This is a genomic window from Sphingobacterium sp. Mn56C (assembly GCF_049319645.1).
In the GTDB taxonomy this organism is placed as follows: Bacteria; Bacteroidota; Bacteroidia; order Sphingobacteriales; family Sphingobacteriaceae; genus Sphingobacterium.
Map to the genome: position 1 here is coordinate 115,344 of NZ_JBMOUC010000008.1, position 57,671 is coordinate 173,014.

Sequence of the window (57,671 nt, forward strand, 5' to 3'; positions counted from 1 at the left end):
TAGCTTCAATACGACGTACTCCAGCGGCAACGGCTGATTCACCAATAATCTTAAAGAAGCCAATCTGCCCCGTTGCCGAAACATGTGTACCCCCACATAACTCTTTAGAAAACTTCTCACCGAAAGAGATAACCCGAACATAATCGCCATATTTCTCTCCAAACAATGCCGTTACACCCGAATCTATAGCCTCTTGATAGGGCACCATACGTCCTTCCTGTAGCGCTATATTTTCGCGGATTTTAGCATTTACAATATCTTCAACGGCTTTAATCTCGTCGTAAGTAAGTTTAGCAAAATGTGAAATATCAAAACGTAAGATATCCGCCGACACTAAAGATCCTTTCTGATTTACATGTTCGCCTAAAACCTGCTTTAATGCAGCATGCAATAAATGCGTCGCCGAGTGATTTGCCTCGGTATCTTTACGTTTCTCCGCATCAACCACAGCCTGAAAACCCGCCGTTATTGTATGCGGTAAGTGCTCCACAAAATGAACGATAAGACCATTTTCCTTTTTCGTATCCAATACACGAACCTTTTCGCCATCCTCAGCGATTAAAAAACCGGTGTCGCCAACCTGGCCACCGCCCTCCGGATAGAAAGGTGTTACCGTCAATACCACTTGGAACTGATCTTTTCCTTTAGCGCTAACCTTACGGTATTTTACAATATTTGTGTTTGCAGTTAAAGTATCATAGCCCACAAAAGCAACCTCATCATCCTCCGAAACCAGCACCCAGTCTCCCGTATCAATGCTTGTTGCCGCACGTGAACGTTCCTTCTGTGCCTGCAAGGCCTTATCAAAAGCCACCATATCCACTTGAAGGCCTTTCTCACGCGCCAATAATTCGGTTAAATCGATAGGAAAACCATAGGTATCAAACAATTCAAAAGCAAACTCTCCATCAATAATGGTATTGGCAGCAGCGTAATTCTCAAAACGCTGAATTCCGGTAGTCAAGGTACGTAAGAAGGAAACCTCTTCTTCCAGAATTACCTTTTCTACAAAATCCTTTTGCTGATACAACTCATCAAAAACCCCTTTAAACTGATCGGCCAATATCGGCACCAACTCGTGGAAAAACGGAGTCTTAAAGTTTAAGAAGGTATATGCATAACGAACTGCACGACGCAAAATACGGCGGATTACATAACCAGCCTTATTATTAGATGGCAACTGCCCATCAGCAATGGCAAAGCTTACCGCACGTATATGATCCGATAAGACACGCATAGCAATATCATTTTGCAGATTATCGCCATACTTCACCCCCGCTTTATCGGCAATATAACCAATCAAAGGTTGGAAAATATCCGTATCGTAGTTTGAGGTTTTACCTTGTATAGCACGTACCAAACGCTCAAAGCCCATACCTGTATCCACATGCTTCGCCGGCAGCTGTACTAAAGAACCATTCTTTAAACGGTTGAACTGCATAAATACCAAGTTCCAGATTTCGATTACCTGTTCATGGTCTGCATTGACCAAACTGTCGCCAGGTACCGCTTTACGCTCTTCATCCGACCGCATATCATAATGTATTTCCGAGCAAGGACCACAAGGACCTGTATCCCCCATTTCCCAGAAATTATCCTTCTTATTACCCAACAAGATACGATCTTCAGCGATATGGGTTTTCCAAAAATCAAATGCCTCCGTATCCTTAGCAAGGCCTTCAGAGGAGTCGCCTTCAAATATGGTGATATACAGGCGATCCTTATCCAATTTAAGTACCTCTGTCAACAATTCCCAAGCCCATGTTATGGCATCTTTCTTAAAATAATCTCCAAAAGACCAGTTACCTAGCATTTCAAATAAGGTATGGTGGTAGGTATCAATTCCAACCTCTTCCAAGTCATTGTGTTTTCCCGACACCCGTAAACAGCGTTGTGTATCTACAACTCTAGGGTACTTAACCGCAGCCTCACCCAAAAACAAGTCTTTAAACTGGTTCATACCAGCATTAGTAAACATTAAGGTAGGGTCATTTTTTACTACAACAGGTGCCGAAGGAACGATATGATGTGATTTACTTTTGAAAAACTCCAAAAATGCAGCGCGTATTTCTCTACTGGTCATGAAATTATATGTTATAAAGATGCAAATTTACTTAAATTTGAGGTCCAAAACAATCAAAAAGATAAGTTGTTAAACCGCACGAATCTAAAAACAATAATATCGTCATAAAGCATAAAATATAGCCACAACGGAGGAATATGATTAACAATTATCACTATATTTATAAATCCAGCACTAACAGTTTATTTTTTTATGATGAAGAAAATTTTAGTTCCAACAGATTTCTCCGAAAATGCCTATCGTGCCCTTCTTTATGCGTGTAAATTAGCACAAAAGAATGGTTACGCCTTACATCTGTACCACTGCTACACCTCACAAACAGCACTATTTGAAGTAGAGCGCAACAATGAAAATACAAATATCCCCCTGCTAAAGGCCGATGTTTTGATGTTAGACCTTAAAGAAAGCATAGAAAAAAAATACCAAGGCTTAACGATAGAAACAACCTGTACACGGGGGTTGCTGACGGAAAAAATCCTTGCTATTGCTGTGGAGCCACAGCATTCCTTAATCGTAATGGGAACGACGGGCACCGGCACAGGAAAATCTGTACTCTGGGGCAGCAATGCGAGTTTTATAAGTTCAAAAGCAAAAATACCTGTTATTGCCGTACCCGAAAACGAGAAGGAATTTGCCTTGACCAAGGTTGCCATATTAACCAACTTCAAAGCCGAGGAGCTTGATACCTTAAAGGCGTATGTAAGCCTGGTGGGGCCCATACCCGAATTAGATATCATCCATGTCTTTAAAGATAAAATTGATCAGCAAGAACTAGAATCCTGGGCACATACCGTACAACAGCTGGCTGATATTGAATCGGTAGGGACCATAGCAAAACGTTTACAACCAGAAAATGAAGCCTTGGACTCGGTAGCGGAAGTATTAAACTATACCATTAACGAAAACAACTACCATGTAATTATCGTTACCAAATCCAGGAGGTCATTTTTTAATCGATTGTTCAACAGTTCGGTTTCTAAACAATTGACTTTAAACCTGGAGCGTCCTACATTTTTTGACAACAATTAAAACGTCTTTTATTATGGCAAATAAAATATTAATACCAGTAGATTTTTCGGATTACTCGAATAAGGCTATTGAATACGCTTGCCAACTCAGCAAGTTAACTCATCACGATATAGACCTGGTGCACATCTTTACCGACCACACCAATATATACCGAAACGCGATGGATAATGTGGAACTGATAGACCCTCGTGTTGGTACTGCAAAGCGCGATATGGAAAAATTAATATCCAATATTATTGATAAGCTGCCGGAGGTAAATATAAACTCTATATTCAAGGATGGCAACCTATACGATGAAATACGTAAACTTGTTTCTACCGAGCAATACGATGCCATTGTTATGGGTACAAAAGGCTCGTCGGGATTGGATGCTTTACTTATAGGGTCGAATATGTTTGATGTATTCCAAAACACAAAGATCCCAGTTCTCGCAGTGCCCTTTACCACAGCACGCCTGAAAACCGAAAAAATTGGTCTTTTATGCAATTTCAAAGACGGCGAGCTAGACGTTCTTAAACAAGCCATTAAGGTTTTCGGCAAAAATTTTGAACTGTTTCTTATCCATATCAATACACAAGACCAAACCATAAAAACATTGGATGCGCGTTTTAAGAGTTTTATTGAAAGAATAATTGTTGAAACGGGTCTTGAAAATATATCCTATATTATTAAAGCACAAAATTTCCTGGCACACTATAAATCGGATATATCGTCGGCCATAAACACCGTTATTGCAGATGAACTGCTTGATGTTATCTTAGTCACCAAAAGCAAAAAAGGATTCCTACGAAAAATAATGGAAGAAAATATTGTGAAAAAGATGGCTTACCAAGTGCAGATTCCTAAATTTTTCGGCCGCTCGCCACAATAAACACCGATATTCACCAACCTTAAAAGGGGCTAAACTGTAGGAAAACACCTACAAATTAGCCCTTTTTCAATAAAATTTTAACTTTTTTTAAGTTTTTAAGGCCGCACGAAAACTTTTTGGCAAAGGAATTGTCTATTGTGTATTATTAGCATGAAGGATTGAAAGATTTGAAAAATTAATAAATTACAATAAACTAAAATTCTATGAACGTTAAAAATTTACCTAAAATTTCAATGGCACTTGTTGCAGGATTAATTTCTACTACTGCATTTGCACAAGTAAACCGCGAATCAACAATCGAAGGCACTACACCATTGGGTCCGACATTAGAATACCGTACTTGGTCTTTTGGTGTTAACGCTGGTGTTTTAAACCAATCCAACATCTTCGGATTTAATAGAGGTGGATTCGATAAATTAGAGCACAACGTTGGTTACAGTGCCTACATTAAGAAGCAATTGTCACCTTCTTTCGGTTTGAAAGCACAGTACCTAGGTGGTAAAATTGGTGGTAAAAATGAAAACGCAGCAGCAACTGCAGTTTCAGAATTTGAAACCAAAACTCCTTGGTCGGCAGCCTTATCGGGTGAGTGGACCATGGCAAACACCAACTGGCGTTTAGCAAACAGCATTATTAAGCCGTATGTTGCTATTGGTTTGGGAGTTTTAAACTTCGAGACGACTACGACAGTAGCAGGCAATAAAACAACGGCAGATTCTAAATCAAAATTATACGTTCCAGTAGATGCAGGTTTCAAATTTGCCATCGCGAAAGGTGTAAATATTGATTTAGGTTACCAGTTAAACTGGGCTAATCAACGTTTCGACGGTGTTACAGGTGGCCAATATAAAAATGACTTGTTCTCCTATGCACACGCAGGTTTAGAGTTTGCAATCGGATCCAGACAAAAACCTTACTTAGGAAACAGCAACCCAGTGGCTACTTTAGTTAACGATGTAAATGCAAAATACGATCAAATCAAAGCTGAGCGTGATGCGTTAATTGCATCAAACAAAGCCTTACAAAATCAAATGCAAACTTTATCTAACGAGCTTGCGGATGATGATGGCGACGGTGTAGCGAACAAATTCGATAAATGTCCGAACACACCATCAGGAACAAAAGTTGACGGTGCTGGTTGTCCACTGCCAGAAATGAAAAACGAAACGAAAGTTATCGAGAAAATCGTTGTAACGGAAGAAGATAAAAAAGTGGTTGATGAAGCCATCAAAAACTTAGAATTCGACTTAGGAAAATCTACCATCCGTGCAAGATCTCACGCTTCTTTAGATCGCGTAGCAGCATTATTAATCGAGAAAAACTTCAGCTTAAAATTAGCGGGTCACACCGATAATACTGGTTCTATGCAAACAAACTTACGTTTATCAAAAGAACGTGCTGAAGCAGTAAAAGCTTTCTTAGTGAGCAAAGGTGCTAATGCATCTCGCATCGAAGCTACAGGTTACGGTCCAAACCAACCAATCGCTTCAAATGCTACTGCGGCTGGTCGTCAAGAAAACCGTCGTGTAGAATTTACTTTATACTAGTAGAATATTCCCTTACTAGGAAAGCCGCCTCATTGAGAAATGAGGCGGCTTTTTTAGGTACAGAGGCCTTAGGATTACGGTGTAAGGTTTAAGTTTTAAGGTTTAGGATGCTCTTATACCAGGTCCGGTAAACAAAAAGAATATCTACAATAGAATGCTTTAAAAATTAGAGCCTTTTATTATTAATTCAAGAGCAGTCCATTTTAGAGCTTTGAAATAGCCTGCTTAAATAAGGATGGATGGGCGAAAAAGAAAGTTAATGGCACACCTTAAATGCAGGCGTACAACGGCGAAACAAAGAGCCTAAAAGACCGGATTCACTAGTACTATGGCCAGTATCTGGTCTAAACCATTAAACATTATATCCTTTCGCATTCGTTAACTGTAGGTAAGTTAAAGCACAAAAATTAAGGGCCATCTAGGAAGATAGCCCTTAATTTTTGTGCGTATAATGTGTTTAATAGAACAGGTCCTTACTGGTTTAAATTCTCATGTTCTTTTCTGAGTTTGGAGTTTTTCTTACCATACACGAAGTAAACAACAACACCTATTAACATCCAAATTCCTAATCGCTCCCAGCTTTCCAACGGCAATGATGCCATCATTAATACACAAACAATAATGCCTAAAATTGGTATTAAAGGCACAAAAGGTGTCTTAAATGGACGCTCTGCATGTGGGTCGCGTTTACGTAATACCATGATACCGATACATACTAAGGTAAAGGCAAACAAGGTTCCAATACTCACCATATGTCCTAACTCTGCAACGGGTACAAAACCTGCGAAAATACTGACAAAGACCATGAAGATAACATTTGTTTTCCATGGCGTCTGATTTTTACCCAATTCTGAAAATACCTTAGGAAGCAAACCATCTTTACTCATCGAATAAAACACACGGCTCTGGCCTAAAAGCATCACCAAAATAACCGATGTATACCCCGCAATAATTGTTACTATCATCGCTGTATTTAGGAAATGGTAACCTGTACGCTCGAAAGCCGTAGCCACCGGTTTAGCATCACCTTTAAATTCCGTGTAATTTGCTAACCCTGTCATTACATATGAAAACAGTACATACAAAATGGTACATATAATTAAGGAGCCTATAATACCAATAGGCATGCCTTTCTTCGGATTTTTAGCCTCCTGTGCTGCCGTACTAACCGCATCGAAACCTACAAAGGCGAAGAACAATACCCCTGCAGCACGTAACACCCCAGATATACCAAAATGCCCAAAATAGCCATCCTTAAAGAAATCGAAGAACCCGATTTTACCCTCCTTTAATAAAGCTTCACCTTCGTTTACAGGAATAAAAGGCGTATGGTTCGCTGGATTGATAAACTGCCATCCTAATGCTATAAACAAAAGAACAACAAATATTTTCATAATAACCAGGATATTGTTTACAAAAGAAGACTCTTGCGTTCCACGGATTAACAATAGCGATAATAAACAAACAATAACGATAGCAGGAAGGTTTACAATACCACCACTAAAGGTTGTACCGTCCGACAAATGGTGCTCCACCCATGGGGAATATAGCAACTCATTGGGCAGACTTGTACCAAAAATTTTGAGCAATTCATTAAAATATTGCGACCAACTTGCCCCCACTGTTGCAGCAGCAAGCGCATACTCTAAAACCAAATCCCAGCCAATGATCCAGGCCATAAACTCGCCCATGGTTGCATATGAATAGGTATATGCGGAACCTGCTACCGGAATCATGGAAGCAAACTCTGCATAACAAAGACCCGCAAATGCACAACCAACGGCTGCAATAATAAACGACAACATCACGGCAGGACCCGCATTTTCGGCAGCAGCGATTCCTGTTAGCGAAAATAAACCAGCACCAATGATAGCACCTATCCCCAAGGCTATTAATCCAGTACTGGATAAGGTTCGTTTTAATGTACCTGCACCGCTTTGCTCGGCTTCAGCGACTAATTTCGCTATAGATTTTTTATACCACATAATTTAGATTCTATTTTTCTTTACCCAAACCTAAAAAAAATATGAACATAATCAACATAATAGGTTATTTTTTTAAGGCAATAAGCCTTCTTTTTGTAGCTGAAATTCAAATTTTAGGGATAAGCGTACCCTGAACGGCACGGCAGGATTGCCGCTAATGTATACCTAAAAACTAGGATTAATAAATTCTAAAACAATAAAGCCATGCTAAAAGGCTCTAATTCCCGATACCACAGCTGTGTATTTAAGTTGTGGAAAACAAAATATATGGCATTTTTCCACAACGCTGCGGCTTTTATTTTTTGTAACATTAACGCATGTCCTTAAAAATTAATGCCCCTAAATGGTGCCGCATATGCATTAAATACGGAGGGCCATAGAAGGTTTACCACCAATTCTTCACCCGCTGTTATCGGGTAATATGCGCAAAATTATTCCTTCTAAAAATATCCGGTATTCGCATTAAAAGTCAAGAAAAAGAAGTTATTAACACGATTTAGTAGAATAATCGCTACCGATTCTCATAATTATGTAATTATACCTTAGCCAAATTATAATAATACAAAAAAATAATATACCTTTGCACCGCCTTAGGCAATATAGCCTATTGTATAATTTATTTCATGAACCCATTTTTAGAACTGGGAATCCGTCATGAGGTTGTTAATGCCATCTCAGAGTTAGGTTTCGAAAAACCTTCTCCTATTCAGGAAAAAGCCATTCCTGTGTTATTGACTGGTAACGACGATTTTGTCGGATTAGCCCAAACCGGTACAGGGAAGACAGCGGCATTTGGTCTTCCATTATTAGAACAACTTGACTTTACACAAAAGCACCCACAAGCTCTAATATTATGCCCAACACGTGAACTTTGTTTACAAATTGCGAAAGACTTAGAAAAATTTGCTAAATACATCGACGATGTACATGTAGTTGCCGTTTATGGCGGTGCAAATATTTCTGATCAATTACGTCAGATCCGTCGTGGAGTACAAATCGTTGTCGCTACGCCAGGCCGTATGTTAGATATTATCAACCGTAATGCGATTGATTTCTCTAGCGTAAAATACGTGGTGTTAGATGAAGCCGACGAAATGTTGAACATGGGATTCCAGGAAGATATCAACAATATCTTATCGGAAACTCCAGATGATAAAAAAACTTGGTTGTTCTCGGCAACAATGCCTAAAGAAGTACGTCGTATAGCGCAAAACTATATGACCAATCCATTTGAACTTACTGTAGGTACAAAAAATACAGGTAATGCTAATATTGAGCACCAGTATTACCTCATTAGAGCGAAGGATAAATACGCGGCGTTTAAGCGCATAGTGGATTTCTATCCTGATATTTTTGGTATTGTTTTCTGCCGTACAAAAATTGAAACACAAGAAATTGCAGAGGCATTAATTCGGGACGGCTACAATGCAGATTCTTTGCATGGTGACCTTTCGCAGCAACAACGTGATAAGGTAATGAAACGTTACCGTGAGCGTAACTTGCAGCTGTTAATTGCTACCGATGTCGCTGCACGTGGTATCGACGTGAATGATGTTACGCACGTGATCAACTTCTCTCTTCCAGATGAAGTTGAAAACTATACCCACCGTTCTGGCCGTACTGCTCGTGCTGGTAAAACGGGGATATCCATCTCGTTGATTAATATCAAAGAGATGAGCAAAATTCGTCATATCGAAAAAATTATCGGTAAACCTTTCGAGAAAAAACAAGTTCCACAGGGAACGGAAGTTTGTGAGAAACAGTTGTTTTCTATCGTCGACAAGCTACATAATGTAGAAGTAAACGAGGAGCAAATTACGCCTTTCTTACCTGCAATTAACAGCTCTCTAGAAGATTTATCGAAAGAAGAAATCATCAAACGTTTTGCTTCATTAGAATTTAACCGTTTCTTAGATTATTATAAGAATGCTCCGGATTTAAATATCGAAGCGCGTGATATCCGTGGTGGTGAACGTGGTGAGCGTGGCGATAGAAGAGGCGACCGCGCAAGCTCTAATGGTTATACTCGTTTATTTATCAACCTGGGCTCGGTAGACGAATTCAACAGAGGTGAAATGTTGGGTTATATCTGTAATACCGCTAAGGTATCGGGTAAATCTATCGGTAAAATTGACTTAAAGGGTGTATTTACGTTCTTTGAAGTTCAAGATGCTGAGGTAGAGAAGGTATTCGAAGGATTTAAATCTATAGATTTCAACGGCCGTCAGGTGCGTATTGAAGTTTCTGGCGAGGGTCGTTCTGACCGTGGCGGCAGAAGCGGAGGTGGTTTCCGTGGTGGTGATCGCAATGGCAGAAGCCGTAGCGGTTCTGGCGAAAGAAGAGGTGCTGGAGACAGAGGTCGCAGTAACAGCGGCGGTGGTTTCCGTGATTTCTCTGGAAAACGCCGGGAGTCTAAAAACAGGTATTAATCTGCAAGATATTCCGTAAATTTGTCAGAAGGTGTCCTCCAAAGGACACCTTCTGCTGCTTATGGCTATAGCTAGCGAAAGTATGTTATAGTATAGGAGATTCTTTTATAATTTTTAGGGTAGAAATGAATAATAAGCCGACACGTGTATTTGACCTTGCACCGCATCAACTAGCGCATTTTCCGACATTACCCATGTTTGGGAATAAAATTGGCGGACAATGGCAGCTTACTTCTAGTAAAGATTTTATAGATCAGATAGATATTATCTCCCGGGGGTTAATTGCATTAGGTGTAAAACCATATGATAAAGTTGGTCTGGTATCTGAAAATAGAGTGGAATGGAATATGTTGGATTTCGCTATTCAGCAAGTCGGTGCAGTGGTTGTTGCCATATACCCTAATATTTCCGATAGCGATTACAAGTATATTTTTAACCATGCGGAGATAAAAATAGCCGTGGTTTCTTCGCAGCAGTTGTACGAACGTATTACGAACCTTCGACCTGCTATCCCCCAACTGGAAACCGTTTTTATGTTGGATAATCATGCAACATACCCAAACTGGAAACAGATCCATAGCCAGGCTGCAGCTATTGCACAAGACCTTTTGATCCATCTACGATCTACCATATTACCCGAAGATCTGGCTACGCTAATTTATACATCCGGCACGACAGGAAACCCAAAAGGGGTCATGCTTACGCATAAGAACCTGCTGGCCGATGTCATGAGTAGTACGTATTCATTTCCAGTACAAGCTTACCAGCGCGCACTCTCTTTTTTGCCGGCCTGCCATGCCTACGAGCGTGTTTTCCATTATGTGTATATGTATATGGGTTTAACCATTTATTTTGCGCAATCTATGGATACGATAGGATTGGATATGAAAGAAGTAAAGCCTCATATCTTCTCCGCGGTACCGCGTGTCTTAGAGAAGGTTTATGATAAAATTATAAATACTGGAAAAGACCTTACGGGCATAAAACGCAGGCTTTTCTTTTGGGCCATTGCCTTAGGCGAGCGGTATTCCTTGGAAAATCGGTCTCAAGCATACAATATGCAGCTATACCTAGCGCGAAAACTTATTTTCTCCAAATGGCATGCTGCTCTTGGTGGCGAGGTGGTAGGCATAGCATCGGGTAGCGCCGCCTTACAGGAAAGGCTGTTGCGGGTTTATCTTGCTGCTGGTATCCCCATTTTTGAAGGTTATGGGCTTACAGAAGCGAGCCCATGTTTATCGGTGAACGACCTAAAGCGAGGAATAACCCTGGGAACCGTCGGTGTGCCGTTGCTAAATATCACGATAAAACTTGCTGATGATGGGGAAATATTAGCGAAAGGTGATAATATTATGAAGGGATATTATAAAAACCCGGAGGCTACAGCGGAGGTCATCAAAGACGGTTGGCTGCATACCGGAGATATTGGAGAATGGGTTAATGGGAAGTTCCTGAAAATTATAGACCGTAAAAAAGAAATGTTTAAAACATCGGGAGGAAAGTATGTAGTTCCACAGGCCATAGAATCCAAAATGGTGGAATCTCCTTTTATCGAGCAGTTTATGGTCATCGGCGAGGGGCAAAAATTCCCGGCAGCACTTGTGGTACCCTCCTACTCCAATCTCTTTGAATGGGCAAAAATAAACGATATTGAACTTTCAAAACGCTCGCGCGAAGCCTTTATGCGAAGTGCTAAGGTCCATGAGATGATAAAAAGCGAAATTCTACATATCAACAGCAAATTTGGCCAATGGGAACAAATTAAAAAGTTCGCCATTATTCCCAATGAATTTACCATCGAAGGGGGCGAACTTACGCCAACCTTAAAAATGAAACGCAAGAAGATTATTGAGAAATATTTCAAGAACTATAACGAGATTTATAACGCTTAAAAAATCTTTTTTTAGCCAATATTTCAGGTTGTTTAACCTAAAAAAGCAGGATTTCTTGGAGAAAAGCCTGCTTTTTGTTATATTAGTGAGATGAATTTATCCAATACATCACAAGCCGTTCTCGAAAAACTTACCAATACTTCTAATCATAAACTTTATAATACCACTTTAAAGTGGCTCCGTCAACTTAATCTTTCCGACGAGTACCTGCATGTTGTAAATGCCATTATTTGGTTGTTTGCGCTTCTCCTGGTTTTATTTCTGGTAGACTGGTTTACTAACCGAGTGCTCATAAAAGGTGCCCATAAATTAATACGGGTATCGAAGACAAATTTGGACGATTTTATTATTGCGAACAGAACCTTAACCTATGTGGGTCGCTATATTCCCTTATCAATCACCAAATTTCTGATTCCTATTGTATTTATGGGTTTCCCACAGCTCACGAAGGTCTTAATAACCGGTGTCGATATTTTGATGCTGATTACCTTAATTATGATTATCAAATCATTGTTAAGAACAACACGCGATATTTTACGTACCAAACCTGGATTTGCAGACAAACCCTTAAACTCGTACTTGCAGGTGCTGGAGATCTTTTTATTGTTAATAGGTGGAACAGTGGTATTTTCCATATTAACCGGAAATTCACCCTGGGCGTTTTTAGCCTCCTTGGGTGCCGCCTCTGCCATTTTAATGTTGGTGTTTAAAGATACTATCCTTGGATTTGTAGCCAGTGTTCAGGTGTCTACAAATGATTCTATACGGGTTGGCGACTGGATAGAAATGACCAAATATGACGCCGATGGAACGGTAATAGAGATTAACCTCAACAATATTAAAATTCAGAATTTTGATAAAACCATTACCACCATCCCCACCCACCAGCTGCTGTCGGATTCATTTAAAAATTGGCGCGGTATGCAGGCCTCAGGTGGCCGTAGAATAAAACGTGCTATAAATATACGCATGTCGTCTATTCACTTCCTGACCGAAGAGGAGATTAGTACACTTAGTCAGATACAGTTATTAAAGGAATACATCGAAACACGTAAAGAAGAAATTGCTGCGCACAACGAAAATACCAAGGCGGATCAGAATATGCCTGTAAACGGCAGAAAAATGACCAATATTGGTTTATTCAGGGCGTATGTCACAGCCTACATAAATCAAAACCCTAATATCCATAAAGAAATGACCTTAATGGTACGCCAGTTGGCTCCAACAGAAAAAGGGCTTCCTTTGGAATTGTATATGTTTACCAACGATACCAACTGGGTAAAATATGAAAGTATTATGGCTGATATTTTTGATCATCTTTTTGCGACCACGAAATTCTTTAACCTCGAAATATTTGAATACCAAAACTATTCTAATTAAGCGATTACCAAATTATCTTTCCTATCTTTGGGGCATTATTTTTAAAATTATAGTAAGTATATCATATTATGCAACAAAACAACTTCCAACGTAGGGACAGAGGAGAAAAGAGAGAAACAAATCAGATGGTTTTCGGTATACGTGCCGTTATTGAAGCTATTGATGCCGGAAAAGAGATTGAGTCTCTATTTATACAACGTGGAATCAGCGGAAGTTTGTTATTAGAGTTAAAAAATTTAATCAAAGAACATAATATCGCTTCACAGCAGGTTCCTATTGAAAAGCTTAACCGCATTACACGCAAAAACCACCAGGGTGTGATCGCAGTAATCTCGCCAATTACATACGAACGTGTTGAAGATATCCTGCCAACCATTTATGAGAAAGGTGAAACGCCACTTTTACTAATGTTGGATGGTGTTACTGACGTACGTAATATGGGGGCTATTGCACGTACTGCCGAATGTGCAGGTGTACATGCTATTATTGTTCCCAAGCGCGGATCGGCAGAGATCAATCCAGATGCTATTAAAACATCTGCCGGTGCCTTGTACAAAATTCCAGTATGCCGCGAAGATAATTTAGGTAAAGTAGGTCGTTTTCTTATCGACTCAGGGGTGCAGTTGGTTGTAAGTACAGAAAAAACAAAAGACTCGGTTTATGAGGTCGATTATACGGTACCTACCTGTATAATTATGGGGGCCGAAGATGTTGGCGTATCCGATGATTTAATCCGTATTTCAGATAAGCTAGCAAAAATTCCTATGTTTGGTGAAATCGGATCTTTAAATGTTTCCGTTTCTGCTGGAGTCGTGATCTACGAAGCCATCCGTCAAAGGAATAAATAACCCTATTGAATACGTCCATACCTAAAAAAGGATGCAAATATTTGCATCCTTTTTTAGGTATGGACGAAAAGGCTTTATATTAAGATAGCCCTAAATTAAATGTTTTTCGTAAGGTCTCTAGCGCAGGGTTCTTGGCCGCCATAACTTGGTACTTCTCCTGTGCGGTATACGGCCTACGGCTTACCGTTTGTTCAATTTGTTTGGTTTGTATATCCAAAGAGAAATTCTGTAAGGCTACACGGAGGTAGTTTAATAAATCTATTTTCCCCTCTTTAAGCTGGTCACTCTGCACCATATTCTCCACATCAATTTCAATGGTTGTTCCGTTTAAACGCGGTGCATTGGCCGTCATAATGGTATAAATGGTAATTCGGTTTTCAGCCTTCATTTTTTCGGCTAAGGTATTCCATTTTTCCATGAAATTGGCGAATGTAACCTCATTAAAAACGTTCCCTTGCACCAGGTCGTTCTCCGCTTCAGCAACCTTCTCCTTCTCCTGGAATACCGTCTCTAGGCTTGGTAAGGCTACCGAAGTTTTCACACTCCCCCATCCTTTTCCGGAGGTAAAGCTTTTTTTCGCTGCTGTTGGCTTATTAGGGCTTGCGGATGCCGCAACGGGTGGATGTGGTACCGGGGTACCGCTTGAGCTGGGTACGGCAGCTGAACTTACTGTCTTTACCCCAACAGTTTCATTTACAGCAACTGCCGTTGCGGCTGTAATTGAAGCCGGTATTACAGAATCAGGGCGTTTTTTTTTTACATCAACTGCAGCAGTTGGTATCCCATTTACACCCAATTGTATGGCGGTAGATAAATGGCACATCTTCAATAAAGCCAGTTCGACCTGCAATCGTTGATTTTTACTGGTTTTATAACCAATTTCACATTGGTTTGCAATATTCAACGCTGAAAGCAGTAATCCTGTGCTTAATTGCGCCGATTGCTCATGGTATCTTTTCTTAATATTGTCACTTACCTCCAGCAATTTTAAGGTTTTAGGTTCCTTCGTCACCAAGAGATTTCGTAAGTGGTTGGATAAACCTGCAATAAAATGCCCCCCATCAAACCCGCGGTTTAACACCTGGTCTAATATCAGCAAAGCTTCGGCCGCATCTTCTGCCGCTATGGCCGTCAATAACTGAAAGTAATAATCGTAATCTAGAATATTAAGGTTATCGATTACAGCTTGGTAGCTTACCTGCCGATTGGAGAAGCTCGTAATCTGATCAAACATGGATAAGGCATCACGCAGTCCGCCATCGGCTTTTTGTGCAATAACATGTAAACCATCGACCTCAAAACTTATACCTTCTTTTTCGGCTATACCTGCCAAATGCGTAGACATATCTGCCACCCGGATACGGTTGAAATCAAAAATCTGACAACGCGATAGTATCGTAGGTAAAATCTTATGTTTCTCTGTCGTAGCTAGAATAAATATAGCGTAGGAAGGCGGTTCTTCCAAGGTCTTTAAAAATGCATTAAAGGCCGCCTGCGACAGCATATGCACCTCGTCAATAATATAAATCTTATACCTACCCGTTTGTGGTGGAATACGGACCTGCTCGATAAGGCTGCGGATATCATCCACCGAATTATTCGAAGCCGCATCCAGCTCATGGATACTAAAAGACGTACCCGCCTGAAACGACACACAGCTATCACAAACACCACAGGCCTCACTTTGGGCTGTAATATTTTCGCAGTTAATGGTCTTCGCCAAAATACGTGCACAGGTGGTTTTTCCTACACCTCGAGGACCACAAAACAGAAAGGCTTGCGCTAATTGCTGATTATGAATGGCATTCTTAAGTGTACTGGTAATATGCTGCTGACCAACGACAGAATCGAAGGTTACAGGGCGATATTTACGTGCGGAGACAATGAAATTATCCATTACTACAAAGATACTGTTTTTGCTTATCTACCCCAAAAAGAAAATAGCAGCCCGCAGGTGTGGAACTTGAAATAAATAGCGCTATAAATATCCCTTGCCTACCGGACCTATGCCTAATTTCTACACATGCGGATTAAAACTTACAAAAAATCAACATTTTAGCTGTTAAAATGGTATTATATTTATGTAAATTTAACGTTAGTTTTTTTGTTAACACATGCGTAGCGTAAAGCATATATGGTTTTTAATCTGCAGCCTATTTATAGGCTGTCATACCCTGTTGTTGGCACAAACGGTAACGAAAATTGATTTCTTTAAAACACCTTTTGTATTCGAGACCCCAGCAGACCTTTCCTTGTTACCGGATACCTTATCGAACGCGGAGGGCTTACGTAAAATCTACGATCAACTTAACACACAGCATCAGCAGCAACTGGTCCAAAATTTATTGGCCTATAAAGAATCGGAAAATCTGAACGACTGGTTGTATTACCAATTGGTGCGCAGAGTGGCCGAAGTTATCAGTCCGAAGCATAAGAATTACAAACACTATACCCTATACAAGTGGTATTATATGAATAAATCGGGCTATGATGCACGGTTGGCTGTAGGCAAAGATCAACTCATTTTTTACATCAAAAATGAGGAAGATATTTCGGATATCCCCTTTTTTACGATGGATGGAAAGCAGTACACCTGTTTAAACTACCACGATTATGGCAAACTGTTTAGTAACGCGACAGCCTATACGCCATTGCCGGTTTATTTCGACGATGCACAGCAGGCATTTAGTTATAAAATAACGCATATGCCTGAATTCAAAAGCGAGACTTACATGGATAAAAAAATAGATTTCAGGTATCATAATAAAGTCTACAACTTTACGATACGTGTAAACGATCAGATTACAAATATTTTTGCCAATTATCCGGGGGTAGATTTCGAAACTTATTTTAATATTCCGCTTACGCGAGAGACTTATCATTCCCTAATTCCTGTGCTGAAGGATAACGTGAAAAACCTATCTACACAAAATGGGGTAGATTACCTTATGCGTTTTACACGCTATGCCTTTCTTTATGAAGATGATGATGCAAATTTCGGGAAGGAAAAACGACTCGCACCAGAGCAGACCTTAATGCAGGCGTATAGCGATTGTGACGATAGAGCTGCTTTATTTTTTTATTTGGTAAAAGAGATTTATAACCTTCCTATGGTTGCTATTCTATTCCCGACGCATATTACCATGGGCGTAGCCCTGGATAAACCCATAGGCACAGCAATTACCTATAACGGTAGGTTCTATAGCATATGCGAACCCACCCCACAGGCACAAAATTTGCCTATTGGCGAGCTTGCTGACAAGTATAAAAATGAAAACTATCAGATTGTTTATCAGTACTCCCCCTAAATAGCTAGTATACTTACCTATAAAAGAACATAAAAAAGGTACCCACCATTGGCGGGTACCTTCCATTTTACTACGGTATAATAAATGTTTCTACTTGCTGTAATCCGTATTTTTAGGATCCCAGTTTGCCCAACCTTTAGTCCAGTCGTTTGTACCCATAGCACCGGCAAATGTTTCTTTCACAAAACCTGTAGATAAGTCGTCACCCTCCCACTTCGCTTTACCAACAGCAGGAGAAGTAGAGGATAACAATAAGTTAGGCGTTGCTAAAGAAGTATTTATTAATCCAGCAGCGGCCAATGTGGCGACAACGCTATTGTTATATGTATTTACAAATGCGGTTAATTCGCCAACATTTTTAAATACAGCACTATTATCCATACCTACTAAACCATAATTCGCTCCGTTTCCGAATACGATATTATTAGCAAATGTAGAGCGTCCGGCCTGAAGTTCTGCCGCAGGGAAGTTCGAGTTAAACTCTACAGCATTACCTTTAGCGTTTACAATAACCGAGTTAGCAAGAACCATACGGCTGTTTAAGCCAAAGTGGATACCCGCACCATGAAATTGGTTGCCTTCGGCACCAGGGCCAATAAAGGTAAAGTTCGCCAATACAGGACGTGAATATTTACCGTTTGCTACTGCACCTTTATTTTCTAATTCAATAGCTCTGGAAGTACCTTGTGCATCCGAAATATTAGGATCTTTAATCGAAATACCATATTGGATTCGACCATTGTACCCCTGATCGAAGTCAAAATCATCATCGATAGAGCGATAAACAATAAGGTGTGAAGCATTTACCGTACCACCGAAAAACTCAAAACCATCATCACCACCATAAGAAACCTGAATATGATCTAATTTTGTTCCACTACCCACCGCACATAAAGTTAAACCATTGATTTCTTTATCTTTCTCAATGGCAATACCTGCAAACTCGATACGCACATAAGACATCTCCCCAGAGTTATCATTTAATACGGGCGAGTTACCACCACCATAGTTAGCAATATCGGCACCTAAAGCACCACCCTCATACTGTGCAATACCATTGGCCGTATTCACCAACGATTTACCACAGATAATAATGCCAGACCAGTCACCAATATTACGGTTACCTACTTTTTGATCTGAGGTAAACACAATAGGGTTCGTTGCCGTACCTTTAGCATTGATCTTACCACCACGCTCCACAATTAATGCTGCCTTCGAGGTTTTCTCGCCTTTAATAATTGTTCCGGCAGGAATATTTATTACTCCGCCATCCATAACCTGAACATAGCCTTTTAAAACGTAAATTTTACTGGCATCTAAGTTGAGGGTGGAAGTAATCTTACCCGAAATAACAACCTCATCTTTTGGTTTTGGTGCAACGATAGGATCATCGTTTTTGCTGTCGCACGATGTGAAAGCCAGGCCCATACTAGCTACGAAAAATGTCAGTGCGAAAAATCTTGCTCTTTTTAAGTTCATTTCTTAGTTTTTAATAATTAAATTATATAGTTAATATGCTTTCTAAACCATTTGCGGTAAACGATTAAAACCTATAACCCAACGATACAGAGAAGTTTCTGCCAAAACGTACCGAGTTGATCAGATGATCGTCTTTATCGTATTTCTTGTTGTCGTTAATATCCTGATAGAACAGCCTTTTACTATCCAGTATATTGCTTGCTGAAACTTTAACCTCTAGTTTTTTACGCAAGAATCTTTTTGAAACCTGCGCATCAAACAAATCACGTGGGGCTTCATATATATTGGGGTACTCCGCAAAATAATCGGTATAACTATTGTCGGTATAGCCCCCGAAGCCTACGATATCGATACGACGCCCAATACGGTTGTACATCAGGTTAAAATCCAAATCCCAGGGGCTGCTATACTGAAGACCCGCATTTATTAAATAGGGTGACTGCCCTTGCAATGGTCTTTTTATTTCGTTAACACTCTTCACCTTATCGTCAGCTTTGCTAAGGTCCACCTCCGATTTAATAACGGCAACATTGGCGTTAAAGATCAAATTTTTCAGTGTTCTGGAATCCGGATTTATAAAGCCAAAATCCTGTCTTAGCTCCAACTCGGCACCATAAATTGATGCCTGTGGAGCATTGATATAACTAATGGTTTTACTAACACCTGTAGATCCCGCCTGTATAGCCTTTTCTATGGCATTATCGAGCTTTTTATAAAAAGCAGATACGGTAAACAACATCCCTGCAGATGGATATATCTCATAGCGCAAATCAAAATTTGAAATTTGCGTACGTTTCAAATCAGGGTTTCCGATATCCATAGTCTCCGTTATAAAATTGAAGAAAGAAAAAGGTGCTAATTCCCTAAACTGAGCACGTGCTACGGTACGCGAAAAACTAGCTCTTACATTCGTCTTTGCTGTCAATTCATAGGTAAGGTTTAGAGAGGGCAAAAAATCGACATAATTGTTATCCACTGCATAAGAGCCCGCTGTTAACTTTTCCAGATAATTTTCAACACGAGCACCAACCGTAGCTTTAAACTGATCCGTTACTTTGCCTGTTAACATAACATAACCCGCATTTAAATCGCCCGACCCCTTATACTTATTGGTTGGATTGGTGATATCCTCAATGTATAAGGTATTTCTAGCAATATTGCTGGGATCAAAAAGCTCCTCCTGGCTTAATCGACGAATGCGATTAGATTCGTTAACATCATCCGAGCGTAAGGCATAGCCCAGAACACGCGCATCTACATTACGCTCTTTATATTGTTTGGTGACACCAATTTTTAAGGTTTGATCTTGATTTAGTAAACGTACAGGAACAGCATAGTTTACACCTGCAGCATAGATATTCTCTTTTAAGTCGCTGTAAAAACGACCTGCAGAAGAAGAGGTCGGCGATTGAGTAACATTTGCCTCAAATGGAATAGAAGGGTCGCTCATATCTTCCAAACGCTTTGAATAGGTTAAACGCCTTAAATCTGGCTGATCATTTGTAAATCTACTGAACGATAGATTCCAATTTAATTTAGAATTCCATAACTTCTCAAAAGCATGGTCGCCCTCCAATACCGAGTTGAACATCCGTTTTTGATTTATCTCTTGCTGCGAGGATTTACGGTAATATTGTAAATCGAACTCCCCTTCGCGGCGTATGTAGGAGTCTTCATAGATTTGATTAAAAATATTTTTCCAGGACAGTTTAAAGTTCTGTTTAATATAGGTCACATTTGCCAGTGCCCCTACATTGGAAGCAAAAGTAAAATAGTCGTCCTTATACGTAAAATACTGAGGACCTGGCCCTGTAACACGATCGATGGAGTTAAAATCATTACGCAGCTGGTTTTGTATAGTCTCCGAGTTTCTATAATTTAAAGAGGCAATAAAGCCAAGCTTAGCCGTATTTTTTAGGGTATAAGAGTTCCCATATACGATATTAAAATTCTGCGATGGCATGGCCTTTCCAAGTCTGGAAACACCCCAAGTATTGGCAAACTGCTTTGTAACAGCAACCTTATCGGCTACATCATAATCGGAATATACCGCAGCAGATGACGGAAAACTATTGGGCAATTTATTCGCTGGATTTACAAAACCAAAGTAACTCTGTCCAACGCGTTTGCTCCCGTAAAAATCTTTAAATGTAGATATCGAATTGTAGCCAGCACCGATACTTACTTCAAAGGTTTTTTGGTCTGGAAAATCTTTCGTCTTCACCTGGATAGCGCCCCCACTAAAATCGCCCGGTAAATCCGCTGTTGCAGTTTTACTGACCACAATATTATCGATAAGACTAGCAGGAATAATATCAAATGAAAACGACTTTCTGTCTGGCTCGGTACTTGGCAACGGACTATTGTTTATTAATGCGGTATTGTAGCGATCACTCAGTCCGCGAACGATAATAAACCTATCGTCTTGCACGCTGGCACCAGAAATTCTTTTCAGCACCTCACCTGTATTTCTATCCGGCGATTTTTTAATTATTTCTGCCGATATACCATCAGAGATAGCTATAGAATTTTTCTGCTGCGCATACAACGCATGAATAGACTCCTTTTTATAAGAGCCCCGTATAACAACTTCATCAAGCTGTTCCCCATCAGCTTTAGAAAGTACAACATTTAGTGTAGTAACCTTGCCCGATACGACCTCCACTTCTGCAATTTGTTTCTTTGCAAAACCTAAATAACTAAATTCAAGGGTATAGCTGCCAGATGCTAAACCTGTAAAGGTGTAATTGCCACTCACGTTAGTGCTTAATTTTTTGGCATTTTCAATGATGCGGATCGATACCCCCACCAAAGGTTCTGTATTCTCTTCATTCTTTACAGATCCGACAATAATGCCACTCCCCTGCTGTGCATAAACTGCTAGATTTAGTATTATTCCGAATAATAATAAACTTGCCGATTTAATGGTTAGATTAATTTTCAAAGTTTTTTAATTTTATTTTAACACAAAAGTATAGGTGGTATATTAACAATAGATTAGAACGCTATTACCATTTTGTAACCTATATGTTAATTCTATATGAACACCGCTGAAACATGGCCAAAAATGTAGCTATACGCTCCTGTACACTGTTCTTTTGTGCTGTTTGTATTAAAATAGATTTAAGTGTAAAGGCACTAGAATTAGAATTTATTAATATGGATTAGATTTTTATTTCATCGTTATTTCCTTAATTTTAGGGTTTATTTCGAACCACACATCTGTAAAAGGTAATTGAATGATACATTCACAAAATCTTATTTTCAGCTATCCGCAGTCTGCACCCCTACATTTCCCGGATATTTCCATTGAAAAAGGGCAGCATACCCTATTATTGGGCGACTCAGGAACAGGGAAAACAAGTCTTCTGCACCTGTTAAGCGGTCTTTCTAAACCCAATAGCGGAAAAGTTTTTATTGATAAGGAAGACATCTATACGCTCAAAGAAAGTAAACTGGACGCTTTCCGTGCTCAGCATATCGGTTTTATTTTTCAGGAGGCGCATTTATTAAAAAGCCTTACCGTTTTAGAAAATATACAGTTAGCGCAAAGATTAGCACATAAAAAAGAAAATAAAGAGCAGGTTCTGGAGCTCCTTACAAAATTACAGCTTGCAGATAAAGGCAAAAGCTACCCACAGCAGCTAAGTCGTGGGCAGTTACAGCGCGCCGCCATTGCACGCGCCTTAATAAACGGCCCCAAAGTCCTTATTGCCGACGAACCTACGGCCTCGTTAGACGATACCAATACGGCACATGTATTGGATCTCCTACTGGATACCGCATCGGCTTATCAGGCTACGCTGTTAATAGCAACGCACGATAAACGAATAAAAGATAGTTTCGAAAACACGTATCAGCTCTAATCTCTTATCTATGCATATCTTTAAACTTGTTTGGAAAAATATTACACAGCAATGGGGTGCCACATTATTAAGTATTTTACTTACTGCTTTTGGTATTGCCATCCTGTTGGTCATTTATATCACGGGCGATACCTTCGAGAAACAGTTAGATAACAACAGTAAAAATATAGATTTGGTTGTTGGCGCGAAAGGAAGCCCGATGCAACTTATTCTGAGCAGCCTTTACCATGTGGATAACCCTACTGGGAACATCCCTTTGGCAGAGGCTATGAAAATTGCCGATAATCCTTTTGTACAATTGGCCGTACCTATTTCTGTAGGTGATAACTTTAAAGGCCATCGTATTATTGGTACAGACAGCACCTTCTTTACCTTGTATGCATTACAGCTTAACCAGGGTAGGGTATTTCAAAAATCCTTTGAAGTTGTCGTCGGTACTGAGGTAGCGCGAAAAAATAATCTTAAAATCGGGGATGAAATTCACAGTGCACATGGCTTATCTGCTGAAGCACATATACACGATGAGCACCCCTTTAAGGTGGTGGGCATTATAAAGCCATCCAACAGTGTTGTAGATAATTTAATCTTGTGTAACCTGGCTAGTGTTTGGGATATCCACGGCATTGCCCATGCTGAAACTGATCCAAATCATGGCCATAGCCCTAATCATGAGCATCATGACCATGACCATGACCATGAGCACAGCCATCCCGCAAAAGAAGAAGTAACAGCTAAAGCATCGCAATCTTCCGATCATATTGATGCTACGGAGGAGTTCGTATCGGAACGCCCAAACAGACAGGAAGAGCTGATAAAAAATATCGGACAGGAGATGCTTGCGGATCAAGGGGTTGAAATAACAGCTTTATTAATAAAATACAGTTCGCCAGCAGCGATTGGCACCTTACCACGCTTGGTAAATCAAAGTACACAAATGCAGGCTGCATCTCCGGCATTAGAGAGCTCTCGTATATTTTCACTGCTGGGTGTAGGCTTGGATTCTTTGGCAATATTAGCTTATGTTATTATGCTAATAGCGGCATTAAGCGTATTTATCAGTCTATATAATGCTTTGAAAGACCGTCAATACGACATGGCTATTATGCGTACTATGGGGGCATCCAAGGCTAAGCTTTTTACCTTGGTTATTTTGGAAGCTATAGCCATTACCTTGATCGGTAGTATAATAGGGTTATGCTTTGGCCATGCCATTTTGTATTACATCAGCTTACAGACAAGTCAGAGTGCCGACTTTATACAAGCGTTCAGCCTGTATCCAGATGAGTTGCTGCTTATTGTAGCCGCATTGGCATTAGGTAGTATCGCGGCATTAATACCGGCATTTAAAGCATACCATACAACAATATCTAAAATATTAGCATCCAAATAAATGAAGAACTTAATTTTACTGTTATCCCTAACCTTTACGGCTATTACTTCCTACGGACAGATAAATAATTATCCGAACCTTAAAGTTCCGGACCATACACCTATGATGAATCAGACCTGGGAAACCATCGATAAGATGATGTATAAGGTAAGCACCCAAGGTAATAAAAAGGTGTATACTCCACACTATCCTCCAGAGCTTAAAAAGCTTGAAAATAAAGTAGTAGAACTTCCCGGGTATATTGTACCCTTGACCAGTGGCCGTACACACAGCACATTTATGCTGTCGGTATTACCAGTTACACAATGTCAATTCTGTGGATCAAACGGTATACCTCCTATGGTGGAAATTTTCATGAAAAAGGGCGCCATAAAATATACGGAGGAACCGATTAAAATAAAAGGTAAAATGAAATTTAATCCGGAGCCCTTAAAAGGTAATGCAGAAATTCAAATTATTGAAGCTGAATTAATACCTTAACGATTTAATAAAGATATCTCCAGAACAGCTGCTAATGCGGCTGTTTCTGTTCTTAGCCGGGCATTGCCTAAAGATAAAGGTATAAAACCTGCCGCCAAAGCATCCTTAATCTCCTTCTCCGCAAAATCCCCCTCCGGACCGATTAACAGTAAATATTTTCCTGCCGGTTGAAAAGCATTGGAAATATAGTTCTTTTCGGCATCTACACAGTGTGCAATACCTTTCTGTACGGTAGAGGCTTGGGCTTCGGCAGAAGCCATAAATTTGGCAAAGGTAATAGCGGGATTTATCTTCGGTAAATACGCCTTTAAGGATTGTTTCATGGCCGCTATGGCTACTTTTTCCAAACGCTCAACCTTCACCTCCTTACGTTCTGAATGCTCACAGATGAGGGGTGTAAACTCTTGCATGCCAATTTCCGTAGCTTTCTCCAGAAACCACTCTATACGATCGATATTCTTTGTCGGTGCTACCAGCATATGCAACTCCGCAGAAGCCTTACCAAAATCGGTCTGCACATGCAATACCTTTAAACTGGTGCGCTTGGGATGCGCATCCAGAATTTCGGTTTTATACAACCCACCACGACCATCAACAAGGTGAATCGTATCACCAACCTGCAGACGCAATACGCGGATAGCATGTTTACTCTCCTCTTCACTTAATAAAAAAGCAGTATGCTGCGGTTCAATATGGGGTGTATAAAATAACTGCATTAATCCTCTTGGTTATCATCTGGTGTTTCCACCAAATCCAACTTTACAAATTCAATATTCTGTTGTGTTTTTTTCATAATGGTAAACACATAACCAAAAGCTTCTGTAGACTCGCCCACGTCGGGGATCTTCTCGAAAACATGGCTTACAAGGCCTGCTACGGTATCGTAATCCGAGCTCTCAGGAAGCTCCAATGGCAGATGGCCGTTACTATCATGAACAGATGCACCTGCGTCGACCATATATTCCGTTTCGGAGATACGCTCTACAACTGGTGTTTCCTCATCGTACTCATCTTGGATCTCGCCAACAAGCTCCTCCACAATATCTTCTAAGGTTACCATACCTGCCGTACCACCAAATTCGTCCAATACAAAGGCAATCTGAATACGCTTCTGTTGAAACTCGGTCATCAAATCATTGATTTTCTTGGTTTCTGGAATAAAATAAGGCTTACGCATAATATTTTTAAGGACCACATCCTTACCCTTTACTACTAAAGGGAGAATATCCTTGGTATGTACAATACCGATAATCTGGTCAATATTATCCTCGTAAATAGGAATTCGTGAATAGCCTTCTTCCGTAACAGTACGTATAAACTCTTCCACACTATCGTCTACTTCAACAGCAACAATTTTTGTCCGCGGTACCATAATATTTTTGACGATACGCTCATTGAAGTCGAAGACATTTTTTATAAGCTCATGCTCACTGGTATTTAAGGCCCCCGTTTCCTTACCTTTTTCTAAAAGATACTGCAATTCTTCAGAGGAATGCGAAGCCTCACTAGGGTGCGGTTTTATGCCAATTAACTTCAATAATAAATTAGCTAAGCCGTTTAACACCCAAATAAAAGGAATAAAGACATAATAAAAAATACGCAACGGTATAGCAATACGCATGGTTGTAGCAACCGGCTTCTGTATAGCAATAGATTTTGGGGCTAATTCACCCAATACCACGTGCATAATGGTGATGGCACTAAAGGCTAAAACATGACCTCCGGTACGCGCAATGGAAGTGGTAGCGTCGATACCCAGAAAGTTAAAAAGATTCGCTACAATGTTGGTCATTACAGCTTCGCCCACCCAGCCTAAAGCTAAGGATGCTAAAGTAATACCTAGCTGTGTTGCAGCTAGGTATCCATCTAAATGTTCGGTAATATTTTTTGCTATTTTAGCAGCATTACTGCCAGATTTCGCTTGTAGCTCAATCTGCGAGGCCCTAACCTTGACGATAGCAAACTCAGCCGCAACAAAAAAACCATTTGCAGCCACTAAAAATATGGTCCAAAAAATATCAAGTCCCATTTAGATTTACTTATTTCTAATTTCTTTGTTGTACAATTCAATGCTCTCCATGATAATATTTTGAGCATATTCACGACCGTAAAGATTTTCTATAGTTACGTTTTTTCCCTCTAGGGCTTTGTAATCTTGGAAGAAACGAACAATCTCTTTCATGGTGTGTGGAGGTAATTCCGACAAATCATTGATGTAATTTACAGACATATCGTTGTTGGCCACAGCAATAATTTTATCGTCTTGCTCACCGCCATCGATCATGTGCATCACACCGATAACTTTAGCTTCAATAAGGCTCATAGGGTAAACATCTACCGAACAAATAACCAAGATATCTAATGGATCTTTATCATCGCAGTAGGTTTGTGGAATAAAACCATAGTTCGCAGGATACATAACCGAAGAAAACAATACACGGTCTAACTTAATTAAACCACTGTCTTTGTCAATTTCATATTTTGCTTTAGATCCTTTAGGAATTTCTATAATAGCATTTACCGAATTTGGCATGTCTTCTCCAGGAGACACCTGATGCCAAGGATGTTGTGTACTCATTAATATTATATACTGTTTATTTTGTTTCTTGTTTTTTACGATTTTTAAGGCCGCGTTTTATTAGAGCAATAAGGATTGGTAAGAATGCAATCACAATCATACCTACAATAATATACTCTACATAGTTAATAATTCCTGGGAATACCTCGCCTAAATAATACCCCGAGAGCGTTAATACGGTTACCCAAACTACAGCTCCTAAGACATTATAAAGAACAAATTTCTTAAAATCTAACTTTACAACACCAGCAAAGATAGGCGCAAAGGTACGAATAATCGGAACAAAACGCCCTATAATTAGCGCTGTGCCACCATATTTTTGGTAAAACTCTTCGGCCATGACCACATATTTGCGTTTGAAAATTAGGGAATCCTTACGCTTAAACAACATCGGACCGGCTCGATAACCAAAGTAATAACCGGCAAAGTTACCCAAAACACCAGCCCCTAGTATACCAAAATACATGGTTACGATATCTACATCAATTTTATTAAGGGCACAAAATAAGCCCGCTAAAAATAGGAGATAATCTCCAGGCAAGAAGAACCCAAAAAATAAACCTGTTTCAGCAAATACAATCAAACAAACAATATAGAACCCACCATGGCTTAACAGATACTCAGGATCCAACAATTGTTGAAATGACATTAAATATTCTTGCATATAGTATAATTAAAAGATCTAGACTACAAATAACAGTTATTCGGCATTAGCAACAGAAACTATAGCCTTACGGATATCTTCCGCTATCTGTGTCAACTCTTCCGCTGGTAAGGATAATTTAGGTCGTTCAAAATTCATATCACTTACCTGGTTCAAAGGAACGAGATGTATATGTGCATGCGCAACCTCTAGCCCTACCACAGCAATTCCAACTTTGCGGCATGGAAAAACTGCTTTAATTCCTTGTGCCACAATTTTTGCAAAAATCCACATCCCCATATACTCATCATCAGCGATATCAAAAATATAGTCGGTTTCTTTTTTAGGGATAACCAATACATGCCCTGGAGCTAAGGGGCTGATATCTAAAAATGCTAAAAAGTCGTTACTCTCTGCGACTTTATAGGCTGGTATTTCTCCAGAAATAATCTTCGAAAATATAGTGGACATAATGTCTTCAAATTTTGATTACCAACAAAGATACTAAATACTACCGAAGTATTGTATACGCTCTTAAGAGTAGTTTAAGGCCGTAAAAATAAAAAAATTAAGACAGTTTACGACGACCCTTACAGCCTGCAACAATTGAAAAACAAGCATTTACAGCGGCAGTATATTAAAAAAACGTCTTTATATAGGCATATTTGTATCATATTGCATGCCAAAGTAGGCGCGATATTAACCTTAAAATAACATTAAAATGAAATAACACAACGGTATACAGATGCCGTTCTGCTTAAAATTCTGCGGCAACAGCAAAAAAAAATGAGTATCAAATTTGGAGTGCATAGCTATACCCTGCGCTCCCAATTTGATACTCATCTAAAAAATAAAAAGTTACAAGCGGTTATGGCATACCGCTCATAACCTTCTGGAAATTACCTTGATATTTCTAAAACTTCAAATTCAATTTCTCCCGCTGGCACGGTAACCTTGGCAATATCACCTACAGATTTACCTAACAATCCTTGTGCAATAGGTGATTTTACAGAAATTTTACCTGCTTTCAAGTCCGCTTCTGTTTCAGAAACTAATTGGTAGGTCATTTCAGCACCATTTTTACGATTTTTAATTCGCACAATCGATAAAGCTAACACCTTAGACAAATCTAATTTCGACTCATCAATTAAACGTGCACTAGCCATAACTTCCTCCAGCTTTGCAATCTTTGCCTCATGCAATCCCTGCGCTTCTTTAGCAGCATCGTATTCTGCATTTTCAGACAAGTCACCTTTATCACGAGCCTCAGCAATTGCATTTGCAATTTTTAATCTTCCTTCTGTTTTTAGGTATTGCAATTCTTCTTTAAGTTTTGCTAACCCTTCTTCCGTATAATAAGTTACCTCTGCCATAATGATTCTCTTAACTTAAATATTTAACATTAAATTTTTGACAAAAAAAGAAACAAGACCACCCTCTAGCTATAGAGGATGGTCTTGCTCTTTCTGACGAAGATAAATGAAATAAACTAAACAAACAAATTTATTGTCTTTATTCCTCGTCGACAAACTTGTACCCTAAACCCCGTACGGTTTGCAGGTACGTAGGCTTATCTGGGTTATTTTCAATCTTCTTACGTAGACGCACCACATGCATATCGAGGGTACGTGTATTTACATTAGAGCTGTAGCCCCATACCACTTCCATTAGTTCTTCGCGGGTAATCTCTTTACCCATATTCTGCAGAAAATGCAGGAGTATACGGTTTTCTAAAATTGTCAATTCAATTTTCTTGCCATCCCGAACTAAAGAGTGAATTTGTGGGTGATGTTCTGTAGTGCCAAAGACATGCACATCCTTACTGCCCTTAGGCACAAAAAAACGAACCTTATTTTCCAGCATCGCAACCAATACATCCATATTAAAAGGCTTGGTTATATAGTCGGTAACACCATAACTATAGGCATCGATTTTATCGACATCCTGCGATTTGGCCGTCATCATGATAATGATATTCTCGAACCCCTGCCTGCGCAGGTTCTCACAGACCTCAATACCTTCCCTCCCGGGCAGCATCCAATCGAGCAGCACAATATCGGGCTGTTCATCCAGGATAAGCTTCTCAGCATCCACCCCATTTCCACTTTGTATAACTTTATAGTTTTCTGTCTGTAAGCGATGGCCCACTAAAAAACGTAGGTTTTCATCGTCTTCAACAACTGCAACTTTTATCTCTCTATCCATAATTTAATTTTTTTTAATATCTACAGGAAACATCAATGTAAATAGGGTTCCGACATTTATTTGACTTTCAACTTTAATATCCCCCCCCATAAATTCTGTTATTTCCTTGCAAAAAGCCAATCCTAACCCTATACTACCTTGTTGATTAAATTGATTTTTCACGCGATAAAATTTCTTAAAAATACTACTAAATTCTTTTTTGTCTATACCAATACCTTGATCTTTAAATAATATAACAAAATATTTTTTATTCTGTTGGACCCGAATAGTCAGAACCTTACGGTCTGCAGGCGAATATTTATATGCATTGTCTATTAAATTTTGAAACACACTATTTAATAATACCGGATCTGCAAATAACTTCTTTTGGACAGCAATAGTATACTCAAGTTTAAGATCAGGGTATTTTATTTTTGTAGCCTCAATACTATGCCGGCAAAATTCATCCAAGTCAATAAATTCACCATTAAATTTAATGGCTTTATTTTCTATCTGCGCAAAAGATAGCAGTTTATTCATAAGGCCATTTAACTTATCGGCCTCCTGATCGAGGATACGCCCATACATATGCCGCTCCTCATCGGATATCTTTTCGGCACTTTTTATATTGTTGCCCGCAATTTTAATAACGCTTACCGGGGTTTTAAATTCATGGGTCAGGTTATTTATAAAATCATATTGTAAACGGTACAACCGATTATTTATAGATACATTCCGGAATACCAAATACCCGATAAGTAATAAGATAATATAAATTAAAGAAAGGGCAATCATAACGGGGAAAAACCGTTTGTTGATATCTTTCCTGATATACTCCATGGACGTATCAAATTGCAGCTTATAATCTGATAAAGCACCTGGCAGGGGCAACTCGGTACTCAAATAAGAGGTAGCATTTTCACCAACATACTGATCCACGATGGGTTTTATCGTAATATCCTCATATAAATTGGGGTATTTATTTTGAATAAATATTTTACGTGGTTCAATAGCAAAGACAAACATATCCTGTTCAAAACTTGTCTCCGGCAGGCTGCGATGCTGCATCATCATCTTATAGGTCATAATATCCGCCATCCGTGGGATATTAAGGTAAGAAATCTTGCCCGGTTGAAGGGTGTAAAAGACCTTATAGATATCATTATCCGAAAGCTTGGTAGAGTCAGAAACCCGATCCACAAACCCCACCAATTTCAATATCATATTATTAAACTCATCGGCATAGTTTTTATAGCCCTCAACCAACTCACGCACAGCAATAAGTTTATTTTCAGTAGAAAGCTTATAGGAATAAATTGCGCGCGACACAATACCGAGGTTGTTAAAGCGAACACCTTTACCTAAGGAGTCGTGGTTACTAATTTCAATATCAAAAAAGTTAACCTTATCCACAAATGGGTATTTACGCAACACCGAACTGGCATACTCTGATGCTTGGGTCGAATCTATATAGCCTTGGTAATAGGATATTTCCGGAATCTTTTCGTTAAAGAACTCGTTGAATGGGCGGATAGACTCTTCAAAAACTTCAACTTTTCTATTATTAAATTCGGTCTGCACAAAATTGACGGTCATATTTCGAGCCAAAAAAGCAGACGTAACAAACAGCAACGTTACCATTACTAAAAAGGTAATCAGTAACCAAAGATTCTTCCGAAAGCGCCAATCAAACTTTTCCATTATCGTAATTGCTCGCTTAAAAACCGCTCTATCTGCTGATAGTAGCCTACAATATTTTCATCGTTTTTAAACCTACGTCCTTCATCTTCTTTAAAGACGTACTGTACCTTAACATTATTATTTTTAATTTTCTGCACAAACTGATTGACATCGTTAAGGCTATTATACTTATCTCTGCCCCCCTGAAACATTAAAATAGGCATGCTTACCTTTTCTGCATGGAATAATGGAGAGATGGCTTTAAACAGCTCATACTCCTTCATGGGGTTTCCAATAATTTTATAATACAGCTGGTTATACGTTTGGTAATACGATGGTATCTCCTTAAAATACGTAAATAGGTTCGTGTAGCCGGATGCCGAAATGGCGCATTTATACAATGTAGGGTTAAAGCAGGCTGCGTACAGTGCCGAATAGCCGCCAAAACCGGTACCCATTATAGCGATGCGTTTTTTATCGGCAATACCCTCGTGAATCAGCCAAGCCACGCCATCGTTTATATCGTTTTGAATCTCTCCACCCCACTGTTTAAAACCTGCGATATAAAAAGACTTGCCGAAACCTACAGATCCCCGGTAGTTAACCTGAAAAACAGCATATCCCCGGTTCGCCAAAAACTGCACCTCATTATTAAACCCCCACTGATCGCGCCGGTTTGGACCGTCATGCACCAGAACAACAACCGGGTAAGAACGTTGCTTTTTTAAGGGTAGCGTAAGATAGCCGTTGATGATACGCCCATCCCTGGAATTGAAGGATATCTCCTTCATTGGTGCCAAAACCTTGCCCTCTAAGGCTGGGTTTGCCTTTGACAACTCCGTAAAGCTGTTCTTCAAGGTCGAAAAATAATAAATACCCCCAGGCTCAATATCGGTATATACACGAAAAACTACGGTTTGGAAAGCACTGTCTACATCCAGCATATCTATACTGTAATTCGGAAAACGCTGCATTATTTTCTTATATATCATTTTCAATTCCGAATTGAAAATGATATTTTCTTTTTTATTATCAACCGCTGCGCTATAAATCAACTCCTGCCTACTAAACAAATACCCTTCCCGACTTAAATCCGCAGTTTTACTTTCAGCAACAACATCTTCAACACCAGACACAAGATCTAAGGATACAATAGACAACTTATCGCGCCCAATATTGGATAGGGCAAAAACCTTATTCGGTGCTTCGCGCACCGGACCTAGTGGCCATATGGTCGACGCGTAATCCGTTTGTATTGCCGCGTGGTATGCCTCTCCTTCCTGCGCACGATACCAAATTTTTTCTTCTACACTATCGTTAGACAATGCCATGCGCACCTTACCGTCTGCAGAGGCAAACCAAAAGTTAAAGTTCCCCGGATTTTTCTCCAGCAATCGAGGACCAGAGCCGTCCAAAGGAATACGGTATAGATCAAATACGGCCGAATCCATGGTATTCATCTGTGCTAAAAGGGTGCCGTTAAAAGCTTGAACCGGATTAACCCACCGCAGGCTATGCTTGGCAATGGGCAATAACAAGTGCTTGCCTTCCTTGTGAATATCTATGCTGTACAGGCGTATGCTATCTTCGTTGGACTGACTGTTGGAGTAAACAATTGTATCTGCTGAGGCCCAAAAAAAATACTGCACATTCATATTATTTTGGTAGGTCAGTTGTTTGGAAGAATCAGGCTGTTCAATATTTAAAATAAAGATATTACGGCAATGGTCTTCTAAGCCTATGTAAGCTATTCTTTTACCATCTGGTGATATTTTAAAGCTAGAGCGATCGGACTTACCAATAAAGTCCTGAACTGGAATAATAGGGACAGACACCTGCCTACTGCAGCCTATCATGCTGCATAGCAAAACAAGTATTACATAATATTTAATTTTGAAAAATCTCATACTGAAGCCATCCTAACCCAAAGATTAATATTTTATCACAATAAAACCATATTGCAACCTTATTTTTACAGCTCTAAAATACAATACGTACCTTTGCGGTATGTTTTTATATAATATATCCATAATTGTAGAAGAAGGTCAGCATTCCACATTAAAAAATTGGTTACAAAACGAGTGGATTCCTAGTCTCCCTCAAGAAACTAAGTTCTTAAAAATGCTTAACTCCCCACATGAGGGGCATACGTATTGTATTCAGATGCTCCTTTCCGATATAGCGGAAATTAGCGACATCCAAAACAATAACCTTCATGAGGTTCAAGCACATATTACTCAAAACTACCCCGAGAAAGCTTTTATTTTTGATAGTGTAATGGAGTATTTACTGGACTAAGGGAAACCGCATTATAGCGCAAGCCTGTGTCCTTGGATAGGAATTTTCCACGACATAGGGCTTGCAGTGATGCGCTTGCAACTGCTTTCTTTTTCCTTTAATTTTAAAGGAAAGGCGCTGGTTTCTCGGCGTTCGTACGGTACTTCTTGTACCAAAGGATAACGACCCCTCCCCCCACTACAAAGGGTACGCCTAATAGAAATAATATGCCGTTGTTTAAACCTTTTCCTTGTGTATTTCCATGCTGGGTACTATTCTCCGCATTTAAGGAACACATTGCACATTGTGCCGTAGCTTCCGATACCGCAGCAGTACTTAAAATTGCTACTAGGCTAAACAAACTTATAAAATGTAAAATAGCTTTCATATTACCAAAGATAAACAATTATTATAAAAACAAATAGGATTACTTTCTGTCTAATAACACATTAAACTTTTCCCAAAACCCATCTTTGGGTAGCGGCGCCTCAACAACCATAGGTTCTTCTTTTGTCGGATGGGTAAAAGACAAGGAACGGGAATGTAAGCAAATGGTGCGTAAGGTAGATCCTCGTGGATAACCATATTTATTATCGCCTACAATTGGGCACCCCATAAATGATAATTGACTACGTATTTGATGCGTCCTTCCCGTAAGTGGCATTACTTTTAGCAGGTAAAAGCCATCTAATTGACCGATAACCTCATAATCTAATTCGGCATAGGTACCATTTTTTACTTCTCTATCATAAGCTTTGGTTACCATTTTTTTACGGTCGCGCAATAACCAATTACAGAGCTTACCGCTTTGTACTGGCGGGCGCTCGCGTACTACCGCAAGATAGGTCTTCTTAACCTTACGATCGTGAAATTGCTTGTTTAAACGGTCTAAGGCCTTGGAAGTCTTAGCCATCAGAATCATACCACTAACCGGCCGGTCTAACCGATGTATAACGCCTACAAAAGCGGCATTGGGTTTATTGTATTTTTCTTTTAAAAAAATAGCAACCATCTCCTCCAGCGAGGTATCGCCCGAGTTATCCACCTGCACAATATCGCCACCACGTTTGTTTATTGCTAGAAGATGGTTATCCTCAAAAAGAATATCCTTCTCTGTAATTGTTCCCATTTTTTGTTTCTGTGCCATAAATCCATCCCCTTACATCAGGGCTTTCCACTACATAGCGCAAGCTTCCTACCTATATCGTTACGATACGATATTAAATAAAAGCTTGCGCTACCTTATAAATAACTACAGTAGGTGCAATCCCTACTGCTGCTCCACACTTTCTTTTGCTTTTTTCTTAAAGTACCCTTTCAACAGAAAATTGCTTTGTAAAGCCTTCATATTCTCATCCAACTTCTCGGTACTCGTATTTAAGTTCTTCAAAATCTGCTTTATTTCCTGCGCCGCTTCGGGATCATTGGTTAAAACGCCAAGTGCATTATTTTTATCGTTTAATCGATTGGAGGTTTTATTTAAATTCTCCATCAATGCACTAGCCGTCTGCGTAACGCCTTGCAACTGTGCCGCCGACTCGCGTAAGCTTGCGAAGACTTCTGTATCTGTTGATAGATCATGAATCAACCCCTTATCCGCATTAAGCTTCTGCGTGAGCGCTACCAGATTATTCACCGCTTTATCGGCATTGGTCATCACCTTGTTTAATGAGGTTACTGATGTTTTTAGGTTGTTAGCAATAGCGTCATCGTTTAATAAGGCGCCAACTGTACCACGACCATCTACCATCTGCTGCGACAGCTTGGCAAAATTTTCGGTGATAACCGTTAAATTAGCACCATTTTCCTGCAACAGCCCTAACATCTGATCCATACCACTACTGCGCCCTGATTTGATGACATCGCCATCCTCAATCTGTGGCGATTGTGCGGTACCTCCCATTAAGGAAATAATGGAATTACCGATCAACCCGTCAGACCCTAAGGTTGCAACTACATTCTTGCGGATAAACATACTGGATTTCTCTTCTATGCTTAAAACGACCTTTACGCTTTCCACATTTTCAAAGGCGATCTCCTTAATAATACCCACCTTAACCCCTGAAAACCAAACGTTATTGCCGACCTTCAATCCTTTCACATCATGAAAGTATGTGTGTATCTTTAAACTCTTGCTAAACTTATTTTGTTGCGTACCTAAAACCAGGATACCGGTCACCAAAATAACCAATCCTATTAGTACAAAAAGCCCTACAATTAAAGATCTTTTATTCTCTGCTTTATTCATCCTTGTATATACTTTGTATAATTCTTATCTATTTCCTAAGAACCTATTATTAAACTATAAAATTGTAATCATAAAAAGGTTTAACGCGCATATCATCGGTAGCAAAAATTTCGTCAAAAGTACCTTGACGCTCAAATTTACCGTCCAATAACATAACCATTCTATCCCCGACCATTTTAGCACAGGCTAAATCATGGGTAATAATAATAGAAGACGTTTTATAACGCTCCTGAACTTCATTAATCAAGCCGTTGATATCCAGACATGTTATCGGATCAAGACCTGCTGTAGGTTCGTCGTAGAGCATGATATCTGGGCGTAAGATTAACGTGCGTGCAATACCAATACGCTTACGCTGCCCTCCAGACAATTCGGACGGCATTTGATTAATGGCCTGCATTAAACCAACCCCCTCCAGTACATCTTCCACCTCCTTATTAATTTCTGCTCGGGTCAGGTTTCTTTTATTCCGCACCAACGGAAACTCCAGATTCTCCCGTACTGTCATGCTATCATACAACGCCGAATTCTGAAAGGAGAAACCAATACGCAAACGAAGCTTTTGTAATTCCTTTTCCGACAACTCATTAACCACCTCACCCAATACATTTACAGTACCTAAATCGGGTAGTAAAAGGCCTGATATCAACTTGATAAGCACCGATTTACCTGTACCAGACCGGCCTAAAACAACAAGGTTTTCACCGTTATAGAGTTTCAAATCTACATCACGTAAAACATGTAAATCCCCAAACGATTTACTAACATTGTCAACGTGGATAACAACATCCTGGTAATTTATATGCGATTGTTTCTTCTCCATAAGGTATTAATAGGATAATAAGGATAAAACCTGCACGATCAATAACTCTTCAATAAAAACTATAAACATCGACGCAACAACAGCCGAGTTGGCTGCTTTACCAACACCTTCTGTGCCCTTTGAAGAATAGTATCCTACATAACAACTTGTAAAACCAATCGTAAAGCCGAATACTACAGCACGTAATGCCATAGCAAAAACATCTACTAACTTAATCTTATCAAATACTTGCGTAAAAAAACTCAATAAACTTAAGTCGTCGACAGAAATAATGCTAAGATACCCACCAAATAAACCTATACCGGCCACATAAAAACACAGTATTGGAATCATAATGGTGGTCGCCAAGATACGACTGACAATCAGAAATTTAAACGGATTTGTACCCGACACTTCCATCGCATCAATCTGCTCGGTTACATTCATCGAACTTAATTCAGCACCGATTTGTGACCCTACCTTTCCGGAGGCAATCAATGCGGTTACCAATGGTGCCAAAGCTCTGACAATAGCAATAGATATCATTGCAGGTAACCATGATGTTGCACCAAACTCTTCCAGTGAAGGTCTCGACTGTTTTGTAAACACAAAGCCTACAATAAAACCTGTCAATGAAATTAAAGGGAAGGATTTCCACCCAATTTCATAGCCTTGACGGATTATTTCCTTCAACTCGAATGGTGGGTTTACGACTTCACGAAAAAAACGCATCATAAATCGATGCAATCTCGCAAACTCGAGGAGTAGATTATTGATTTTCCTTCCCATCTATTATCTTTAATTTGATATATTTTAACTTGAAATAAACAACTAAAAAGTGTGGCAAATGTACAAATTTTTAGCTTTCTACACTTGATTTAATTGTTCAATACCTATATTAATAGGTTTTCCAATCAAAAAGTTTTACAATTTTTACAATACTTCAACAAAAGGTATTTTAACTACAAAAAAAGATGCAACAGCGATTATGCCTTCCCCTTGAAATCTTTAAAATTTAATATAAAAACCCCTAAACAAAAAGCTTATACCTGCTAAGCTGGTATCCACGAAATGCGCAGTAACGCCGCTTTTATGTAGCCTTTTGCTGTAATATTCACAAAATGGTTTTACTCATTAAACCTTAGGCAAGTTTTTTGCGTCTCAACTAATAATTGCACAGAGTATTCACATCGATAAACTAGAAGAAGATGAAAGCCAAGATGACAACAATATTTGCCACAGCAGTGTTTGCTATTTTTAGCCTGTTAATTAGTATACCTAAAGACGTTTCTGCTCAGGGTTATGGTTCCGTATCTTTTGATGTATTTTACAACGAACTTTCTCCCTATGGCTATTGGGATGTAGACCCTAACTATGGTGATATATGGTTTCCAGATGTAGATCGCAACTTCCGCCCTTACAACACCAATGGTTATTGGACCATGACCAATTATGGTAATACTTGGGTTTCTAATTACCCTTGGGGTTGGGCTGCCTTTCATTATGGCCGCTGGGTACATACCTCTTATAGTGGTTGGGGATGGATTCCTGGCTACCAATGGGGCCCTGCATGGGTAGACTGGCGCTCTGGAAATGGATATTATGGCTGGGCACCGATGATGCCTGTTGGCCGTAATGGTATATCGGTAAGCATAGGTTTACCTATAAACTTGTGGGTATTTACCCCTTCTCGGTATATCTACTCGAATAAATTGTACCGTTATAGCAATTATGGCCGTACTAATATTTACAACAGGACAACGATAATTAACAATACCTATATTGTTAACAACAATACGTATTATGGAGGCCCATCGCGAAGAGATGTGGAGCGTACTATTGGACGTAGAGTTGACGTGCGCGATATCCAACAATCCGACAGGCCTGGTTCGGCGCGGTTAAGTGGCCGTTCTTTATCGATTTACAGACCTGAATTGGATAGCAGACGTATCGCTACATCAAGTAATGGTAGCTCTAGGGGAGGCACAGACGCTGCCTCTAATTTAAACAGAGCGCAAACAGCGTCAGGGTCGGCACGTACAAATGTGGGTAGCGATAGAAGGGATAACAACAACAACCGCCGCGAAATGTACATCGACAAAAATGGAAACGCTACGCTGCGTGAAGGTACTGCTTCGGGTAGTCGCCGCTCGGATCTGAACAGCCGCAACAGCAGCAGCATTACTGCAAATGAAAATGGTACCTCAGGTACAGGCTCTTCCCGGTCGAGTGAAAGATCGTCTAATGCCAATGCAGCGGATTCTTATGACTTCCGCACAAGAACCAGTGCCGGCAGCAGCAATAGAAACTCGGCAGACAATGGTAGTGCCCCTTCATCGACAGGCAGTAGACGTGGGGCCGCAACGCAGCAAACTCAGACAACACGGGAGTATAGTAACGGTACGAGTACGACTACTAATAACGGCAGTACGGCTGGTAGCAGCCGTAGGTCTACATCGAATGCACAACCCGATACGCAAAATCGGGCTACCCCAGACCGCCGTACCAATCAGAGTCCCGTAAGTAGTCAAGGGTCGTCCCGAGGTACGGCTGCAGACTACCCAAGTCGTAGCAACAGCGGAGTTAGCGCGAACCGTTCTTCAGGTGCTGAAGCAGGGCGTTCTTCGTCGGCTTCTGCTGATCGGGGCTCCGCCAGAAATAGTGGCGCAGAAACTTCCTCACAAAGGGGTTCAAGCTCAGGTTCTTCAGAGCAGTCGTCGGGAAGATCGGGCTCCAGCCGCAGATAAATGGGGTTATTTAAAATATACAATCAAGCGAGTGGGAATTTTTTCCTCTCGCTTTTTTTTGGGTATTTTTCTGTAATATTACATTTTTATTAAAAAACGATTATTAGTATTCAACTGCTGATCGACTATAGTTTAAAGGATATGGCAAGACTTATTTCCATCTTAGACAATGACTTCTACAAGTTTACCATGCAGAATGCGGTCATTCAATTATTCCCGAAGGTAAAGGCGAAATATCAGTTTATCAACCGTGGAAAACATAAATTCCCGGCAGGATTTGCAGAAATTCTTAGAGCAGCAATAGATAGTTTAGCAACGCTAGCCTTAACCAAAGAGGAGAAGTCTTTTTTTGCAGAAAATTGCCCTTATATCGATGCCCCCTATTTTGATTTCTTACAGGGCTATCGTTATGACCCTGATGAGGTAACTATTACACAAAATGGAGGCGACCTGTCGGTGAAAATTGAAGGTTACTGGTACCGCACAATATTATGGGAGGTGCCTATTATGTCGTTGATATGTGAGCTGTATTATGAGGTAACCGGACAAAAGAGGGTTTCTGATGAGGAGGTCGTACAGATTGTGGAAAGCAAAATGAATAAATACGACAAGCTGAAGATTACTATTGCTGATTTTGGCACACGCAGAAGACACTCTTTTGAGGTGCATGATTTGGTCATTAAAACCTTGTGCCAACACCCCTCAAAAACATTTATCGGTACCAGCAATGTTTTTTTAGCCATGCGCCATGCCACAAAAACCATTGGTACACATGCGCATGAATGGTTTATGTTTCATGCCGCGAAATATGGCTATAAAATGGCTAATCTTCTGGGATTAGAGCATTGGTCGGATGTATACCGTGGCGACTTGGGTATAGCGCTGTCGGATACCTATACTACCGAAGCTTTTTTTAAGCAATTCGACAAGAAGCTTACTAAGCTTTTTGACGGTGTTCGCCACGATAGTGGTGATGCCATTGAATTTGCGCAAAAAACGATACATCATTATGCCAGTAAAGGCATAAATCCTTTGTCGAAAACCATCGTTTTTTCGGATGGCTTAGATTATCAGAAGGTAGAAAAGATTTCTTCCTTTTGTAATGGAAAAATCGGTTATTCTTTTGGTATAGGCACTGATTTTACCAATGATGTAGGCCTGGAAAGAATGAATATCGTACTGAAGATGGTGGAAACACTACCTGAAGATGGCGAATGGACACCGGTAATAAAACTTTCCGACGAGCCGCTAAAACATACAGGCGACCCACAGGAGATAGAAATGGCAATAAGATACTTACAACTGGATGAACATGCATAGAGATATTTACGGCGAGGCACTGAACGAGTATAATGAGAATGGGAGTTTAAAGTTCCCCCTGCTGCTACATAGCAGCTATGGTGATATTGAGGAAATGCCTATTGATGTCTTTTTTCGCGATGAGCAGGATTTCCCTGAATTGGAGTTTATTGCTTTATCTTTATGCGATGGGCATGTGCTGGATGTCGGCGCAGGCGTAGGTTCGCATGCCTTATACTTGCAGGATAAGGGTTTTGTGGTTACTGCCTTAGAAATATCGGCTACGGCTTGTACGATTATGCAGGCTCGGGGTGTGCATCAGATTATCAATGACAATTTTTACACCCTCGCGGGTCAAAAGTTCGATACCCTCCTTTTTCTTATGAATGGTATTGGCTTGGCACAAACAGTGGATGGTTTTAAAGCGCTGCTTCAGCATGCCGAAACGTTATTGACAGCAGATGGACAGCTACTTTTCGACAGTTCGGACATATCTTACCTTTATGAGGAATATCGCATTCGCCGTCCTGATCATTACTTTGGTGAAATCGGCTATCAATATGAATACAATGGTCTAAAAGGCGCGCCTTTTAAATGGCTATACCTCGATCAACACAAACTGATACAAATTGCACATGAAGAAAATTGGGTGGTACAGATTTTATTTGAAGATGAGAACGATCAGTTTTTAGTGCGTATGGAAAAAAGAAAATCTTCTTAGGGCTTGGAGGTATTGATAGAATAGCAATTTTCGGATTGCATAGCCTTAAGATTTATAAGACCTTTGTGGTATGGAACTTCAGGATGATAAACATATAAATTACGACCGTATTGCAAAGGCTATTTCCTTTATACAAAGCAATTACAAACAGCAGCCTAGCCTGGATGAAATTGCTGAACATATACATATGAGCCCTTACCATTGTCAACGGTTGTTCAATGAATGGGCCGGAACAACACCTAAAAAGTTTTTGCAATTTATTAGTGTTGCACATGCCAAAAACTTGCTTAAAGCATCTAATACCTTAGCCGAGACGACTTTTAATGTCGGCCTTAGCAGCACCAGCAGGCTGCATGAGCTTTTTGTAAAACTTGAAGGCATGACCCCTGCCTCTTATAAAAACGGAGGGCAAAACTTAACGATTTCGTACAGCTTTGCTAGCACTTCATTTGGTCGTATTATTGTGGCTGCCACAGATATCGGTATTTGCCACCTCGCATTCTACGAAGATAAAGCCACTGCTATAGCTGTTATGCAAGCGCAGTTTCCCAACGCTACGTATATAGAACGGGAAACAACACAGCATACATTGGTTAGCGATTTTTTTGAATCCAAAAAACAGCTATCCTCTCCTATTAAGTTGCACGTTAAAGGAACCTCATTTCAGCTTAAGGTGTGGGAGGCATTACTAAAAATACCATTAGGTGCCTTAAATACCTATGGCGATGTGGCACGGTATATCGGTAAGGCCAATGCTGCGCGTGCTGTTGGAACGGCCATCGGTAGTAACCCCATTGCTTATTTAATACCCTGCCACCGTGTTATTCAAGCTTCGGGATTGTTTGGCGGTTATATGTGGGGGGGCCTACGTAAGACGGCTATTTTAGGTTGGGAAAATGCACATACATATCCGCATATACATGAAACTTTTTAACGATATAGACCCGGACAAAAATCTCCTTCCAGCAGATGGTGTGGTAAATTATTACGGCGTTATCCTGGAGGATACCAGCCGCATTTACCAAGCACTGCTTACAGATATCGACTGGAAAAATGATGAGGCCATTATTTTTGGCAAGCATATACGCACGCAACGTAAGGTTGCCTGGTATGGTGATACGGACTTTCACTACAGTTATTCTGGTATACAGAAAACAGCGCTGCCCTGGAATGAAACTTTATTGGAATTGAAAGATATCGTGGAGAAGATATCGAATGAAACCTTTAACTCCTGCCTGCTTAACTTATACCATAATGGCAGCGAAGGTATGGCCTGGCACAGTGATAGCGAAAGAGACCTTAAAAAAGATGGTGCCATTGCTTCCTTAACATTTGGTGCCGAGCGGAAATTTTCCTTCAAGCATAAAATCAACAAGGTTAAGGTTGACATCCGCCTAGAAAACGGATCTTTACTGCTGATGAAAGATGTAACCCAAACCTATTGGTTACATCGTTTGCCCCCCACAAAACAGCGCTTTGGCCCTAGAATAAACCTTACCTTCAGAACCATCACTAAACAAAAGGGAACCTAATAAAAGATTCCCTAGTCTATAGTTTTATATTACATTGCGTCTATTTTGCCAGTGCTGCCTGGATAATTTCGGCATAAAAATCGCCTGCCTCCATGCCAAATGCGCGCACCTGCTGTGGGATAAAGCTTTGTGCTGTCTGCCCTGGAATGGTATTAATTTCTATAAAATAAAAATTATCCGTCCCTTGCTCCAGAAAATAATCTATCCGTACCATACCGGAACAGTTTAAACGGATATAAATTTCTTTTAGTATACCTGCGCTACGCTCCTGCTGCGCTTCCGTTAAATCTGCAGGCGTAATTTCCTCGGTCAACCCGGCAACATACTTCGCTTCGAAGTCAAAAAACTCGCGCGTGGTACGTACCTCCGTGGCCGGAAGAACCACAAGATCACCCTTTGCATTTCGGAATATCCCTTGCGAAAACTCACGCCCTGTTACAAATTCTTCAACCAGTACTTGCTGCCCTGTATTCTCCGCATTGTAGGCCTTTTCTAAGGCTTCTTCTAGTTGGTCTAGGGCCTTTACCTTGGTCATACCAATACTGGATCCTCCGGCATTGGGTTTCACAAAATAGGGTAACGTCAGCTTTTCTTGCACCAAACGCGCAGCCTCTGCACGATGGCTTTCGAAGAGTAGTACAGACTTGGCGGTATGCATTTCAGGGATATCTGTTAATATGGCTTTGGTGTATCCTTTATTCATGGTTAAGGCAGACGTCAATGCATTACAGGAGCTATATGGCAAATTAACCAAATCAAAATAACTTTGTAACCTTCCGTCTTCTCCTGGTGTACCGTGTAAAATAATTAAGGCTACATCAAAAGTAACAACGATACCGTTTAGATCGATGGTAAAATTATTTTTGTTAATCCTGTACTGCGTGCCATCATCACCGACGTAAAACCAACCGTCAGTGGTTATATCGATGATATATACATCGAACTTCTCCTTATCTAATTTACTGTATACAAAAGCCGAACTTTTGTAAGATACTTCTGCTTCTCCGGTATATCCTCCGGTAATTAGCGCAACTTTAGTTTTCATTTTTATATACTTATGGGTGCCAACAATGGGCCTCAGAAGCCTGTTATTTGATTTTTTCGTGGAAAAAAAAATGCGTTAACCGGCTACCTTGTCCAAATATACTATTGTTTTAAATACATTTACAACAACAAATCGGCATTCCTTAATTTCGGGTTTCCAAAACTGTATATTCTATAGGTATTAACTCGGGCTTTCTTATATTTGCAGCGTCGTTTCTATCCCCTATAATAAATTAATTTTCATACATCGGGATAAAATTGGCGCACTTTATGCTTTTGTACTTTTAGGGTTTGTATTTAAAGAGCCGTCTGCACAGCGCAACTGCGCTTGGAGTGTATAAAAATTACAAATAGATAATTTATCTTTACAGGAAATTTAAATTTTAACAAACAATTCTATCGGCGAATAAATATTATTTCATGTCTAAACTACTTTTATATCTGCGAACGGATGTGTTCAGGAAAACTTTGATTTTCTTAATAGCAACCATTATCGCGTTATTTTTATTGATTTATTTTGGTCTTAAAATTTATACCAAGCATGGAGATGCTTTGGAGGTCCCTGTACTGAAGGGCTTAAGCATTGAAGAGGCTAAAAATACCCTGGCAAAAGCTGGTTTAGCGTATAAAATTGACTCTGTCTACCAGATGGATGCTAAACCTGGTTTGGTCATTGAGCAGGATCCAGAGGCGTCGGCACTGGTAAAAGGTGGGCGTACAATTTACCTTACTATTATTACACAGGTAGCACCCGAGGTTAGCTTCCCGCAGGTCGTTGAAAAGAACCTTATTGAAGCTTCTGCCATTCTCCGTAATCATTCGCTAAAGGTTGGCGATACCGTTTATGTAAATGATATTGCCCGCGATGTTGTGCTGGATGTAAAATTCGGCGGGCAATCGATAAAACCTGGACGTATGATATCTAAAGGCTCTACAATTACCTTGGTGTTGGGCAACGGTCGCGGTGCCAATGAGGTGGAGGTTCCTATTTTATTAAACTATACCTTGGTGGAAGCTAAATTTGCGCTTCGAGGTTTAGGGCTTACTTTGGGTTCCATTTCAGGTAATATTACCGATAGCCTTACGGCAAAGGTTATTGCCCAGTCGCCCGATTCTACAGCACGTTTAGTAAGCCTAGGGACACCGATAAACCTTACCTTATCCAATAATTAATTCTTACTATGGCAGCAAAAAAAACTTTCCCTAAGTGGTTAGGAATACTTATTATTATTGTCCTTTTGGGCGGTTCATTTATTGGTATTAAAGCTTACCAGGCATTTTTAGGCCCTTCTGTTACCGCCAACAAAACGTATTTTTTTGTGCATAGCGGAGATACCTATGCGGAGGTTTTACAACGCTTACGCGATGAAAAAATCGTCGAAAATCCGGAGGTTTTTGATTATGTCGCTAAAACGATGAAGTATCCACAGCGTGTAAATCCCGGGCGTTATAAATTATCTCCTGGCATGAGCAACCGCGCTTTTATAGGAAATTTACGCGGTGGCTTTCAGGAAGCCGTTAAGTTACGTTTTAGCAATATTCGTTTAAAAGAAAATTTAGCCGCAGTATTAGGGCAAAATTTTGAGGCTGATTCAACAAAATTTTCCGCCTTACTCAACGATAGCGCCTTAGCAGAACAGTATGGTTTTAACCTGGATAATTTCTTAGCCATGTTTATTCCGAATACCTATGAAATTTATTGGAATACGCCTGCAGAAAAAGTTATCGATAGGTTGTATACCGAATATAAATCCTTCTGGACAGCGAAGCGGTTAGAACAAGCTAAAGCGCAAAACCTGACACCTATTGAGGTTTCTACCTTAGCGTCTATCGTACGTGGGGAGGCGCTGCATACGGATGAAATGCCATTGATCGCGGAATTGTATTTGAATAGATTAAAAAAAGGGATGTTATTGCAGGCTGACCCGACCGTAATATTCGCTAATAATGATTTTACCATCCGTAGGGTTTTAAATAAACACCTTACCATTGATAATCCGTATAATACCTACCGCTATAAGGGGCTTCCGCCGGGACCTATCAATATGCCGCCCATCGCTGCGATCGATGCGGTATTGAACCCTGCGAGCCATGACTTTATTTATATGTGTGCTAAAGAAGATTTCTCGGGTTACCATGCCTTTGCGAAAACGGTGGAGGAGCATTTAATTAATGCTAGAAAATTCCAAAAAGCACTGGACGAAAGAAATATTAAGAAATAATAGGTTTATATGTTTGTACACGAACACAATACCCGCATAAGGTATGCCGAAACGGATCAAATGGGCTATGTTTATTATGGCAATTATGCGGCGTTTTATGAAATTGGAAGAACAGAAATGTTGAGGCATACGGGTATAACGTACAAGGAATTGGAAGAAATGGGCGTTATGCTCCCTGTAATGGAGCTTTATAGTAGATACATTAAACCTGCGACCTACGATACCTTAATCACAATAAGGACTACAATCCGTGAAAAACCTGGTATACGTATAAAATTTGAATATGAAATATTTGATGAGGCTGGAGCGTTGTTAAATACAGGTAATACACAATTGGTGTTTGTCGATCGAAAGAAAAATAAACCCTGCAAGCCGCCACAGATTTTTATGGATAAAATGAACCCTTATTTTAGTACCTAGCCTATGCATAAACTTCACAACAGTTTATTACTCCTTAAACCCTACGATAAGTTTATCGAATGGAGCAAAACTGCTGTGCTTCCTGGCTTTGGCAAACTTCCGCTGTATACGGTGGCTACTTTTTTTTTCCAGGAGATTAAAAGAGAGTCTATACTAAATAAAGCCTCCTCCCTAGCTTATAATTTTATGCTGGCAATTTTTCCGGGTATTATCTTCTTGTTTACGCTGATTCCTTACTTACCCATCACCAATTTCCAACAGGAATTAATGGATTTCTTGGCTATTGTAATCCCACATGATGCGTACTCGGCCATAGAGTCTACTTTGGATGATATTATACGTAAACAAAACGGTGGCTTGCTGTCCTTTGGTTTTTTGCTGTCCACATTTTTTGCCAGTAATGGCGTTGCCAACTTAACCATGGCGTTCAACAAGTTTTCCTTATCCAAGGAAAAAAGAAGCTGGATTCGCCGCCGCTTTACGGCGGTATGTTTATCTTTTGCCATTGTAATAGCGCTTTTTATAGGTATTGGGGTCTTTACGGGGGCTGGCATTATTATACGCTATTTAAAGGATCATATTGCTTATGATATCGCTTGGTTTTGGACTTTCACCATTAAAGCTGCGCGCTGGATTATTCTATTCGGCATTTACTTCTTTACGGTTAGCATTCTTTACAAATTTGCACCATCGAATTCTAAACGATGGAAATTTTTTAGCCCCGGAGCAACTTTAGCTACGCTATTGGCTATTCTTACGTTCTCGGGTTTTGTTTTTTATATCAATAATTTTAACGCCTACAATAAGCTTTACGGCTCTATCGGAACCATCATTGTTATGATGATCTGGATGTACCTGAATTCATTAATCCTCCTGATTGGCTTTGAATTAAATGCGAGCATTACACTGTCTAAACAGAGCATAAGAATCGTTAAACCAAAAGTTTACAACTCCTTCAAAAAGGAGGATGAATAGTTTTTATACGGCTTTAAATAATGCCTTAAACCGTATGTTATTACCTGCTGCCATCTGTATGCCTATGCAGCAGGGTTTATAGCAAATCGTTGCCTCGGATTTTTTTTCACATAAAATATTGTAAATAAAAGTTTTTCGTATCTTTGCACTTCCTACAACGTAGGAAAAAGGAGAAAATTAATTAATGGCAAAAAAACAAGAAGCAGAAAAAGAGTTAGCGGCGAAAAACGCAGAGCTACAAGGTGCTGACACTAAAGTAGTGAAAGACACTGAAAAGATTGAATCTGAAGCAGATGCAAACTTAATCGACCAAATCAAATCTAATACCTGGAGCACTCCTGAAGGTGACTTCGATTGGGATTTAGATGAGAAATCTTTCGGTAACTACAGCGATACAGAGCGTACTAAATTAGAAGAGCAGTATGCTGGAACTTTCAATCAAATTAACCAAGGTGAAATTATTGAAGGTATTGTTGTTTCTATCAACAATAAAGATGTAGTTTTAAACGTAGGTTTTAAATCTGATGGTCTTGTAGCGAAAACTGAGTTCCGTGACTTACCTGACTTAAAAGTAGGTGATACTGTTGACGTATTCGTTGAGTCTCAAGAAGATGCAAACGGTCAATTGGTATTGTCTCGCAAACGTGCTAAAACACAAAAATCTTGGGAAGCTATCAATGAGGCATTAGAAAATGATGCTATTATCGATGGTTTCGTTAAATCTCGTACTAAAGGTGGTTTAATCGTTGACATCAAAGGTGTAGAAGCTTTCTTACCTGGATCTCAAATCGATATCAAACCTATCCGTGACTACGATGTTTACGTTGGTAAAACTATGGAATTTAAAGTGGTAAAAATTAACCACGAATTCAAAAACGTAGTAGTATCGCACAAAGTATTAATCGAAGACGATTTAGAAAACCAAAAATCAGAAATCGTTGCGAAACTAGAAAAAGGTCAAGTATTAGAAGGTACGGTTAAAAACATTACAGATTTCGGTGTGTTCATCGATTTAGGTGGTGTTGATGGTTTACTTCACATTACAGACATTTCTTGGGGTCGTATCGAGCATCCAAAAGAGGTATTGGCATTAGATCAAACTATCAATGTTGTAGTTCTTGATTTTGACGATGAGAAAAAACGTATCGCTTTAGGATTGAAACAACTTTCTGAGCACCCTTGGGAATCTTTAGACCAAGCATTAGAAATTGGTTCTAAAGTGAAAGGTAAAATCGTAACTGTTGCAGATTACGGTGCTTTCTTAGAAATCATCCCTGGTGTTGAAGGTTTAATCCACGTATCTGAAATGTCGTGGTCACAAAACTTACGCTCTCCTCAGGAGTTCTTAAAAGTTGGTGACGAAATCGAAGCTCAAATCTTAACGTTAGATCGTGAAGATCGTAAAATGAGCTTAGGTATCAAACAATTGACTCCAGATCCATGGCAAAATATTACAGAGCGTTACCCTGTAGGTTCTAAACAATCTGCTGTTGTTAAAAACATGACTAACTTCGGTGTATTTGTTGAACTTGAAGACGGTATCGATGGTTTAATCCATATCTCTGATCTTTCTTGGTCTAGAAAAATTAACCACCCTAACGAATTCACTAAAGTAGGTGAAACTTTAGAGGTTGTTGTTCTTGAACTTGACGAAGAAAACCGTAAATTATCTTTAGGTCACAAACAACTAGAAGAAAACCCTTGGGATACTTTTGAAACTATCTTTACAGAAGGTTCAATCCACGAAGGTACAGTAATCAAAGTTGGTGATAAAGGTGATATCGTAGCTTTACAGTACGGTGTTGAAGGTTTCTGTCCTTCGAAACACTCTGTAAAAGAAGACGGTGCTGCATTGAAAGTTGATGATGTTACCGAATTCAAAATCATCGAATTCAACAAAGAAAACAAACGTTTAGTAATTTCGCACTCTCGTATTTGGGAAGATGCTAAAGAAGAAGCTCGTAAAGAAGAATCTAACTCACGCAAAAAAGATGCTAAAGCAGCTTCTAGCGCAGTGAAAAAAGTGAAAGATTCTGTTGAGAAATCTACTTTAGGTGACCTTGATGTATTAGCTCAATTAAAAGAGCAAATGGAAGGCGACGAAAAGAAAACTAAATAGTATCGATACTTTTTAAGTTTAAGGCCCCAATCTTAGGATTGGGGCTTTTTGTTTGCGCAAATATGGTGTCGGTCCTCCTATATCTAAAATGTAATTTCTATCTTAGCAAACTGAGCTATTGCGCTTTGTATACTTACAATTACAACACCAATGAAGAATAAAATCCGTATTCTCTTACTTGTACTTACATTCTCCTTTATTGCGACAGCAATAACCATCAAAAACTCCATATCGGATGTTGATATTCTTAATATGGAGACCAGTACACTTACGGAACGTATACATCAAAAAGAGGTCGAGGTTGATTATATTTTTCAAGATTCATTGTTGCTGAAAACATTTATAAACAGCGAACGCTACCCCTTACAGGTTAAAGAAATAGCTAAACGCTTCGCAGACCGCTATATATTTCTGTACATCTATAAATATGGAAAGCCTATATTCTGGAGCTCTAATACCTATGTTCCAGAGACGGAAGCTGGCTTTAGGGGGGATGTAAACTTTATTAAATCCGACAATTTCTCTTTTGTCGTTAAGCAGAAAAAAATATCTGACGAGGTTAATATTTTAGCCTTGGTTCCTATAATCAAAGATTTTGGTACCGGCGAAGCCAACAAAAAGGAATCTCAGTTTTTTAATTATTTAAATATTGATAACCTGCGCTTAGCGAATTTCAACGACTCGGAGAACATTAAAAATGTGTATTCCCGCGATCAGCTTTACTTGTTTTCTGTTAAGCTGATTGAAGGCAAACACAACAATATTTTCTTGCGTATACAGCTACTGTTCTGGACTTTAGGCATGCTAACTTTTGTAGGCTTAATAAACAATATTTGTGTGTCCAAGGCGCGCTCCGGCAGGCCTTATATGGCCATTTTTGCCATGGCCGTTACGCTGACTTTCGTCCGGATATTGGACCTGGAGGCCAACTGGCTTACCAATACGACGAATTTGGATATTTTTAACCAAAAGGTGTATGCACTTAATTATTTTACACCAAATCTATGGGCATTTTTATTAAATAGCCTTGCCATCCTTTGGCTTATCTGTTTCTGTATTTATATCCGTAAGCATATAAAAATCCCTACGAAACTGAAAAACGAAAGATTGGGAGCGGTAATATTTTACCTCGCTTTAACCTTGTTATACATTGTTATCAATTTGATATTCGACAGAATGAGCACCCTTGTTGCGCAGTCGTCGTCGTCATCAAATAATGATATGGATCAGTTATTTTACTTGGATAACTTGATATTTATTAAGGTTGTAATTTTCTGTATTAATATCCTTTCTTTAATCTTACTCATAGACCTCACCCTGGCATTTGGCAAGGTTATCTGTAGGAAAACAACCATAAATCTGAATATTCAGCTTATTGTGCTTGTACAGTTTTTAATACTAACGGCCATTTTTAAAGACTTCAGCCTCATTAACGTGTTGATTGGTCTTTTAATAATGATTCATTCTTTAGACCCCACAATTTTTAAAGATAATAACATCTCTACACGTGTAGTATCGCTCATTACTCTGGCTTTAATATCGACTATAAAGTATGCCGATGCTTATAAAAGTGCGCAGCAGGAGCAAATGAAAGATATTCTTAAAACATTGGAAGCAGGTGAGGATATTACGGCGATACCTTTATTTTATGATGTTGAGACTGAAATATTAAAAGATAACCAACTAAAAAAAATGATAACCTTATCGGCAAAAACCAACGATACTAAGGTTGTTAATGAATATATAAAGCGTAAATACTTACTGGGGTACCTTTCTAAATACGAATTCAATGGTTATTATTACTTTAATAGTAAGCCCATAGGCAATTATTCCAGCGATATGATGGCAGAATTTCGTGAGAAAGTCATTAATAGCTCCATTAAGCTTAGCGAGTCTACGTTGTTTTATAAGGCACCTTCTGAAGTTGGTAGCTACGAATATTTCTCTATTATAAATATTCCGTTGGAAGATAATAAAAATGCCACCATTATTTTAGATTTTAAAAGTAAGGACCTCTACTCCTACCAGCCGTACGAATCTTTAATGGCCGAAACTAATGCAAACAATTATATACCCGACAACTTAGACAAGGTTAGTTTTGCCTTGTATAAAAATCATAATTTAATAACGCAAAAAGGGAAATATACCTATTCTAATCTCGATTTAAATTATCCGCAGAAAAGCCATACTTTCACCACATACGACGGAAACGACGGTTTTTATCATTTAATTTATAAAGCCAACAAAGAAACACTGATTATTGTGAGTAAACCGTACCAGTCGTATTGGCAGTTTATTGCTATTGCATCGATTATCTTTTTAATTTTGTATGTCTTTACCTCGCTCCTTCAGGTTTTGGTATCCATTATATTAAGATATGCGAAGGACGACTTCCGTATACATAATGTAAACTATCAAATCCGCGTTCTTTTTTCAAAAATCCGCTATAGCACACGTATTCAAACGTTGGTGATTACTTCGGTCATTATTGCTATCGTAATATCGGGTATGATAACATTTTTTAGTATCAGCTATCAGACACAGAAAAACTCTGAAAATCAAAAGCTTTCTTTTGTTTCTAACTTATCGAATAATCTTGAAATTAAGGTGCTGGAAAAAAATGGTTTAACAGAGATGGAAAACCTAACCAATGTAATGATGGTTATGTCGGATGTGATGGTAGCAGAATTTAATTTGTACGATAAAAATGGAAAGCTTTTCTTCTCTACACAGCCTAAAATATACAACGAAAAGTTAATTTCAAATTACATAAACCCGGATGCTTATATTGACCTGAATGTATTAAAGAAAACTGAAACTGTAAACAAGGAGTTTATCGGCGATTTCAACTATGACATTTATTATGCGCCAATTAAAAATAACAATTACAATACCGTGGCTTATATCGGTGTTCCCTATTTTAATTCGAGCGAAATGGAAACGTCGAGCAAGCATGCTATTCTAAATACCATATTGAATATTTTTACCATCATCACCATCACTTTTGCATTTCTATCGGTATATATCTCCAATAAAATTACCCAACCTTTGAAAATTATTGGCCGTAAACTTGCGCAAACAAACTTGGGCGGAGCGTCAAACGAACCTTTGTATTGGGAAAAAAACGATGAAATCGGGGTTCTCATCAAGGAGTACAATTATATGTTGGTCAAGTTGGAGGAAAATGCCAAACAGCTGCGCAATGCGGAGCGTGAAAGTGCCTGGCGGGAGATGGCTCAGCAGGTTGCACATGAAATTAAAAATCCTTTAACGCCCATGAAGCTGGGTATACAGCAGCTCAATAGATCTTTTAAAGAAAATGATCCGCGATTGAATGAACGCTTCGAAAGGGTTTCTAATTCTTTTATTGAGCAGATCGACGCGCTAGCGCATATTGCGTCGGAGTTTTCGGCTTTTGCGAAACTGCCCGATACAAAATTAGCGCCCATCAATATATTAACCAAAATATCAAAGTCTAAGGATGTTTATATGCATAACCAAAACACAACAATAACCTTGTTGAACAACACCGGCATGGAGGAGGTTATGGTATATGGAGACCGCGATCAGCTTTTACGTACATTCAACAACTTATTAAAAAATGCTATCGAGGCGTCGTCAAATAGAAGGAAACATAAAATTGATATCGAGGTTAGCTTGTTATCAGCCGATTTGGTGCAGATTATCGTGCAAGATAATGGTTTTGGTATTGCAGATGATGTTCTTCCTAATATTTTCAGACCTAATTTCACTACTAAAAGTTCAGGAACAGGTCTGGGCTTAGCGTTTGTGAAACAAACTATTGATGGCATGGGGGGCAAAATACGTTTTGAGACTAAACTTAATATCGGAACAAAATTTTTTATCGATATTCCCTTGTATAAGGAAAAATAGTTACGATAGATACAGTATTTTTACAGGAAAAGCAATGCAAAAGAAGGGATAAACTTTTATCTTAGCATAAAATTAACATCTTATCAATATGAATTGGAGAAAATCTCTATTTATTGCAGCAGCATTGATGGCAACCTCTGCCACATCCTTTGCACAAGACAATCTTATTAACGCTTTAAAAAATAACGTTAGCGACAAGAGCAAAGATGGTTTTGTTTTTACACAGGTTATCAATCTAGGAAATACATCCATTAAAGATCAAGGCTCATCGGGAACTTGTTGGTCTTATTCGGGTAACTCGTTTCTGGAGTCTGAAATGATTCGCCTAGGAAAACAGCCTGTAGAAATTTCTCAGATTTATACGGCTTATCATACGTATTTAGAAAAAGCGAAAACCTTTGTTCGTTTACATGGCGACCAAGCTCAGGGTGAGGGTGGTCAGTTGCACGATGTGCTTACTATTTTCAAAAAATATGGCGCCGTTCCGCAGGAGGTTTATACAGGATTACGGGAAGGCCAAACGCGTAATAATTTCTCGGAAATGACGAATATTTTGCAAAGTGTAAATCAAAGTATTGTTAAAAACAAAAAACTAACACCTAACTGGCAAAAAGCGGTTACTGGCGTTATGGATGCTTACTTAGGGGTGCCGCCACAGAATTTTACCTACAAAGGAAAAAACTATACACCTCGCACTTTTGCAGATCAGGTGATCGGTATCAACCCGAATGATTATGTGGGTATCACTTCCTTTAAAGACCATGAATACTACAAACCTTTTGTCTTATTAATCCAGGACAACTGGTCGTTCGAGAGTTTTTATAATGTAAAAATGAACGACATGACTAGTATTATCGATAATGCATTACAAAATGGTTACACCGTAGCTTGGGCTACAGATGTGTCGGAAAAATACTTCAGCTGGAAAAATGGTGTGGCTTTTGTTCCTGAAAAAGAAATTGAAAGCATGACGAAAGATGAGCAGGCAGACTTATTCAATGGCCCTAAAAAGGAGGCTTCTATTACTGAAGAACAACGCCAGCAAGCTTTTGACGACTACTCTACAACAGACGACCATGGTATGCATATTGTAGGTATCGTTAAGGACCAAAATGGTAAAGAATACTATATCGTTAAAAACTCTTGGGGAGCAACTAACGATTATAAGGGATATATTTACGTGACGAAGGAGTACGTAAGATTTAAAACCATCTCTATTTTGGTGCATAAAAATTCTATCCAAAAAGAAATCAGATCTAAACTGGGTATTTAATTTTTCCCATATGGATTCTTTGAAGAGCTATTTCCTGCCTTGGAAATGGCTCTTTTTTTATATTTCCGCTTGCCGCTGTAGCGGTATAGCCTGAAAAAACGTTAAAATAGGGTAATTCAGAAAGAACTCAATATACGCTAATGAAACATATTTCTATTTTTTTCGCCTTATTCGCCGTTGTGTTATTAAGTGCATGTGCGACAAAACGTAACAGCAATACGCAAACATTAACCAACCTGGAAGATGTTTTTTATGGTACTTCTTGGCAGATAAAAGAGCTCGATGGAAAAATTGTTGCCGAAAAGGTAAACGGAAAAGAGGCCTTCATGTCGTTCGACAAATATGCTTCCAGCTATACGGCTAGTGGCGGATGTAATGGGCTTGCAGGTACCTTTGAGTTAAAACCAAACCTGAGTATAAAATTTTATCAAGGTATGTCGACGATGATGGCTTGTGAAGATATGGACGTTGAAAATAGCTTTAAAAATGTGCTGACCAGCACTACACATATTGATGTGACCGATTCTGTATTAACGTTTCTTAATAGGGTTAATAAACCTATAGCTAAATTTATGCCCCGTAAAGTGGCAACGGAACGTTTGTCCTTGGAAGGCAATTGGACACTGGATTACTTGAATGCTGTGGACCTAGAACTGAAGAAAAATTTTCCCGGAAAAATGCCTACTTTAAATTTCCATATGGATAACCGTAAAATAACGGGCAACACAGGCTGTAACAATTACTTTGGCCATGTAAAAACCGACGAAAATTTTATCTCGTTTGAAAATATTGGTGCTACAAAAAAATACTGTGAGGGTTATGGCCCTGGAGAAGCCTTATATTTAGAACAACTGGAAAAGGTAAATAATTATATTCTTTCTGAAAATTTCTTACAACTTATGGCAGGCAATACAACCCTAATGCGGTTTACAAAATAAGACGCATTAGGGTTGTTAAAGGTTTATATCCTTAGCCAAACAGATCTGAACTTAGGTAGCGATCACCACGGTCGCAGGCAATAAAAACAATAAGCCCCGCATCGATCTCATTGGCTACCTGCAGGGCAGCATGAAATGCTCCGCCTGTACTCATGCCTGCAAAAATACCCGCATGTTTGGTGAGTTCACGCGTGCGCTGCACGGCATCGTTTTGGTCGATATCAATAATACGGTCTACCCTGCTGGCATCGAATATTTTCGGTAAATATGCTTTAGGCCACCTACGAATACCCGGAATTGCCGACGATTCGGTGGGTTGGCAGCCTACTATTTGTATGGATGCATTCTGCTCTTTCAAAAATATCGAATTGCCCATAATAGTGCCTGTTGTGCCCATAGCACTAACAAAATGGGTAATCTTACCCTCCGTATCCCGCCATATTTCGGGGCCGGTAGTTTTAATATGGGCGCTGTAATTGTCCGGATTTGCAAATTGGTTTAAAATAAATACCCCCTCTTTCACTGCTTTCTCCTCGGCATAATCGCGACAAACTTCCATATTTTCTAACAGGGTTACTTTAGCACCAAATGCTTCCATAGTCAATGTACGCTCGCGTGTAGACGAAACGGGCATTACCAGCTCCAGTTCCATTCCATACAAACTCGCAATCATAGCCAACGCTATGCCGGTATTACCACTGGTAGCCTCAATAAGTTTATCCCCCGTTTTAATATCCCCACGTTCTATGGCCGAGCGAATCATATTTAAGGCGGGTCTATCTTTTACAGAGCCGCCAGGATTATTTCCTTCCAGTTTAGCGAAGATCTTAACCTTAGCGTTCGTATGAAAGCCTGTTACTTCTACCAATGGAGTATTTCCAATTGTATCGATTATTTTTCCCATTACTATACAGGTTTTGTATCTATAAATTTAGAATTAGGTTGATGATAAACACGTGTATAAGGCTCTACACTATTCGTAAGCCAAACATTACCGCCAATTATTGCATGATGACCAATGACGGTATCGCCACCTAAAATTGTGGCACCGGCATAGATGATAACATGGTCTTGAATTATAGGATGGCGCTGCGTATCGGCCATATATTTCTCCACACTTAATGCGCCCAGCGTAACCCCCTGATACAGCTTTACATGGTCGCCGATAATGGTCGTTTCGCCAATCACGATGCCTGTACCATGATCAATATACAGGTACTTCCCAATCTGTGCCCCCGGATGTATATCTATTCCTGTCTTAGAATGCGCATATTCGGTTAAAATACGTGGAATCAACGGAACACCATATTTCCATAGGGCGTGCGCCATTCTAAAGATGGCAATGGCCGTAAAACCTGGGTAGGTACGTATTACCTCGCGCATACTACGTGCTGCAGGATCGCCAGTAAGCATAGCTTCAGCATCTGTTTGCATTAGTGCGTATAACGTCGGTAAGGAAAGAAAAAACTTTTCAGCGATTACCTTATT

General features: G+C 39.5%; 47 protein-coding genes (2 of these 47 cut by a window edge). 25 read left to right on the plus strand and 22 right to left on the minus strand.

Annotation, left to right across the window (positions count from 1 at the left end; genetic code table 11):
- Window positions 1–2,083 carry the 5' portion of an alanine--tRNA ligase gene (gene alaS, locus ACL9RF_RS16310; RefSeq protein ID WP_422801703.1) on the minus strand. The gene continues 533 nt to the left of window position 1, outside the view, so only the first 2,083 of its 2,616 coding nucleotides appear in the window; it begins with the start codon at window positions 2,081–2,083; its stop codon lies beyond the left edge, outside the window.
- A 192-nt stretch (window positions 2,084–2,275) separates the two neighbouring features.
- On the opposite strand from alaS, the gene ACL9RF_RS16315 reads away from it, so the two are divergent.
- From ACL9RF_RS16315 to ACL9RF_RS16325, 3 genes are all read left to right on the plus strand, one after another.
- A complete protein-coding gene (locus ACL9RF_RS16315; RefSeq protein ID WP_422801704.1) occupies window positions 2,276–3,112 on the plus strand; it encodes a universal stress protein in 837 nt (278 codons plus the stop codon).
- A 13-nt stretch (window positions 3,113–3,125) separates the two neighbouring features.
- Window positions 3,126–3,983, plus strand: a complete 858-nt coding sequence (locus ACL9RF_RS16320) for a universal stress protein (protein ID WP_422801705.1) — start codon at window positions 3,126–3,128, stop codon at window positions 3,981–3,983.
- Window positions 3,984–4,186: 203 nt separating this feature from the next.
- Window positions 4,187–5,530, plus strand: coding sequence for an OmpA family protein (locus ACL9RF_RS16325; protein WP_422801706.1), 1,344 nt, complete (start codon window positions 4,187–4,189; stop codon window positions 5,528–5,530).
- Window positions 5,531–6,003: 473 nt separating this feature from the next.
- On the opposite strand, the gene ACL9RF_RS16330 is transcribed toward ACL9RF_RS16325, so the two are convergent.
- A complete protein-coding gene (locus tag ACL9RF_RS16330; RefSeq protein WP_422801707.1) occupies window positions 6,004–7,515 on the minus strand; it encodes an amino acid permease in 1,512 nt (503 codons plus the stop codon).
- A 623-nt stretch (window positions 7,516–8,138) separates the two neighbouring features.
- On the opposite strand from ACL9RF_RS16330, the gene ACL9RF_RS16335 reads away from it, so the two are divergent.
- The 4 genes from ACL9RF_RS16335 to rlmB all read left to right on the plus strand — a co-directional run bounded on the left by ACL9RF_RS16335 (window position 8,139) and on the right by rlmB (window position 14,064).
- Window positions 8,139–9,944 carry a DEAD/DEAH box helicase gene (locus ACL9RF_RS16335; protein WP_422801708.1) on the plus strand — a complete coding sequence of 602 codons (1,806 nt, stop codon included), beginning with the start codon at window positions 8,139–8,141 and terminating at the stop codon, window positions 9,942–9,944.
- 125 nt (window positions 9,945–10,069) lie between these two features.
- On the plus strand, window positions 10,070–11,836 hold the full coding sequence (locus tag ACL9RF_RS16340; protein WP_422801709.1) for an AMP-dependent synthetase/ligase: 1,767 nt from the start codon (window positions 10,070–10,072) through the stop codon (window positions 11,834–11,836).
- A gap of 90 nt (window positions 11,837–11,926) precedes the next feature.
- Window positions 11,927–13,216 carry a mechanosensitive ion channel family protein gene (locus tag ACL9RF_RS16345; protein WP_422801710.1) on the plus strand — a complete coding sequence of 430 codons (1,290 nt, stop codon included), beginning with the start codon at window positions 11,927–11,929 and terminating at the stop codon, window positions 13,214–13,216.
- Between the two features lie 68 nt (window positions 13,217–13,284).
- Complete coding sequence (gene rlmB, locus ACL9RF_RS16350) at window positions 13,285–14,064, plus strand: 23S rRNA (guanosine(2251)-2'-O)-methyltransferase RlmB (protein WP_422801711.1); 780 nt, start codon at window positions 13,285–13,287, stop codon at window positions 14,062–14,064.
- Between the two features lie 79 nt (window positions 14,065–14,143).
- Here the strand turns inward: rlmB and ACL9RF_RS16355 are convergent, their stop codons facing one another.
- Window positions 14,144–15,961, minus strand: a complete 1,818-nt coding sequence (locus ACL9RF_RS16355) for a DNA polymerase III subunit gamma/tau (RefSeq protein WP_422801712.1) — start codon at window positions 15,959–15,961, stop codon at window positions 14,144–14,146.
- A 217-nt stretch (window positions 15,962–16,178) separates the two neighbouring features.
- Here ACL9RF_RS16355 and ACL9RF_RS16360 point away from each other — a divergent pair, with 217 nt between their 5' ends.
- Window positions 16,179–17,372, plus strand: a complete 1,194-nt coding sequence (locus ACL9RF_RS16360) for a hypothetical protein (RefSeq protein ID WP_422801713.1) — start codon at window positions 16,179–16,181, stop codon at window positions 17,370–17,372.
- Window positions 17,373–17,462: 90 nt separating this feature from the next.
- On the opposite strand, the gene ACL9RF_RS16365 is transcribed toward ACL9RF_RS16360, so the two are convergent.
- Complete coding sequence (locus tag ACL9RF_RS16365; protein ID WP_422801714.1) at window positions 17,463–18,851, minus strand: hypothetical protein; 1,389 nt, start codon at window positions 18,849–18,851, stop codon at window positions 17,463–17,465.
- 64 nt (window positions 18,852–18,915) lie between these two features.
- A complete protein-coding gene (locus ACL9RF_RS16370; RefSeq protein WP_422801715.1) occupies window positions 18,916–21,795 on the minus strand; it encodes a TonB-dependent receptor domain-containing protein in 2,880 nt (959 codons plus the stop codon).
- 295 nt (window positions 21,796–22,090) lie between these two features.
- Between ACL9RF_RS16370 and ACL9RF_RS16375 the strand changes: the two genes are divergently transcribed.
- Genes ACL9RF_RS16375 through ACL9RF_RS16385 form a run of 3 tightly spaced genes read left to right on the plus strand, consistent with a single transcriptional unit; the run spans window position 22,091 to window position 24,587 of the window.
- A complete protein-coding gene (locus tag ACL9RF_RS16375; protein WP_422801716.1) occupies window positions 22,091–22,717 on the plus strand; it encodes an ABC transporter ATP-binding protein in 627 nt (208 codons plus the stop codon).
- A gap of 10 nt (window positions 22,718–22,727) precedes the next feature.
- Entirely contained in the window at window positions 22,728–24,107 is a 1,380-nt protein-coding gene (locus ACL9RF_RS16380; RefSeq protein ID WP_422801717.1) for an ABC transporter permease, read from the plus strand.
- Window positions 24,108–24,587 (plus strand): hypothetical protein, encoded by a 480-nt coding sequence (locus ACL9RF_RS16385; protein ID WP_422801718.1) that lies wholly within the window; start codon window positions 24,108–24,110, stop codon window positions 24,585–24,587. It begins immediately after the preceding gene.
- Here the strand turns inward: ACL9RF_RS16385 and ACL9RF_RS16390 are convergent.
- The 9 genes from ACL9RF_RS16390 to ACL9RF_RS16430 form a co-directional block, all read right to left on the minus strand.
- Window positions 24,584–25,303 (minus strand): 16S rRNA (uracil(1498)-N(3))-methyltransferase, encoded by a 720-nt coding sequence (locus ACL9RF_RS16390; protein WP_422801719.1) that lies wholly within the window; start codon window positions 25,301–25,303, stop codon window positions 24,584–24,586. The genes ACL9RF_RS16385 and ACL9RF_RS16390 overlap by 4 nt on opposite strands.
- On the minus strand, window positions 25,303–26,616 hold the full coding sequence (locus ACL9RF_RS16395) for a hemolysin family protein (RefSeq protein WP_422801720.1): 1,314 nt from the start codon (window positions 26,614–26,616) through the stop codon (window positions 25,303–25,305). The genes ACL9RF_RS16390 and ACL9RF_RS16395 overlap by 1 nt, the downstream gene beginning before the upstream one ends.
- A 6-nt stretch (window positions 26,617–26,622) precedes the next feature.
- Window positions 26,623–27,165 carry an inorganic diphosphatase gene (locus ACL9RF_RS16400; RefSeq protein ID WP_422801721.1) on the minus strand — a complete coding sequence of 181 codons (543 nt, stop codon included), beginning with the start codon at window positions 27,163–27,165 and terminating at the stop codon, window positions 26,623–26,625.
- A 16-nt stretch (window positions 27,166–27,181) separates the two neighbouring features.
- A complete protein-coding gene (locus ACL9RF_RS16405; RefSeq protein WP_422801722.1) occupies window positions 27,182–27,829 on the minus strand; it encodes a DedA family protein in 648 nt (215 codons plus the stop codon).
- A gap of 36 nt (window positions 27,830–27,865) precedes the next feature.
- Window positions 27,866–28,279, minus strand: a complete 414-nt coding sequence (locus ACL9RF_RS16410) for an HIT family protein (protein ID WP_422801723.1) — start codon at window positions 28,277–28,279, stop codon at window positions 27,866–27,868.
- 428 nt (window positions 28,280–28,707) lie between these two features.
- The gene (greA, locus tag ACL9RF_RS16415) at window positions 28,708–29,181 is read right to left on the minus strand and encodes a transcription elongation factor GreA (RefSeq protein WP_422801724.1); all 474 of its coding nucleotides are present in this window, start codon (window positions 29,179–29,181) and stop codon (window positions 28,708–28,710) included.
- A gap of 139 nt (window positions 29,182–29,320) precedes the next feature.
- The gene (locus ACL9RF_RS16420) at window positions 29,321–30,013 is read right to left on the minus strand and encodes a response regulator transcription factor (protein ID WP_422801725.1); all 693 of its coding nucleotides are present in this window, start codon (window positions 30,011–30,013) and stop codon (window positions 29,321–29,323) included.
- A 3-nt stretch (window positions 30,014–30,016) separates the two neighbouring features.
- The gene (locus tag ACL9RF_RS16425; RefSeq protein ID WP_422801726.1) at window positions 30,017–31,693 is read right to left on the minus strand and encodes a sensor histidine kinase; all 1,677 of its coding nucleotides are present in this window, start codon (window positions 31,691–31,693) and stop codon (window positions 30,017–30,019) included.
- Window positions 31,693–33,579 (minus strand): S9 family peptidase, encoded by a 1,887-nt coding sequence (locus ACL9RF_RS16430; protein WP_422801727.1) that lies wholly within the window; start codon window positions 33,577–33,579, stop codon window positions 31,693–31,695. Before ACL9RF_RS16430 ends, ACL9RF_RS16425 begins: the two co-directional genes overlap by 1 nt.
- A gap of 100 nt (window positions 33,580–33,679) precedes the next feature.
- Here ACL9RF_RS16430 and ACL9RF_RS16435 point away from each other — a divergent pair, with 100 nt between their 5' ends.
- On the plus strand, window positions 33,680–33,970 hold the full coding sequence (locus ACL9RF_RS16435) for a DUF4286 family protein (protein ID WP_422801728.1): 291 nt from the start codon (window positions 33,680–33,682) through the stop codon (window positions 33,968–33,970).
- 103 nt (window positions 33,971–34,073) lie between these two features.
- Here the strand turns inward: ACL9RF_RS16435 and ACL9RF_RS16440 are convergent, their stop codons facing one another.
- The 5 genes from ACL9RF_RS16440 to ACL9RF_RS16460 form a co-directional block, all read right to left on the minus strand.
- Entirely contained in the window at window positions 34,074–34,337 is a 264-nt protein-coding gene (locus ACL9RF_RS16440) for a hypothetical protein (protein ID WP_422801729.1), read from the minus strand.
- Window positions 34,338–34,376: 39 nt separating this feature from the next.
- Window positions 34,377–35,096, minus strand: coding sequence for an RluA family pseudouridine synthase (locus ACL9RF_RS16445; protein ID WP_422801730.1), 720 nt, complete (start codon window positions 35,094–35,096; stop codon window positions 34,377–34,379).
- Between the two features lie 123 nt (window positions 35,097–35,219).
- Window positions 35,220–36,197 (minus strand): MlaD family protein, encoded by a 978-nt coding sequence (locus ACL9RF_RS16450; protein ID WP_422801731.1) that lies wholly within the window; start codon window positions 36,195–36,197, stop codon window positions 35,220–35,222.
- Between the two features lie 49 nt (window positions 36,198–36,246).
- The gene (locus ACL9RF_RS16455) at window positions 36,247–37,020 is read right to left on the minus strand and encodes an ABC transporter ATP-binding protein (protein ID WP_422801732.1); all 774 of its coding nucleotides are present in this window, start codon (window positions 37,018–37,020) and stop codon (window positions 36,247–36,249) included.
- Between the two features lie 6 nt (window positions 37,021–37,026).
- Window positions 37,027–37,788: an MlaE family ABC transporter permease gene (locus ACL9RF_RS16460; protein WP_422801733.1), complete on the minus strand. Its 762-nt coding sequence runs from the start codon at window positions 37,786–37,788 to the stop codon at window positions 37,027–37,029.
- 419 nt (window positions 37,789–38,207) lie between these two features.
- Here ACL9RF_RS16460 and ACL9RF_RS16465 point away from each other — a divergent pair, with 419 nt between their 5' ends.
- The 5 genes from ACL9RF_RS16465 to ACL9RF_RS16485 all read left to right on the plus strand — a co-directional run bounded on the left by ACL9RF_RS16465 (window position 38,208) and on the right by ACL9RF_RS16485 (window position 43,298).
- Window positions 38,208–39,746 (plus strand): DUF6600 domain-containing protein, encoded by a 1,539-nt coding sequence (locus ACL9RF_RS16465; RefSeq protein WP_422801734.1) that lies wholly within the window; start codon window positions 38,208–38,210, stop codon window positions 39,744–39,746.
- Between the two features lie 141 nt (window positions 39,747–39,887).
- Window positions 39,888–41,066: a nicotinate phosphoribosyltransferase gene (gene pncB / locus ACL9RF_RS16470; RefSeq protein ID WP_422801735.1), complete on the plus strand. Its 1,179-nt coding sequence runs from the start codon at window positions 39,888–39,890 to the stop codon at window positions 41,064–41,066.
- Window positions 41,059–41,766: a class I SAM-dependent methyltransferase gene (locus ACL9RF_RS16475; protein WP_422801736.1), complete on the plus strand. Its 708-nt coding sequence runs from the start codon at window positions 41,059–41,061 to the stop codon at window positions 41,764–41,766. Before pncB ends, ACL9RF_RS16475 begins: the two co-directional genes overlap by 8 nt.
- 70 nt (window positions 41,767–41,836) lie before the next feature.
- Window positions 41,837–42,700 (plus strand): bifunctional transcriptional activator/DNA repair enzyme AdaA, encoded by an 864-nt coding sequence (locus tag ACL9RF_RS16480; protein WP_422801737.1) that lies wholly within the window; start codon window positions 41,837–41,839, stop codon window positions 42,698–42,700.
- Entirely contained in the window at window positions 42,687–43,298 is a 612-nt protein-coding gene (locus tag ACL9RF_RS16485) for an alpha-ketoglutarate-dependent dioxygenase AlkB family protein (protein ID WP_422801738.1), read from the plus strand. Before ACL9RF_RS16480 ends, ACL9RF_RS16485 begins: the two co-directional genes overlap by 14 nt.
- A 40-nt stretch (window positions 43,299–43,338) precedes the next feature.
- Here the strand turns inward: ACL9RF_RS16485 and ACL9RF_RS16490 are convergent, their stop codons facing one another.
- Window positions 43,339–44,343 carry a D-alanine--D-alanine ligase family protein gene (locus ACL9RF_RS16490; protein WP_422801739.1) on the minus strand — a complete coding sequence of 335 codons (1,005 nt, stop codon included), beginning with the start codon at window positions 44,341–44,343 and terminating at the stop codon, window positions 43,339–43,341.
- Window positions 44,344–44,762: 419 nt separating this feature from the next.
- Between ACL9RF_RS16490 and ACL9RF_RS16495 the strand changes: the two genes are divergently transcribed.
- The 8 genes from ACL9RF_RS16495 (at window position 44,763) to ACL9RF_RS16530 (ending at window position 56,183) form a co-directional block, all read left to right on the plus strand.
- The gene (locus ACL9RF_RS16495; protein ID WP_422801740.1) at window positions 44,763–45,515 is read left to right on the plus strand and encodes a PASTA domain-containing protein; all 753 of its coding nucleotides are present in this window, start codon (window positions 44,763–44,765) and stop codon (window positions 45,513–45,515) included.
- 8 nt (window positions 45,516–45,523) lie between these two features.
- On the plus strand, window positions 45,524–46,564 hold the full coding sequence (gene mltG, locus ACL9RF_RS16500; RefSeq protein WP_422801741.1) for an endolytic transglycosylase MltG: 1,041 nt from the start codon (window positions 45,524–45,526) through the stop codon (window positions 46,562–46,564).
- A 9-nt stretch (window positions 46,565–46,573) separates the two neighbouring features.
- On the plus strand, window positions 46,574–46,984 hold the full coding sequence (locus tag ACL9RF_RS16505) for an acyl-CoA thioesterase (RefSeq protein ID WP_422801742.1): 411 nt from the start codon (window positions 46,574–46,576) through the stop codon (window positions 46,982–46,984).
- A gap of 3 nt (window positions 46,985–46,987) precedes the next feature.
- Entirely contained in the window at window positions 46,988–47,959 is a 972-nt protein-coding gene (locus ACL9RF_RS16510; protein ID WP_422801743.1) for a YihY/virulence factor BrkB family protein, read from the plus strand.
- A gap of 184 nt (window positions 47,960–48,143) precedes the next feature.
- Window positions 48,144–50,078: a 30S ribosomal protein S1 gene (gene rpsA / locus ACL9RF_RS16515; RefSeq protein ID WP_422801744.1), complete on the plus strand. Its 1,935-nt coding sequence runs from the start codon at window positions 48,144–48,146 to the stop codon at window positions 50,076–50,078.
- Between the two features lie 150 nt (window positions 50,079–50,228).
- Window positions 50,229–53,972: an ATP-binding protein gene (locus ACL9RF_RS16520; protein WP_422801745.1), complete on the plus strand. Its 3,744-nt coding sequence runs from the start codon at window positions 50,229–50,231 to the stop codon at window positions 53,970–53,972.
- 88 nt (window positions 53,973–54,060) lie between these two features.
- Window positions 54,061–55,245, plus strand: a complete 1,185-nt coding sequence (locus tag ACL9RF_RS16525; RefSeq protein WP_422801746.1) for an aminopeptidase C — start codon at window positions 54,061–54,063, stop codon at window positions 55,243–55,245.
- Window positions 55,246–55,385: 140 nt separating this feature from the next.
- Window positions 55,386–56,183: an META domain-containing protein gene (locus ACL9RF_RS16530; protein WP_422801747.1), complete on the plus strand. Its 798-nt coding sequence runs from the start codon at window positions 55,386–55,388 to the stop codon at window positions 56,181–56,183.
- Between the two features lie 31 nt (window positions 56,184–56,214).
- On the opposite strand, the gene cysM is transcribed toward ACL9RF_RS16530, so the two are convergent.
- On the minus strand, window positions 56,215–57,087 hold the full coding sequence (gene cysM, locus ACL9RF_RS16535) for a cysteine synthase CysM (RefSeq protein ID WP_422801748.1): 873 nt from the start codon (window positions 57,085–57,087) through the stop codon (window positions 56,215–56,217).
- A 2-nt stretch (window positions 57,088–57,089) separates the two neighbouring features.
- Window positions 57,090–57,671, minus strand: partial view of a serine O-acetyltransferase EpsC gene (epsC, locus tag ACL9RF_RS16540; RefSeq protein WP_422801749.1) — the 3' portion only. Its footprint extends 240 nt past the window's final position; 582 of the gene's 822 nt are visible here — the last part of the coding sequence; its start codon lies off the right edge, out of view; the stop codon is at window positions 57,090–57,092.

Coding starts and splice junctions, on each gene's coding strand:
- ACL9RF_RS16490 (WP_422801739.1), bottom strand. CDS start 44,343: ATGAAAACTAAAGTTGCGCTAATTACCGGAGGATATACCGGAGAAGCA.
- ACL9RF_RS16400 (WP_422801721.1), bottom strand. CDS start 27,165: ATGAGTACACAACATCCTTGGCATCAGGTGTCTCCTGGAGAAGACATG.
- greA (WP_422801724.1), bottom strand. CDS start 29,181: ATGGCAGAGGTAACTTATTATACGGAAGAAGGGTTAGCAAAACTTAAA.
- ACL9RF_RS16445 (WP_422801730.1), bottom strand. CDS start 35,096: ATGGCACAGAAACAAAAAATGGGAACAATTACAGAGAAGGATATTCTT.
- ACL9RF_RS16330 (WP_422801707.1), bottom strand. CDS start 7,515: ATGTGGTATAAAAAATCTATAGCGAAATTAGTCGCTGAAGCCGAGCAA.
- ACL9RF_RS16510 (WP_422801743.1), top strand. CDS start 46,988: ATGCATAAACTTCACAACAGTTTATTACTCCTTAAACCCTACGATAAG.
- ACL9RF_RS16430 (WP_422801727.1), bottom strand. CDS start 33,579: ATGAGATTTTTCAAAATTAAATATTATGTAATACTTGTTTTGCTATGC.
- ACL9RF_RS16405 (WP_422801722.1), bottom strand. CDS start 27,829: ATGCAAGAATATTTAATGTCATTTCAACAATTGTTGGATCCTGAGTAT.
- ACL9RF_RS16340 (WP_422801709.1), top strand. CDS start 10,070: ATGAATAATAAGCCGACACGTGTATTTGACCTTGCACCGCATCAACTA.
- ACL9RF_RS16345 (WP_422801710.1), top strand. CDS start 11,927: ATGAATTTATCCAATACATCACAAGCCGTTCTCGAAAAACTTACCAAT.
- ACL9RF_RS16395 (WP_422801720.1), bottom strand. CDS start 26,616: ATGGGACTTGATATTTTTTGGACCATATTTTTAGTGGCTGCAAATGGT.
- ACL9RF_RS16380 (WP_422801717.1), top strand. CDS start 22,728: ATGCATATCTTTAAACTTGTTTGGAAAAATATTACACAGCAATGGGGT.
- ACL9RF_RS16495 (WP_422801740.1), top strand. CDS start 44,763: ATGTCTAAACTACTTTTATATCTGCGAACGGATGTGTTCAGGAAAACT.
- ACL9RF_RS16325 (WP_422801706.1), top strand. CDS start 4,187: ATGAACGTTAAAAATTTACCTAAAATTTCAATGGCACTTGTTGCAGGA.
- ACL9RF_RS16390 (WP_422801719.1), bottom strand. CDS start 25,303: ATGCAGTTATTTTATACACCCCATATTGAACCGCAGCATACTGCTTTT.
- ACL9RF_RS16385 (WP_422801718.1), top strand. CDS start 24,108: ATGAAGAACTTAATTTTACTGTTATCCCTAACCTTTACGGCTATTACT.
- ACL9RF_RS16435 (WP_422801728.1), top strand. CDS start 33,680: ATGTTTTTATATAATATATCCATAATTGTAGAAGAAGGTCAGCATTCC.
- rpsA (WP_422801744.1), top strand. CDS start 48,144: ATGGCAAAAAAACAAGAAGCAGAAAAAGAGTTAGCGGCGAAAAACGCA.
- ACL9RF_RS16475 (WP_422801736.1), top strand. CDS start 41,059: ATGCATAGAGATATTTACGGCGAGGCACTGAACGAGTATAATGAGAAT.
- ACL9RF_RS16520 (WP_422801745.1), top strand. CDS start 50,229: ATGAAGAATAAAATCCGTATTCTCTTACTTGTACTTACATTCTCCTTT.
- mltG (WP_422801741.1), top strand. CDS start 45,524: ATGGCAGCAAAAAAAACTTTCCCTAAGTGGTTAGGAATACTTATTATT.
- ACL9RF_RS16355 (WP_422801712.1), bottom strand. CDS start 15,961: ATGGATAATTTCATTGTCTCCGCACGTAAATATCGCCCTGTAACCTTC.
- ACL9RF_RS16420 (WP_422801725.1), bottom strand. CDS start 30,013: ATGGATAGAGAGATAAAAGTTGCAGTTGTTGAAGACGATGAAAACCTA.
- ACL9RF_RS16525 (WP_422801746.1), top strand. CDS start 54,061: ATGAATTGGAGAAAATCTCTATTTATTGCAGCAGCATTGATGGCAACC.
- ACL9RF_RS16365 (WP_422801714.1), bottom strand. CDS start 18,851: ATGAACTTAAAAAGAGCAAGATTTTTCGCACTGACATTTTTCGTAGCT.
- ACL9RF_RS16425 (WP_422801726.1), bottom strand. CDS start 31,693: ATGGAAAAGTTTGATTGGCGCTTTCGGAAGAATCTTTGGTTACTGATT.
- ACL9RF_RS16320 (WP_422801705.1), top strand. CDS start 3,126: ATGGCAAATAAAATATTAATACCAGTAGATTTTTCGGATTACTCGAAT.
- ACL9RF_RS16410 (WP_422801723.1), bottom strand. CDS start 28,279: ATGTCCACTATATTTTCGAAGATTATTTCTGGAGAAATACCAGCCTAT.
- rlmB (WP_422801711.1), top strand. CDS start 13,285: ATGCAACAAAACAACTTCCAACGTAGGGACAGAGGAGAAAAGAGAGAA.
- ACL9RF_RS16360 (WP_422801713.1), top strand. CDS start 16,179: ATGCGTAGCGTAAAGCATATATGGTTTTTAATCTGCAGCCTATTTATA.
- pncB (WP_422801735.1), top strand. CDS start 39,888: ATGGCAAGACTTATTTCCATCTTAGACAATGACTTCTACAAGTTTACC.
- ACL9RF_RS16465 (WP_422801734.1), top strand. CDS start 38,208: ATGAAAGCCAAGATGACAACAATATTTGCCACAGCAGTGTTTGCTATT.
- ACL9RF_RS16480 (WP_422801737.1), top strand. CDS start 41,837: ATGGAACTTCAGGATGATAAACATATAAATTACGACCGTATTGCAAAG.
- ACL9RF_RS16315 (WP_422801704.1), top strand. CDS start 2,276: ATGATGAAGAAAATTTTAGTTCCAACAGATTTCTCCGAAAATGCCTAT.
- cysM (WP_422801748.1), bottom strand. CDS start 57,087: ATGGGAAAAATAATCGATACAATTGGAAATACTCCATTGGTAGAAGTA.
- ACL9RF_RS16450 (WP_422801731.1), bottom strand. CDS start 36,197: ATGAATAAAGCAGAGAATAAAAGATCTTTAATTGTAGGGCTTTTTGTA.
- ACL9RF_RS16485 (WP_422801738.1), top strand. CDS start 42,687: ATGAAACTTTTTAACGATATAGACCCGGACAAAAATCTCCTTCCAGCA.
- ACL9RF_RS16530 (WP_422801747.1), top strand. CDS start 55,386: ATGAAACATATTTCTATTTTTTTCGCCTTATTCGCCGTTGTGTTATTA.
- ACL9RF_RS16455 (WP_422801732.1), bottom strand. CDS start 37,020: ATGGAGAAGAAACAATCGCATATAAATTACCAGGATGTTGTTATCCAC.
- ACL9RF_RS16375 (WP_422801716.1), top strand. CDS start 22,091: ATGATACATTCACAAAATCTTATTTTCAGCTATCCGCAGTCTGCACCC.
- ACL9RF_RS16505 (WP_422801742.1), top strand. CDS start 46,574: ATGTTTGTACACGAACACAATACCCGCATAAGGTATGCCGAAACGGAT.
- ACL9RF_RS16335 (WP_422801708.1), top strand. CDS start 8,139: ATGAACCCATTTTTAGAACTGGGAATCCGTCATGAGGTTGTTAATGCC.
- ACL9RF_RS16440 (WP_422801729.1), bottom strand. CDS start 34,337: ATGAAAGCTATTTTACATTTTATAAGTTTGTTTAGCCTAGTAGCAATT.
- ACL9RF_RS16460 (WP_422801733.1), bottom strand. CDS start 37,788: ATGGGAAGGAAAATCAATAATCTACTCCTCGAGTTTGCGAGATTGCAT.